52 protein-coding genes, 1 tRNA gene and 2 riboswitches (2 of these 55 cut by a window edge) are annotated in these 57,671 nt (G+C 41.1%); of the genes, 31 read left to right on the plus strand and 22 right to left on the minus strand.

The window, feature by feature from the left end; translation table 11 throughout:
• The 5 genes from ACVBDY_RS04395 to ACVBDY_RS04415 all read right to left on the minus strand — a co-directional run.
• A protein-coding gene (locus tag ACVBDY_RS04395) for an RNA polymerase sigma factor (protein WP_447174252.1) crosses the window boundary here: on the minus strand, positions 1 to 282 show its 5' portion. It extends 963 nt beyond the left edge of the window; only the first 282 of its 1,245 coding nucleotides appear in the window; its start codon is at positions 280 to 282; its stop codon lies off the left edge, out of view.
• 2 nt (positions 283 to 284) lie between these two features.
• On the minus strand, positions 285 to 626 hold the full coding sequence (locus ACVBDY_RS04400; protein ID WP_447174253.1) for a YciI family protein: 342 nt from the start codon (positions 624 to 626) through the stop codon (positions 285 to 287).
• A gap of 329 nt (positions 627 to 955) precedes the next feature.
• Positions 956 to 2,215 (minus strand): PepSY-associated TM helix domain-containing protein, encoded by a 1,260-nt coding sequence (locus tag ACVBDY_RS04405; RefSeq protein WP_447174254.1) that lies wholly within the window; start codon positions 2,213 to 2,215, stop codon positions 956 to 958.
• A gap of 4 nt (positions 2,216 to 2,219) precedes the next feature.
• The gene (locus ACVBDY_RS04410; RefSeq protein WP_447174255.1) at positions 2,220 to 4,571 is read right to left on the minus strand and encodes a TonB-dependent receptor domain-containing protein; all 2,352 of its coding nucleotides are present in this window, start codon (positions 4,569 to 4,571) and stop codon (positions 2,220 to 2,222) included.
• 78 nt (positions 4,572 to 4,649) lie between these two features.
• A complete protein-coding gene (locus ACVBDY_RS04415) occupies positions 4,650 to 4,973 on the minus strand; it encodes a hypothetical protein (RefSeq protein ID WP_447174256.1) in 324 nt (107 codons plus the stop codon).
• 525 nt (positions 4,974 to 5,498) lie between these two features.
• On the opposite strand from ACVBDY_RS04415, the gene ACVBDY_RS04420 reads away from it, so the two are divergent.
• Entirely contained in the window at positions 5,499 to 5,588 is a 90-nt protein-coding gene (locus ACVBDY_RS04420; protein WP_447174379.1) for a hypothetical protein, read from the plus strand.
• 155 nt (positions 5,589 to 5,743) lie between these two features.
• On the plus strand, positions 5,744 to 5,857 hold the full coding sequence (locus ACVBDY_RS04425; RefSeq protein WP_447174380.1) for a hypothetical protein: 114 nt from the start codon (positions 5,744 to 5,746) through the stop codon (positions 5,855 to 5,857).
• Between the two features lie 191 nt (positions 5,858 to 6,048).
• On the opposite strand, the gene ACVBDY_RS04430 is transcribed toward ACVBDY_RS04425, so the two are convergent.
• The 6 genes from ACVBDY_RS04430 to ACVBDY_RS04455 all read right to left on the minus strand — a co-directional run bounded on the left by ACVBDY_RS04430 (position 6,049) and on the right by ACVBDY_RS04455 (position 17,042).
• Positions 6,049 to 8,373, minus strand: a complete 2,325-nt coding sequence (locus tag ACVBDY_RS04430; RefSeq protein ID WP_447174257.1) for a GH92 family glycosyl hydrolase — start codon at positions 8,371 to 8,373, stop codon at positions 6,049 to 6,051.
• Positions 8,374 to 8,734: 361 nt separating this feature from the next.
• Positions 8,735 to 8,851 (minus strand): RagB/SusD family nutrient uptake outer membrane protein, encoded by a 117-nt coding sequence (locus tag ACVBDY_RS04435; RefSeq protein ID WP_447174258.1) that lies wholly within the window; start codon positions 8,849 to 8,851, stop codon positions 8,735 to 8,737.
• A gap of 282 nt (positions 8,852 to 9,133) precedes the next feature.
• The gene (locus ACVBDY_RS04440; protein ID WP_447174259.1) at positions 9,134 to 10,675 is read right to left on the minus strand and encodes a RagB/SusD family nutrient uptake outer membrane protein; all 1,542 of its coding nucleotides are present in this window, start codon (positions 10,673 to 10,675) and stop codon (positions 9,134 to 9,136) included.
• A 131-nt stretch (positions 10,676 to 10,806) separates the two neighbouring features.
• Positions 10,807 to 13,959: a SusC/RagA family TonB-linked outer membrane protein gene (locus ACVBDY_RS04445; RefSeq protein WP_447174260.1), complete on the minus strand. Its 3,153-nt coding sequence runs from the start codon at positions 13,957 to 13,959 to the stop codon at positions 10,807 to 10,809.
• A gap of 1,300 nt (positions 13,960 to 15,259) precedes the next feature.
• Positions 15,260 to 16,513 carry a beta-ketoacyl-ACP synthase II gene (gene fabF, locus ACVBDY_RS04450; protein ID WP_447174261.1) on the minus strand — a complete coding sequence of 418 codons (1,254 nt, stop codon included), beginning with the start codon at positions 16,511 to 16,513 and terminating at the stop codon, positions 15,260 to 15,262.
• Complete coding sequence (locus ACVBDY_RS04455) at positions 16,506 to 17,042, minus strand: SDR family NAD(P)-dependent oxidoreductase (protein ID WP_447174262.1); 537 nt, start codon at positions 17,040 to 17,042, stop codon at positions 16,506 to 16,508. The genes fabF and ACVBDY_RS04455 overlap by 8 nt, the downstream gene beginning before the upstream one ends.
• 556 nt (positions 17,043 to 17,598) lie before the next feature.
• On the opposite strand from ACVBDY_RS04455, the gene ACVBDY_RS04460 reads away from it, so the two are divergent.
• The 12 genes from ACVBDY_RS04460 to eptA all read left to right on the plus strand — a co-directional run bounded on the left by ACVBDY_RS04460 (position 17,599) and on the right by eptA (position 30,237).
• Positions 17,599 to 17,862, plus strand: a complete 264-nt coding sequence (locus ACVBDY_RS04460; protein ID WP_447174263.1) for an Arm DNA-binding domain-containing protein — start codon at positions 17,599 to 17,601, stop codon at positions 17,860 to 17,862.
• A 123-nt stretch (positions 17,863 to 17,985) separates the two neighbouring features.
• Positions 17,986 to 18,429, plus strand: a complete 444-nt coding sequence (locus ACVBDY_RS04465) for a phage integrase SAM-like domain-containing protein (RefSeq protein WP_447174381.1) — start codon at positions 17,986 to 17,988, stop codon at positions 18,427 to 18,429.
• Between the two features lie 197 nt (positions 18,430 to 18,626).
• Positions 18,627 to 18,860 (plus strand): tyrosine-type recombinase/integrase, encoded by a 234-nt coding sequence (locus tag ACVBDY_RS04470; RefSeq protein WP_447174382.1) that lies wholly within the window; start codon positions 18,627 to 18,629, stop codon positions 18,858 to 18,860.
• A 270-nt stretch (positions 18,861 to 19,130) separates the two neighbouring features.
• On the plus strand, positions 19,131 to 20,147 hold the full coding sequence (locus ACVBDY_RS04475; protein WP_447174264.1) for a helix-turn-helix domain-containing protein: 1,017 nt from the start codon (positions 19,131 to 19,133) through the stop codon (positions 20,145 to 20,147).
• Between the two features lie 597 nt (positions 20,148 to 20,744).
• Positions 20,745 to 21,263 (plus strand): sigma-70 family RNA polymerase sigma factor, encoded by a 519-nt coding sequence (locus ACVBDY_RS04480; RefSeq protein WP_447174265.1) that lies wholly within the window; start codon positions 20,745 to 20,747, stop codon positions 21,261 to 21,263.
• Between the two features lie 74 nt (positions 21,264 to 21,337).
• A complete protein-coding gene (locus ACVBDY_RS04485; protein ID WP_447174266.1) occupies positions 21,338 to 22,312 on the plus strand; it encodes a FecR family protein in 975 nt (324 codons plus the stop codon).
• A gap of 87 nt (positions 22,313 to 22,399) precedes the next feature.
• Complete coding sequence (locus ACVBDY_RS04490; RefSeq protein ID WP_447174267.1) at positions 22,400 to 25,084, plus strand: TonB-dependent receptor domain-containing protein; 2,685 nt, start codon at positions 22,400 to 22,402, stop codon at positions 25,082 to 25,084.
• Positions 25,085 to 25,088: 4 nt separating this feature from the next.
• Positions 25,089 to 25,925, plus strand: a complete 837-nt coding sequence (locus ACVBDY_RS04495) for a DUF4249 domain-containing protein (protein WP_447174268.1) — start codon at positions 25,089 to 25,091, stop codon at positions 25,923 to 25,925.
• Between the two features lie 114 nt (positions 25,926 to 26,039).
• Positions 26,040 to 26,633 (plus strand): phosphatase PAP2 family protein, encoded by a 594-nt coding sequence (locus tag ACVBDY_RS04500; protein WP_447174269.1) that lies wholly within the window; start codon positions 26,040 to 26,042, stop codon positions 26,631 to 26,633.
• 27 nt (positions 26,634 to 26,660) lie between these two features.
• Positions 26,661 to 27,572: an SDR family oxidoreductase gene (locus ACVBDY_RS04505; RefSeq protein ID WP_447174270.1), complete on the plus strand. Its 912-nt coding sequence runs from the start codon at positions 26,661 to 26,663 to the stop codon at positions 27,570 to 27,572.
• Between the two features lie 288 nt (positions 27,573 to 27,860).
• Positions 27,861 to 28,730: a phosphatase PAP2 family protein gene (locus ACVBDY_RS04510; RefSeq protein WP_447174271.1), complete on the plus strand. Its 870-nt coding sequence runs from the start codon at positions 27,861 to 27,863 to the stop codon at positions 28,728 to 28,730.
• Positions 28,717 to 30,237, plus strand: a complete 1,521-nt coding sequence (gene eptA, locus ACVBDY_RS04515; protein WP_447174272.1) for a phosphoethanolamine--lipid A transferase EptA — start codon at positions 28,717 to 28,719, stop codon at positions 30,235 to 30,237. Before ACVBDY_RS04510 ends, eptA begins: the two co-directional genes overlap by 14 nt.
• Positions 30,238 to 30,266: 29 nt before the next feature.
• Here the strand turns inward: eptA and ACVBDY_RS04520 are convergent, their stop codons facing one another.
• From ACVBDY_RS04520 to ACVBDY_RS04530, 3 genes are all read right to left on the minus strand, one after another.
• Positions 30,267 to 31,178, minus strand: coding sequence for a helix-turn-helix domain-containing protein (locus ACVBDY_RS04520; protein ID WP_447174273.1), 912 nt, complete (start codon positions 31,176 to 31,178; stop codon positions 30,267 to 30,269).
• 7 nt (positions 31,179 to 31,185) lie between these two features.
• A complete protein-coding gene (locus tag ACVBDY_RS04525) occupies positions 31,186 to 32,019 on the minus strand; it encodes an SDR family NAD(P)-dependent oxidoreductase (RefSeq protein WP_447174274.1) in 834 nt (277 codons plus the stop codon).
• 121 nt (positions 32,020 to 32,140) lie between these two features.
• Positions 32,141 to 32,569 carry a winged helix-turn-helix transcriptional regulator gene (locus ACVBDY_RS04530; protein ID WP_447174275.1) on the minus strand — a complete coding sequence of 143 codons (429 nt, stop codon included), beginning with the start codon at positions 32,567 to 32,569 and terminating at the stop codon, positions 32,141 to 32,143.
• A 134-nt stretch (positions 32,570 to 32,703) separates the two neighbouring features.
• Between ACVBDY_RS04530 and ACVBDY_RS04535 the strand changes: the two genes are divergently transcribed.
• The 3 genes from ACVBDY_RS04535 to ACVBDY_RS04545 all read left to right on the plus strand — a co-directional run bounded on the left by ACVBDY_RS04535 (position 32,704) and on the right by ACVBDY_RS04545 (position 34,408).
• Positions 32,704 to 33,567 carry an NAD(P)H-binding protein gene (locus tag ACVBDY_RS04535; RefSeq protein ID WP_447174276.1) on the plus strand — a complete coding sequence of 288 codons (864 nt, stop codon included), beginning with the start codon at positions 32,704 to 32,706 and terminating at the stop codon, positions 33,565 to 33,567.
• A gap of 100 nt (positions 33,568 to 33,667) precedes the next feature.
• On the plus strand, positions 33,668 to 34,264 hold the full coding sequence (locus ACVBDY_RS04540) for an NADPH-dependent F420 reductase (protein WP_447174277.1): 597 nt from the start codon (positions 33,668 to 33,670) through the stop codon (positions 34,262 to 34,264).
• An 18-nt stretch (positions 34,265 to 34,282) separates the two neighbouring features.
• The gene (locus ACVBDY_RS04545) at positions 34,283 to 34,408 is read left to right on the plus strand and encodes a hypothetical protein (RefSeq protein WP_447174278.1); all 126 of its coding nucleotides are present in this window, start codon (positions 34,283 to 34,285) and stop codon (positions 34,406 to 34,408) included.
• An 888-nt stretch (positions 34,409 to 35,296) separates the two neighbouring features.
• Here ACVBDY_RS04545 and ACVBDY_RS04550 read toward each other — a convergent pair.
• The 3 genes from ACVBDY_RS04550 to ACVBDY_RS04560 form a co-directional block, all read right to left on the minus strand.
• Positions 35,297 to 35,998 (minus strand): site-specific integrase, encoded by a 702-nt coding sequence (locus tag ACVBDY_RS04550; protein WP_447174279.1) that lies wholly within the window; start codon positions 35,996 to 35,998, stop codon positions 35,297 to 35,299.
• Entirely contained in the window at positions 35,998 to 36,558 is a 561-nt protein-coding gene (locus ACVBDY_RS04555) for a phage integrase SAM-like domain-containing protein (RefSeq protein WP_447174280.1), read from the minus strand. Before ACVBDY_RS04555 ends, ACVBDY_RS04550 begins: the two co-directional genes overlap by 1 nt.
• Positions 36,559 to 36,795: 237 nt before the next feature.
• Positions 36,796 to 36,869: transfer RNA gene (locus ACVBDY_RS04560), tRNA-Pro, on the minus strand.
• A gap of 166 nt (positions 36,870 to 37,035) precedes the next feature.
• Between ACVBDY_RS04560 and ACVBDY_RS04565 the strand changes: the two genes are divergently transcribed.
• From ACVBDY_RS04565 to purB, 5 genes are all read left to right on the plus strand, one after another.
• Positions 37,036 to 38,157: a PQQ-dependent sugar dehydrogenase gene (locus tag ACVBDY_RS04565; RefSeq protein WP_447174281.1), complete on the plus strand. Its 1,122-nt coding sequence runs from the start codon at positions 37,036 to 37,038 to the stop codon at positions 38,155 to 38,157.
• Between the two features lie 163 nt (positions 38,158 to 38,320).
• Positions 38,321 to 39,712, plus strand: a complete 1,392-nt coding sequence (gene lpdA, locus ACVBDY_RS04570; protein ID WP_447174282.1) for a dihydrolipoyl dehydrogenase — start codon at positions 38,321 to 38,323, stop codon at positions 39,710 to 39,712.
• Between the two features lie 71 nt (positions 39,713 to 39,783).
• The gene (locus ACVBDY_RS04575; protein WP_447174283.1) at positions 39,784 to 40,086 is read left to right on the plus strand and encodes a DUF3817 domain-containing protein; all 303 of its coding nucleotides are present in this window, start codon (positions 39,784 to 39,786) and stop codon (positions 40,084 to 40,086) included.
• Positions 40,087 to 40,200: 114 nt separating this feature from the next.
• The gene (locus ACVBDY_RS04580) at positions 40,201 to 40,767 is read left to right on the plus strand and encodes an outer membrane beta-barrel protein (protein WP_447174284.1); all 567 of its coding nucleotides are present in this window, start codon (positions 40,201 to 40,203) and stop codon (positions 40,765 to 40,767) included.
• Between the two features lie 53 nt (positions 40,768 to 40,820).
• On the plus strand, positions 40,821 to 42,164 hold the full coding sequence (gene purB, locus ACVBDY_RS04585) for an adenylosuccinate lyase (RefSeq protein WP_447174285.1): 1,344 nt from the start codon (positions 40,821 to 40,823) through the stop codon (positions 42,162 to 42,164).
• A gap of 85 nt (positions 42,165 to 42,249) precedes the next feature.
• Here the strand turns inward: purB and ACVBDY_RS04590 are convergent, their stop codons facing one another.
• The 4 genes from ACVBDY_RS04590 to ACVBDY_RS04605 form a co-directional block, all read right to left on the minus strand.
• The gene (locus ACVBDY_RS04590; protein ID WP_447174286.1) at positions 42,250 to 42,801 is read right to left on the minus strand and encodes a GFO_1091 family lipoprotein; all 552 of its coding nucleotides are present in this window, start codon (positions 42,799 to 42,801) and stop codon (positions 42,250 to 42,252) included.
• 148 nt (positions 42,802 to 42,949) lie between these two features.
• Positions 42,950 to 43,489, minus strand: coding sequence for a GFO_1090 family protein (locus ACVBDY_RS04595; RefSeq protein WP_447174383.1), 540 nt, complete (start codon positions 43,487 to 43,489; stop codon positions 42,950 to 42,952).
• Positions 43,490 to 43,632: 143 nt separating this feature from the next.
• Positions 43,633 to 44,064: a PG0215 family putative anti-sigma factor gene (locus ACVBDY_RS04600; protein ID WP_447174287.1), complete on the minus strand. Its 432-nt coding sequence runs from the start codon at positions 44,062 to 44,064 to the stop codon at positions 43,633 to 43,635.
• Entirely contained in the window at positions 44,051 to 44,560 is a 510-nt protein-coding gene (locus tag ACVBDY_RS04605) for a GFO_1088 family ECF-type sigma factor (protein ID WP_447174288.1), read from the minus strand. Before ACVBDY_RS04605 ends, ACVBDY_RS04600 begins: the two co-directional genes overlap by 14 nt.
• 328 nt (positions 44,561 to 44,888) lie before the next feature.
• Here ACVBDY_RS04605 and ACVBDY_RS04610 point away from each other — a divergent pair, with 328 nt between their 5' ends.
• Positions 44,889 to 46,355 (plus strand): GFO_1087 family putative carboxy terminal peptidase, encoded by a 1,467-nt coding sequence (locus ACVBDY_RS04610; protein WP_447174289.1) that lies wholly within the window; start codon positions 44,889 to 44,891, stop codon positions 46,353 to 46,355.
• 579 nt (positions 46,356 to 46,934) lie between these two features.
• On the opposite strand, the gene ACVBDY_RS04615 is transcribed toward ACVBDY_RS04610, so the two are convergent.
• Complete coding sequence (locus tag ACVBDY_RS04615) at positions 46,935 to 48,764, minus strand: TonB-dependent receptor plug domain-containing protein (RefSeq protein WP_447174290.1); 1,830 nt, start codon at positions 48,762 to 48,764, stop codon at positions 46,935 to 46,937.
• Positions 48,765 to 48,829: 65 nt separating this feature from the next.
• A riboswitch (cobalamin riboswitch) is annotated at positions 48,830 to 49,067 on the minus strand.
• Positions 49,068 to 49,246: 179 nt separating this feature from the next.
• A riboswitch (cobalamin riboswitch) is annotated at positions 49,247 to 49,454 on the plus strand.
• Positions 49,455 to 49,723: 269 nt separating this feature from the next.
• On the opposite strand from ACVBDY_RS04615, the gene metE reads away from it, so the two are divergent.
• The 8 genes from metE to tpx all read left to right on the plus strand — a co-directional run.
• Positions 49,724 to 52,027, plus strand: coding sequence for a 5-methyltetrahydropteroyltriglutamate--homocysteine S-methyltransferase (metE, locus tag ACVBDY_RS04620; RefSeq protein ID WP_447174291.1), 2,304 nt, complete (start codon positions 49,724 to 49,726; stop codon positions 52,025 to 52,027).
• Positions 52,028 to 52,275: 248 nt separating this feature from the next.
• On the plus strand, positions 52,276 to 53,472 hold the full coding sequence (locus tag ACVBDY_RS04625) for an aminotransferase class I/II-fold pyridoxal phosphate-dependent enzyme (protein WP_447174292.1): 1,197 nt from the start codon (positions 52,276 to 52,278) through the stop codon (positions 53,470 to 53,472).
• 38 nt (positions 53,473 to 53,510) lie between these two features.
• Complete coding sequence (locus tag ACVBDY_RS04630; protein ID WP_447174293.1) at positions 53,511 to 53,870, plus strand: four helix bundle protein; 360 nt, start codon at positions 53,511 to 53,513, stop codon at positions 53,868 to 53,870.
• Between the two features lie 131 nt (positions 53,871 to 54,001).
• On the plus strand, positions 54,002 to 55,456 hold the full coding sequence (gene nhaC, locus ACVBDY_RS04635; protein ID WP_447174294.1) for a Na+/H+ antiporter NhaC: 1,455 nt from the start codon (positions 54,002 to 54,004) through the stop codon (positions 55,454 to 55,456).
• A gap of 369 nt (positions 55,457 to 55,825) precedes the next feature.
• Entirely contained in the window at positions 55,826 to 56,464 is a 639-nt protein-coding gene (locus ACVBDY_RS04640) for a peroxiredoxin (protein ID WP_447174295.1), read from the plus strand.
• 166 nt (positions 56,465 to 56,630) lie between these two features.
• The gene (locus ACVBDY_RS04645; protein ID WP_447174296.1) at positions 56,631 to 56,939 is read left to right on the plus strand and encodes a thioredoxin family protein; all 309 of its coding nucleotides are present in this window, start codon (positions 56,631 to 56,633) and stop codon (positions 56,937 to 56,939) included.
• Positions 56,940 to 56,977: 38 nt separating this feature from the next.
• On the plus strand, positions 56,978 to 57,235 hold the full coding sequence (locus tag ACVBDY_RS04650; RefSeq protein ID WP_447174297.1) for a DUF6952 family protein: 258 nt from the start codon (positions 56,978 to 56,980) through the stop codon (positions 57,233 to 57,235).
• A 163-nt stretch (positions 57,236 to 57,398) separates the two neighbouring features.
• Positions 57,399 to 57,671, plus strand: partial view of a thiol peroxidase gene (gene tpx / locus ACVBDY_RS04655; RefSeq protein WP_447174298.1) — the 5' portion only. Its footprint extends 228 nt past the window's final position; only the first 273 of its 501 coding nucleotides appear in the window; the start codon lies at positions 57,399 to 57,401; the stop codon falls past the right edge of the window.

The following is a 57,671-nucleotide window of genomic DNA, read 5'->3' on the forward strand; positions in this document are numbered from 1 at the left end:
GGGTTTTAAGCTTGGTTTGATTTGCGTTTCTAAAACGGTAATGCGTTTGAAATAATCCTTGGTCTTGTTCCGGGCCGCTGTATAAAGCCAGGCCGTGGGATTGTCAGGCACTCCGTTAACCGCCCAGTATTCGGAGGCTTTTAAAAAGGTATCACTGGCAATATCTTCGGCAATCTCTATGTGCTTTAAACCAAAATGACGGCACAAAACAGCCGTCATTTTTGCATACTCCTGTCGGAACAAATGAGGTAAAAGCTCGTTATGTGATTGCTGATTTTCCAATACTAATCACGTTTTAAGACTTCACGGACTTCAATGTTTCCGCCGATCTTGAAGATCGGGTTTTCTTTTGCCATGGCTACTGCTTCATCAATATTTTCGGCTTTTACAATAACATAACCGCTTATAAACTCCTTAATTTCGGTGTAAGGACCGTCAGTTACCACGTTTTCGGGCTTTACGGTTTTTGCACTTCCCGGAGCGGGCAGCAGTGTATTTCCTTTGTCTGCCAGTTTGTTTTGTGCCGCAATACTGCCCAACCAGTTCATCCGCTCCTGCATTTGTTCGGGCGAAGGCTTGAAGTCAGCCATGTCTTTCAGTCTGAAAATTAACGCAAATTCTTTCATTGTTTGATTTTTTTATAATTCATCCTAATGACGATTGACATTTTAAAACGGGGACAGGTTTTCATTATTTTTTCTGATCGTGCATGCTCAAAACAGTTTATAATGCTGTCATACCGTAATATACACTTTTTTAGAATACTTTGTTCCGCCTAAACCTATGGTTTCGATACATCCGGAACAGAATTCGGGACACTTAATCACCTTTGTATTGGCTGTTTATTTTGATGATAGGATATCGATAGTGTCCAACGATGGCCGTACTATACGGAATAAACGTACAAAAAAGGGCCATCTTTATATGCTGAGATGACCCTTTTTAATCTTTGTTTTTAGATCTTCCTGACCCCGCCGGGCCATGGAAATCTTTGTCTTATTTGATGAAGTCCATAGATAACCACAATGCTAAGGCCAAATAAAGGAAGGCATATTCCCAAAAGGATAATAAGGACAATAATTCCTTTTCCCGCCTTGTATTGCGGTGGTACCTGCGGAATACCCCAGGTTCCTCTTTTCTTTCGTAAAAGATAGGAACACAGGGCAGAGATACTGGCCAGGGCCAGCAACACGGCGACCAAAAATACCAGTATAAAATTCCAGGCACCAAATTTCCCCTGGTGAAAATTCATCAGCCACATCCGGCTGTGTATCATAATCCCCACACTGTCCCACCGGGCTCTCGCAATGATTTTTCCGGAATACCGGTCTATGTGAAACACCTGTTGATCTTCCAGGATTGAAGTTTCGTTCTTTACGGTAAATACCCCCTTCTCACCTGCCGGTAAAGTAATGGTTGTTTCTCCGGGAAGCTGCAATCTATGAGTCAGCTGTACGATGCTGTCCAGGGGAACCGGAGCTCCTTGCTTGACGGATCTGTGATGTGCATTGTCCCAGGTTTCCGGATACCCGGTATGGGTTACCTCCTGCAGCCATTTGTAATTATGCCCGAAAACATCGGTCCAGGGTAATCCTCCGGCGAGAATTATCAATAACAGGATAGATATCCAGAAAGAAGTCACCGCGTGCAGGTCCCTGTAGAAAATGCGTTTTCCATATTGTGTCCGTACTGTAAACAGGCCCTTGCTCTTCCATTTTTGTTTGGGCCACCATATATAAATCCCGGTCAGGATCAATACGATCATCCAGCACGCTGCAAGCTCCACTATTTTTGTGCCGAAACTTCCCATCAGTAATTCACCGTGAAATTTCCTGACCTTATACATGAAGGTGTTTCGCACTACCCTATGGTTTGTAATATCACCCGTAAAGGGATCGATATAAATACTTTCCAATGTATTGGAAAAACGTCCGGAAACAAATTCCGTCGCTTCGTTCCTTGTTTCCGGGAGTACCACCGTATTAATGTGCTTTGTCGCGGATCTTTGTGCAATTTCCCATTGTTCCTGAAAACTTATGGGAATTCCTTTTATATCAACGACCTTAGCCCGGTCTGTTTCAGGTTGTTCAATGATATCCTTAAACAAATACCATCCCCCGGAAACGGCAAGCACCAGTATAAATGGCAAGGAGATCACCCCGGCGATAAAATGCCATTTCCACAGCCACATATTGAGTTTTGTGTTCTTTCCCATCACATTAAAAATGATATTTAACCCCGAAATGAAACGCCCTTGGATTTCCCAACATATAGGTCGTATTCCCGTAACCATAAGAGGCCTTTACGGCATACAGGCTGTCAAAAATATTGAGCACCTGCGCCCATAGTTCCACGGAACGGAACCTGTATGCCGTCTTCAGGTTAAAAATGCTAAAGCCCTTATAGGCCGGGGTATATGCAGAGGTTATCCCGTCATCACGGGTTTCGGATGCGGAATTTTCATAAGAGCTATTGTATTTTCCCATAAACTCATGCTGCAACAGAATATTTAATCCCCGGATAAAATCCGGACTATAGCTTATGGCGGTATATCCCTGATACTTTGGAGCATGTTCCATATCGGTGTCGGAATAATCTTCACTGCCCTCCGTATATTCCAAATAGCGGTGCCTGGCGTAGGTACCGTTATGTGAAATCACGACCATATCATTTCCCCAGGGTGTGTAACGGATCCCGTATTCTACCCCGTATGACCTGGTCTTCCCGGCATTTCTGTAGTCCGTAGTCTGCTCCGGGGTCTGATAGGAAACAAGTACATCCCTCCCTTCCAGGTCGTACAATGAAAGGTCCAGCTTTAACCGCTCATCAAAAGAGAAATACCCGCCTATTTCATAATTGTAGTACGAACTCGGTTCTAAATTTAAAACTTCTCCATCCGTTCCCTCTCCGCTTCGATATAACGTCGATGTCGGAGGCGGCGCAAATCCTTTGGATACATTTCCGTATAACCCGGCCTGACCGGATATATTATAGTTGAACCCTATCTTGGGGGACACACTGGTATAATCTGTTCTGTTATCAGCTATCCCGGCAATGCCCGGTATGCGATTGTGATAATCATAGACAAACCGGTCCAGGCGCAAAGCCGCCGTTAGCTTTACTTTGGACAACGGTGTGATCTCATATTGAAAATACCCGGCATAGTTAAAGATATCAGCCTTGTAATCAAGAATATAATCCTCTTTGTTTACCGTATAGTTTTTATTCTTTTCAGTTTCGAGGTCCACCTCAAAGTCGATCGTATTGGCTACGTATTTCTGGGGAGAATAATCGAAATGCAATCCCGTGATCAGGGTGGAATTCCCAAAGGAAAAATCCATCTTGTGTTGCAATAGGGCGGCATAACTTTTAAAGGCATTGGAATTTATTTCACCTCTTCCTTTACCTGTAAGTTCCCCGTTTTCCCTTATTTCATTGGTCCGGTAAGACGGGATCTGCCCCATGGTGTTGTCCCTGAAAATAAGGTTGAACGAGGTTTTGTGATTGGTATTCCAAACCTTATCCAGCGTACTTCTCAGCCGGTATGCCCGGGCCGTCCGGTTGGTAAAGGTCTCATTGCTGTGATATGCTCCTCCGTAGAAGTTTTTTTCACTTACAGCCCCTGTCATATCCGAATCGTAATCGGTATAATCAAAAACATTGGTCCACCGGGTAGTGTTGTCAATATGGTACACCGTTTTTAAGGTCAGGCCGAGTTTATGATAATCGCTGTGTTCTACCGGCCCGTTATTTCTTTCGGCATACTGTCCGCCTGCGTATACCCCGAATTTGTCCGTGAGATAGTCCGAGGCTTCCAGTTCATACCTTCTAAAGCCAAGGTCATTGATCTGAAAGGCCGCGCTTCCCGAAAAATCCCGGGTCGGATCTTTGGTGAGAAAGTTAAAACTGCCGCCAATGGCCTCACTTCCGTAAATGCTGGATGCCGGGCCTTTTAACACTTCAATGCGCTCCAGGGCCGTCGTATTCATTTCCAGCAGGGCGTTGTGATTAAATACCGCTGTCGGACGAATCGGGATGCCATCTTCCAGGTACAGGAACAATCCCTTGGTGGTATTGGGTGAACGCAGTGACATTTGGTGCTGCTCGTTACTGCTAACCATGGAAGACTGCATAAAAACACCCGGGACCGTATTGAGCACCTGCTCCAAGCCGAAAGCCTTGAGACGATCGATCTCTTTGGCGTTTAAGGTTGAAATCGCCGCGGGTACCTCCTTCCGCTCCTGTACTTCCCTGTTGCCGGAAACTACGATCGCCTGAAGAGAAAAGCTATCGCGCTGTAAGCGGATGATATTTCTTTGATCTGTAGTAAGTGTTACGGTCCTGGAAATATACCCCATGTAGCTTACTTGTACCCTCGGATTTTTAAGTGCTATTTCAAAAGTTCCCGAAAGGTCACTGACAACACCGTTAGTACGATATCCGGTCTCAATAACATTGGCCCCCGCCAATGGGTTATCGTTCTCGTCAAGTATTTGCCCGTTGTAGTTGGCCTGGGCAAAAACGGTTACTGTGGCCATTACACACAGCAATGCCACGAATGATTTTTTCATTTAGGATTTTTTAGATTAATACACAGTAGTACAGGCCTGGATATACAGTATATCAGGCCTACATAAAAAATTAAAATATTAATCTAAAAAGGAAGGAGGGTGGAAAACGGAAAAGTTAATTTCCTCTGTATAATGATTGATGTAATCCGCATTCTTTTTCCTGGTTGTAAACAATACGGAAACCGGTATTTCCAGGATATTTACAAAACCAATAGGGTATTCTTTTAGCTGAATGGACGGTATACCCTGTTTTTTATCTTCCTGCTGCTTTTTCAGTTGCCTGGCAAGATAACACTGTCCGTTACATTGTAATTCGGGCCTGTCTTTATTAACGCAAAAATATTCCGCTATGTAATCTTCATTGACCAGATAGTCCACTACAGGCATTACGGGTTTAGTCATAGCCAGCAGATATAACGCAACAAATAATAATGCTATGGAACCGGAAAAACGATGCACCCGTATTTTTTTGCAAATTTAAAGTATTATATCCGTAAAAGAGAGTGAGCTCGTTTAAACTTTTTCCATCCCGATAATTATCAGGAGGCTGAAAAATGATCTTTTTACCCAATATGCAGGATGTAAAAACCATACTTCAAAACAGTACGTTGTAAAATACATTTTTAGTCTTATCTAAATTAATTTTTATAAAAAACTACATTTTATTAAATTTGTCCTGTAAAACTTTATTCACAATGGCCATGAGTACGTTATACAAATCTTTCAACAAGAAAAAAAGAGTATTGAACGCCGCATCAGAAATACAAACCTTATGCAAACCGAGATGAAAGAAGCCGTACAGGAACTGACTAAAATAACCGCGATCAAAAAAGTCATAAAAATTATAAAACTAAAAGACCGGAAAAGATAAAAACAACATATCAATGGCCTGAATTACCCTATGACACGAGTTCCCTTGCACCTATCATCACCGAAAAGACTTTTGATTATCACTACAGGAAGCACCGCACTGCCTATGTCAACAATTTAAATATACTTATAAAAGATATCCGTTGACTGATATTCCCCTGGAAGATATCATCAGAAAGGGTTTTAAAAACAATAACACAGGGCTCTTTAACAATGCTGCCCAGCACTGAAATCACAGTTTTTTCTGGCATTGCCTCTCTCCCGACGAGGGTAAGGTTCCCACCGGAAAGATAAAAACGTACATCGAAAGGGATTTCGAAAGCTTTGAAAAGTTTAAGGAAAGATTCTCAACAACCGCCGTCAAGCTGTTCGTTCAGGCTGGGCATGGCTGGCACAAGACCAGGAGGGCAAACTGAAAATCCTTCCCATGAAAGCCCCCCATCCTTACCCTCGACGTCTGGGAACATGCCTACTATTTTGAGCACTCATCAACCAGATCATGAAGAAGACTGCTGTTATCAATACAGGAAAGGGATTACTCATAATACTGACCTAAATGACTCTATTTTAAAATAAAGATACCCATTATCTGCATAATGCAATAGCTTTATTCAGTTCCCTCCATATTGCTTTTACCCGACATCTCCAGTTGTAAAATCCCTCCCTTTGTAATATCCCGGTGGGAAATTTTGTAGGATGTAACGGGAACGTTATTTAACCGAATCTCATTTACAAATACGTTGTCCGAGCTGTTATTTATGGTTTTGATCTCGAATATTTCTCCCGGATAGTAATCGTTGTTAAGATGAATGGTAATCTTGTCAAAAACCGGGCTTCCAATCTGGTATTCGGGATTGTTTTCTGTACCTCCGTTCATTTGAAACAGGCCAATTTTCATCAATACCGCCAAGCTTCCCATCAGGCCCTGGTCTTCATCACCATTATATCCTTGGGAATGTGTCAGGTCAGAAAAAACACAATCAACAACTTGTCCAGACCAGTATTGGGTCAGGTCCGGTCTGTCCAGTCCACTGAATATAAATGCTGTTTGTATTGATGGTTGATTTCCGTAATTGATGGGTATCCTGCTGTATTCGGGATGTAGTTCGGCCTCATGGGAATTTCCCGAGGTGAATCCCAATTCCCGGGCACCTTCAAATTGACGGTTCAATTTATCCGCCGCTTTTTCCTTTCCTCCCATCAGGGCCGCCAGGCCCTTGATATCATGGGGCACAAACCATGTAGACTGTGCTGCATTGGATTCGACAAACCCGTTTTCGTACTGATACGGATCAAAACCTGCTTTCCATTGGCCATTAACATCCCTGGGAGCCATCCACCCCGCTTTTTTGTTGAAGACATTTTTGTAGTTAGCGGCCCTTTTCATAAAATAGTCATAGTCTTCGGCATGCTTTAATCTTTTTGCCAATTGCGCCAAAGTCCAGTCCTGATAGGCATATTCCAGGGTCTGTCCGGAACCGTCCTGGTGGCCCCCGAAACCCGTACCTTCCGGAAGCGGATAGGGAATGTACCCGTTTTCGAGGTAATATTTTAAACCTCCTCCGATATTGGTAAGGTGTTCATATCCGGCTTTATCCATGATCCCTCCCGGCATGTGGTTTTTTTTAAGCGCATTGTAAATCGTTTCCAGGCTGTCTTTTACAATTCCTTTCTGGATGGCACTGATGACGAACGGCGTAGTGGAAGCTCCTGTCATCACAAAAGTGTAATTGCCACCGGAAGGCCCCCGGGGAATCATTCCTCCGTCTTTGTAATACTGCATCAAAGAGCACGTAAATTCATACATAATTTCCGGGTAAACAAGTCCCCATAAGGTATTTATGGTCCATTGTGCACCCCAGAATGAATCTGAATTATAGTGATTGAATTTCGGTGTTCCGTCGGCATTTAACGGTAACCGGCCGATCCTGAACTGTTCTCCGGTGTTGTCTGGATATGCTCCGTTTACATCACTAATGATCCTTCGCCCCTGCAAGGCATGCCAAAGGTCTGTATAAAACCGTCTTTGGTCTTTTCCGGTACCTCCTTCAACTTTAATTCTCCCCAATAATCCATCCCATTCATCTTTGGAATCTTCTACCACCCGGTTAAAATTCCAATGCGGTAATTCCTTCTGTAGATTATTTGCCGCGTTTTCTGCCGAAGTGTAGGAGAGGGCCACTTTCATCAAAACAGTTTTGTCCGAAGTATCCAGGGCTACCAGATAATTTCCTGTTCCGGGATCGCGTTCAACGGTTGTTATGGGCACGTTGAACTGAACTTTAAAATGTATGGTCAACGGTTTGGGACGCCTGTTTGTCGGGGTTGCTATAAGTTTACCGGACAATTCACTGATCCCTGTTTTTTCCAATACACCCTCTGTATTTTCACAAGGGCCCAAAACGGTATTTAAATTAAAAAGGACATGTCCTTTTTTGTTTTCAGGAAACGAATATTTATGAAATCCCACCCGTTTTGTGCTGGTCAGTTCTGCCTTTATCTGATACCTGTCCAACTCAACCGAATGATACCCCGGATTTATTGATTCATTATCGTGACTGAATTTTGAATAGAAGTCTGTAAAGATTTCAGTTTTATCACCGACAATTGTTACCGGCATTACCGAAAGCCCCGACATTTGCCAGGCATGTATATGGCTAAAACCCTTTATGGTATCTGTTTTATACCGATAACCGCTTCCCCAGGCACCATTGATCTGTGTGTCCGGACTCAAATTTACCATGCCGAACGGCCTGCTTGCCGACGAAAAGAAAAACCATCTCGAATTTTCAGTATCGAGAAGGGGATATACTTTGTCTACAATACGTTCCTTTTGAGTGAATACTGTTTGTTTGTCTTTGCACGATGCCAGGAAAAAAAGAATGACACTTATTCGTATCAGATCGTTTATACGGGGGCTTATTGACTTCATTTATTCTTTATGTAAAGCAATTTTTATTGTTATAAGACCTTTATTCTATGTCTCCGTGGTTCTTTGTATAATTACCCATAATAAAATATTGTTAAACAGATAATTACACAGGATATACAGAATTACACAAAAGCTACATAGAAATCAAAAATACAATTTGATAAAAATATAAACAGACTAAAATTCCATGCCTATACTTAAACCGGATTCACTAAACACTACAATATTAATTAATATTCAGGATTCTGCGTAATACTTCCTGTATTATCGATCCCGGCCCGGGAGACAGGTCTTAAAAGATGTTTTGAGCTAAGGGCATTATTTAAGACAGCATGCGGATTATGTTATAAAGTACTTCCTATCAGTTTTCCTGTTCTTTTAAGTCCATCCATCGGTTCATTTCTCCTGTCAGTTCCCGTGCCCTTTCCTCCAGGATAAAATCAAGAGGACGTTTGTTAGCAAGAATGAAATGGTTCATGTCGGTGATCTCATCGAATTTATTCCGGAGGCTATGAATCTTCAGATGTTCTCTTTTGAATGGATGACAAGCTTGTTAAACAACGAATTCCTATTGCGTTAAAAGTATGGAAATTTAAGGCAGGTTGTTGCGTTTTCCAGGCATCAATTAAAAAAGTGAAGAGGGATGGCCCCCTCTTCACAATCACTTTAAATTATCAACTATCTCCGGGGAATTTTCCTCCGGTTTTTTTAACTGCGTCGTATGTGACACTTTTGCATAATCTTTTACTCTCCGGGAGATTTAGTATCCGGGATTCTGAGGTGTCAGGTTCGGATTATTTATAGTCTCCTGTTCCGGTAACGGAAACAGCAAATGCTTCTCCTGCAGCGCCTGGTCTGAACTGAGGTTTACATGACCTACAAAATCATCGAACCCACCCGTAGCACTGTTAAGCACTTTTCTGAGACGTACCATATCAAACCAGGTGATCTGTTCATAACAAAGCTCGTGCCACCGCTCTTTCCAGATGGCCTCACGGAATGATGCCGTATTGAAGGCTCCGAGAGTCGGGGTAGTCAATTCTGCCCTATCCCGTATTCTGGTCAAAGCCTCAACGGCTGCCTGACCAGGGCCATTGGCCTCATTATCGGCTTCGGCAAATATCAGCAGGACCTCTGCAAAACGAATAATAGGCACATTCAGGTTGTCATTTGCCGTACCCGGAACACCGGAAGTACCGTTTGCCGTAACGTTAAAATGCTTAAATATATAAGGGGCACCCAACTCAAACAGTTCCCCGCTGCCATTCCGGTAATAACTGCTATAGAACCAGCCTTCGCGATCTACAGTCCTGAGATCTCCGTCCTCAAAAGAATTATAAAACCCGATCTCGGGAACCGTACTTCCGGTTCCGGAAGGCCCTCTATAGGTCACAGGCTGAAAATTCGGAAACATGTTGCCCATAGGTGGGTCATCGACTATTTCACTATGATATTGCAAACTAAAGATATGTTCTACCATATTTCCCAGGCTTTCATCGTGCACTTCACCATAGGTATCAAAAAGATCTATAGGTCCGGCATTGTCGATCACCTCTTTGGCCTTGCTGGCCGCATCGGCATAACGAGCCGTTTCATTAAGGGGGTGCCCCGCCATAGTGAGATAAACCTTGGCCAATAACGATTTTACTGCTGATTGCGACACCCTTCCACTATCGTCTGTCCACGACAACCCTGCATTTTCCGCCTCCAGAAGATCGGCAACGATCTGATCATAAACCTCTTTCTGTGGTGTGCGTACCGGGAAGAAATCTTCGGAAGTTGCACTTTGGGGAAGTGTTATCAAAGGAACATCGCCCCACAGCCTTACGGCATAAAAGTAGGCCCAGGCACGGAGAAATCTTGCTTCACCCAATATTTTAGACTTTTCTCCCTCATCCATATCAATACCCGGGACATTCTCAAGGACAAGGTTGGCATTGGCTATAACCCTGTAAATTCCACGCCACCACTGTCTTATGTGAAGGGTGTTCGCATCGTAAGATAACGAGTACAGATTGTTCAAATCGGAATTCTGTGCGGTCTGTGTTGTGGAAGTCCCTGTCGGAGCCTCAAGCAACTGCCAATTGGAAGAAAATATACCTGCCCCGTCACCTATAAACCTGGCATCGGTGTATGTGGCCGCAATGGCCGCTTCGGCATGTTTGGCCGTGGTATAGAAGGTATCCGGCGTTAAATCTGAGGGGGCGGTCTCATCCAGAAAATCAGAGCAGCCCACTGTAGCTAACAACAGCAGTGAACCGAGATAAAATTTACCTATATGTTTTATTATGTAATTTTTCATCTGTTTGTTTTTTATTTGTTTTTTATCGGTCAGATGGAACCTTTGATGTTTAAAACAATCATTAAACACACTGGAGAATGATTATTTTTAAACATGTCGGTTTCATGATGTTTTAATTTAGATATAATTAATTACAGGCCGACTTGCAGACCAATGACGAAAGTTGTCGATTTCGGATACTCATGCCATTTCATTCCCTGCGAAAAGACATTGTTGCCTTCATTCCCACGAATAGGTATTATCTCAGGATCTCCTATAAGCTCGTCGTCAACCAGCAAAAAGAAATTCTGTACCGAGGTATACAATCTCAATTTCTTCAGGTGCAAACGCTCGAGCAGGTTTTGTTCGAAAGTGTATCCAAGCATAATATTCCTACCACGAACAAAGGAACCATCTTTTACCCAATGCGAATCAACATTGGTCACATAGCCTGCCCGGGTATCACGGACCTGAGCGATCATCGTGTTTTGATTTTCGGGGGTCCATGCATTCAAAACCGTGGTATAGCTATTGGCCAGTCCCTGCCGGTCTTCACTGGAGTGCAGGTTCATATCCATTACATCGTTACCCCATGAATACTGAAGTTCGAGTGTGAAATCTATGTTCTTATAGGTAACGTAATTGGTCAGGGTTCCCCACGCCGTTGGGTAGCCATTACCGATAATGGACCTATCTTCATCATTGATAATATAATCACCGTTGAAATCCTTGTATTTTACATCCCCCGGCAAAATGGTAAGACCGTTTCTATAGCTTACGAACTTGGCAGCTTCTTCTGCCTCATCCGTGCCCCAGGTGCCCAGGCGCGTAAGGCCCCAAAAGGCACCTACCGGTTCACCTACCCTGATAATACTGGTTTCGTTGGTAATACCGGGACCACCTACACCGAAGATATCGGAAGGTGTAGCCAGAGAAAGCACCTTGTTCCTGTTCATGGAAATATTGAAGTTAGTATTCCATGTCACATCGGGTGTAGCGATGTTTCTTGTATTCAGCGTAAGTTCAAGCCCTTTGTTTTCCATAGATCCCACATTTCGTCGTATCGTTGCATACCCGCTTGATTGTGGCACGGGTGCGTCCAATAGCATATCGGTGGTTTTCCTGTAATAAATATCGGCCTCAAGGCTTATCCTGTTCTCAAACAGCCCTAATTCCAGTCCAAGATCGTACTGTGCTGTTTTTTCCCATTTCAGATCCGGGTTGGCCAAACGGTTAACACCGGTTCCTCCTACACGATTATCGCTCCATATGGTTGCGTAATTTGAACTTAAAAGGGACAATGAGGAATATGGCGGTATTTCGGAGTTTCCTGTCACCCCATAACTCGTTCTCAATTTAAGATTGGAAATCCAGCTACTGTCGGCCAGAAAATCTTCGTCGGAAATCCTCCAGGCAAAGGCCGCTGAAGGAAAAAACGAAAACTTGTTGTTCTCTCCAAATTTGGAAGAACCGTCGGCCCTACCGGTCACTGTAAACAAATACTTACCCATTAAGTTATAATTAACGCGGCCGAAATAGGAGTTAAGGGCTTCTTTGTCGGCAAAAGAAGCCACGGCAATGTTGTTGGAACCTGCACCCAGGTTATTATATTTAAAAAAGTCAGTAGGGAAATTCCTTGCATCCGCATTGACATAAAACGTATTGGATTGTTGCCAGGACACTCCCAGTAAAGCGGTCAATGAATGGTTCTCGTTGATCTCCTTATTATAGGTCAGGTAGTTTTCGATAGACCAGAATGTCTGTTTTTCGTTGCTGGATTGCGCCCTCGCTTCTGCATTATTATCCAGCACACTGCTACGGAATTCGTTATTCTCCTGAGTTAACACGTTAGATCCGATGACCGTTCTCATTTCCAATTCCCTGGTGAAATTGATATTTGAATACACACTACCCGAAAAAGTCTGTGTATTTAATATATACTCGTTATTCTCAAGCCAGTTCACCGAATTTCGGGTACCTTCCGCAAAAGGGTAGTCCCTATTGTTGGCATACAGGCCTTCCAATGGTCCTCCTGTGTGCCTGACGCCGGGATAAAAGGGAAAATCCTCGACCATTCTACGTGGTACCTGGTCGTTGGTATCGGCCAGATTTTCGCTTTGATTGTTATAACTCAACGATCCCCCGATCTTTAACCACGACCTGAATTGATCGTCAATGGAAAATCTACCTGAATAGCGCTTAAGATAAGTGTTCTTCAGAAGACCCTGATCGTCCCTGATACCAAGAGAAATAGCATAGGTGGTCCTTTCGTTGCCACCTGAAAATCCCAATTGGTGATTTTGTGAGAGTTTGTGTTGCACCACTTTCTTAGACCAGTCGGTATCATAAAGGGGGTTCCCGTCGCTGTCGAACAGATATGCCACATTAGGATCAGCTCTTTTGAGTCTGGGTTCGTACTGGGCATATTCACCGGCCGCCCATCCCTCGGGATCGAATTTCTGGCTATTTTCCCAGGCAAGCTGTTCGATCATCGTATACTGTTCCGCATTGAGCACCTTGGCCCTGTTCGGACCAAATTGATTTACACTATACTCCACATTATACGTAAGACGGCCTTGCCCTGCCCGACCTCTTTTGGTAGTTACCAAAATAACACCGTTTGCACCCCGGGCACCATAAATGGCTGTGGAGGAGGCATCTTTAAGTACTTCGATAGATACGATGTCGTTCGGATTTAAATAATCGATCGCCGAACTGAACTGATCCTGATTGCCCTGGGGCAACTGCACTCCATCCACAACGTATAAAGGGTTGTTCGAAGAGTTGATGGAACTAAAACCCCGTACCCGGATATTCGATTTACCTCCCGGACGGCCCGAGTTGGAATTTACCTGCACCCCGGCGACCTTACCTGATAAAGCCTGGTTAAGCGACGTTGCAGGACGTTCTTGGAGCTGTTCCGCATCTACCTGGCCAACAGCCCCGGTCAGATCGGATTTTTTCTGGCTGCCATAGCCGATCAATACAACCTCTTCTAACTGACTGGCATCCTCTTCCATATTTACATCTACGGTAGACTGCCCGTTAACAGCTATTTCCAGGGTCTTATAACCTATATAGCTAAAAACCAGGGTCGCATTATTGTCCACATTATTCAATGTGTAGTTGCCGTCAAAATCGGTCTGGGTCCCGTTAGAAGTTCCCTTTACCACAATGTTCGCGCCTGGTAAAGGTCCTCTCGCATCAGATACGGTCCCGGAGACCGTTTCCTGCGCCTGTGCTATCATCCCTACACATAAGAAGGCTGATAAAAGCACAAGCTTTTTCATTAAGATAGTTTTCATAAATAATAGTTTAGATAGTGTTAGTTTTAAAATTTGAATGGTTAAAATGAGTGGTGTTATTATTAAGAAGCTGTTTAAACTTTTCCCATCCCGATAATTATCGGGAGGCTGCAAAAAGGCCTTTTGCCTCACAGGTTGTCTTTTCCCGCAATGTGGCGCTGATATGTTGCTTAAAAAAGTTAACCGGCGCAAGGAATTTTTACTTCAAACAAAAAAACTTAAACTGTTCAGTTTCTAAAACATCCCGGCATATACTTCTAAAAACACACAAAAAAAGAATTGTATTTACAGTAAGAATTTTTAACTGATCCTTCAATTCATCCGGGGTAACCGTTAACGTGTTTGTATAGCATATGGGCTGAAACGTTTTAGCGATAGAGTAAAAACGTAGGTCTATACTCCCTCGTGGTTCTAGGCTTTAACACAAAAAGCAATTAACATTTCTTTAACATAATGCTATTTTACGAAAAAAAATCTATCTCGCAAAAAAAGACAGGCTTATTTGTTTTTTTTTGAAAATTTAAACACTAAAATCACGGTTTTCTCACGAGAATATCCTACGACATAAATATATCCGGAGTTCGCAGAATTTTACCTTCCGGCATTGGATTCCTTCTAAAGGATTATATTGAAGAATGAAATTCTGTCTGATTAAAGGAAAAGGTCCTGTACAATTTTCGTTGGATAAGCCACTTCCTGAAGGCCGGCCACCTTATAAAAATGATTAAATACCAAATGGAATTATTAAAGAAATAAAAAACCAGGATATAAACATGATTTCGATACAGTTACCTGTAGCAATCACTCAAGCGCCTTTGTACTGTGTAAATATTTTATAAAAGGGCCCATAAGAAACGCTGAATACTCATATAATCCTAACGAGTGACTGCCCGATGGTAGTTACTTCCTTACAGGATTGGCACGGTCCGGTGTTAGCTCCGGCAAATAGGTACTCCAGGTAACAAGTTTCGTTTTTAATTCCCTGATAATCCCGGGGTATTCTCCTGCCCTGTTTTTTGTTTCGTAGCGATCGTTGTCCATACCATACAACTCCCCGTCATTACGGCATGCGGATGCCTCCTTCGTAAAGGGAAAGTTTGGTGCCCCACAGCCCCGCTTCCTCGGAAACTCGGCAAGGGACCATTATCGCTGGTAAAAATAATAATGGTATTGTCAACAATCCTCTTCAGACCAAAAGTATCGGACGGCTGCCGGGTTTATGCGTGTATGGTAGATAATGAAATAAAAAGCAACCATATATTGGATTGCTTTTTATTGTACTTTACTTAGGAAAATTTGATCAATCCGGGTTTTCCTCCATCTTTTTTAATACTATCGTGGAATTATGCCCTCCAAAACCGAAGGCATTGTTCACTGCTACTTTTACTTCTTTTTCCAAAGCCGTATTGGTAACAATCTGGAACTCTTCGGGGATGGTCTCATCCAGTTCTTCTACATTAATGGTTGGTGGAATTATATTATGGTTGATGGATTGGATACACAAAATAGCTTCTATGGCCCCGGCAGCTCCCAATAAATGCCCGGTCATGGATTTTGTTCCGCTAATGTGCAGATTTCTGGAAAAACCAAAGACCTTTTGAACGGCATTGAGTTCGGCTATATCTCCTAAACCGGTTGATGTGGCATGAACATTAAGGTAATCAACATCTTCCGGGGACAGGTTTGCTTCCTCCAAAGCCAACTGCATGGATTTTGCAGCTCCAATTCCTTCCGGATGCGGCGATGTCATATGATAAGCGTCCGCAGTCATTGCAGTTCCGACTACTTCTGCATAAATTTTAGCACCGCGCTTTCTGGCATGCTCATATTCTTCCAAAACCAGGGCTCCGGCACCTTCTCCCATTAAAAATCCATCACGGTCTTTATCAAAAGGCCTGCTTGCCCTTTCCGGATCATCATTTCGTTTGGACATCGCTTTTAAAGCTGAAAACCCTCCTATGGACGCCGGAGAAATTCCCGCTTCCGAACCTCCGGTAATAAATACTTTTGCTTTCCCCAGTTTAATGTAGTTGTATGCATCCATAATAGCGGTATTGGAAGTGGCGCAGGCCGAAACCGGTGTATAACAGATGCCCATTAATCCCAATTTCATAGAGATCATTCCGGAAGCCATATTGACCAATAACTTGGGAATGAAAAACGGGTTAAAACGTGGATTATAATCTCCTTCTACATAGTTTCTTACTTCATCCTCGAAAGTAACCATGCCGCCTTGTCCGCTTCCCCAGATAACCCCTACGTCGAAAGGATCCATTTTATCCATATGCAAACCGGCATCTTCCCAGGACTGCATTGCCGCATAAAGTGCATATTGCGTAAACAGATCACTTCTTTTGATCTCATTCCGATCCAGATATTTTTGCGGTACAAAGTCCTTGACCTCACATGCAATTTGCGTTCTGAACCGCGATGCATCAAAACGGGTGATTTTCGTAGCACTGCTTTTACCCGCTACACTATTTTCCCAAAATTCCTTAACCGTATTTCCCAAAGGGGTGACGGCTCCTAACCCTGTAACAACAACTCTAGTCATGTTTACCAATATTTCTTAATGCTTCGCTAATTTTTTGATGGACAAAGGTAGTCGCTCCAACCGGAACTTCATACCGATCTTTCCGAAAAGCTTCAAATAAACTCCGGGCCACTTCTCCGGGAGCGATCCCGTATTTTTCTCCTCCTATATCTTTGGAAAAATCCGTATTTACTATCGGTGGCATTACCTCAAAAACTTTGATATTGCTTTTGTTATCTTTTAATTTCTGACGTAAAGCATCCGTATAAAAGTGTAAAGCCGCTTTGCTTGCTGCATATGTTGGGAGTATTGCCATTGGCCTGAACGCAGCAATGGAAGTTACATTGACGATAGCAGCGCTTTCCTGTTGCTGAAGTACGGGTAATAATTGATCTGTTATATGAATAACAGAAAGATAATTGGTTTCTATTTCCGATTTTGCGTTCGGGTACGATACTCCTTCCGAAACATCGTAAACAAATGCACTGCCCGCATTATTTATCAATATGTTCAGGCCCGGATGTGCATTACCAATCCTGTATCCGTCCATCAGAAACTAAAGTAGCCGTAAAGAGTAAAAGAAGAACGTAGTATTTTTTCATAAGACTTTGATTATGTTATAATAACACAAATAACTACAGACTACCCGAAATTGTTAAGTAACAAAAAATAACGATTTTATACAAATGCGAGTCAGGTATAAAAAACGGGACTTCCAGTAGCAGAAGAATAGCAGAAAAAACAACACATTGAAATATGAATACCGAATCTAATAAATAAGAAAATAAGCCGGTTTAATTTCAACAAAAAGGGATTTCCCGGAGAAATCTCATTAAGTCGGGGTAATTAGGTTTAAATCCTGCCGAGGTCATATTTAAGAATTCAAATTCTTTACAAAACCACGTAATTCCTATTGAATTTCTTGGTTTTCAATTTTTGGGCGTCCATTTAATTTGATGTGATTTCATTGAAAATGTCAGTTAATCCGTCAGTTCATTTTCAAAGTGTCAATTCAACTGACACTTTCATTAAAAAAGCCGTAACGTATTGGTATAGTTAATTTTGACTTTCGTCTGTAATGTTTAACCATTAAAACGACGATAGCTATGCGTTCTACAAACACCTTTTCCTCAACTTTTGGGGCAGACCTCAAAAAAGCCACCAACGATGAAGTATTAATTTATGTTTGTGTTACCGTTAACGGCAAGCGCACCAATATGAGTACCAAACGAAAGATAGCCGTTTCCCTTTGGGATACCAAAAAGAAAAAAGCCAAGAGCACTTTCACAGAAGCCCGACAAGTTAATCTGTATTTAGAGCGGGTTAAAACCCAATTATTTCAATATTACCAAGACCTCAAATTTAAATGAGAACTGATTACCTCACAAATTATCAAGGCGCACTATATCAGCGAAACCGAATCCCACAAAACCCTTCAAAACCTCATCGATTACGACAGGCGCAAAATTGAAACCACACTAAGCCGCGGAACCATTCGCAATTTTGGCGTAACCGAAGGGTATATCAAACGTTTCTTACACAATGTCCGTAAAACCTCTGATGTTTACCTGAAACAACTGAACTACAAATTCATTTGCGATTTTGAAGACTACCTGCATACCTACTGGCCCAACAGCCATCCCATAGCAATGGGTCATAATACGGTAATGAAACATTTACAGCGGTTCCGGAAAATAGTAACGCTTGCCTTTCATATAGAATGGCTCGACAAAGACCCGTTTATCAGATGGAAACCCACTTGGGAAAAACGGGAACGGGAATTCTTATCAGAAAACGAACTATCCAATTTAGAAACCTACTATTTCCCTATAGACCGGCTGGACAGGGTTCGGGACTTGTTTGTGTTCAGTTGCTACACTGGTATAAGTTATGCTGACTTAATCAAATTGACCCCCGGAGCACATCCACAAAGGTAATGACGGCAACTATTGGATAATCACTGAACGCCAAAAAACAAAAACCTCGGTAAAAATTCCGCTACAGGATAAGGCACAAGAATTATATCGAGAAATATGTCGACCACCCTATTACGCAGGTTACCGAAACCTTATTTCCGGTAATTACCAATGAAAAATTAAACCTTTATTTAAAAGAAGTAGCTGATGCCTGCGGGATTAAAAAGAATCTTACGTTTCATATGGCACGGCATACGTTTGCCTCAACAGTAACCTTAAGTAATGGAGTTCCTATTGAAACAGTTTCAAAACTACTTGGCCATACCAAAATGGCTACGACTCAAATTTATGCAAGGGTCATTGAACGGAAAGTGAGTGAGGATATGGAAATACTTAGAAATAAAATGAACAACAGACACTTAACATTAAGAACAATGGTTAATCAATATTAGACTTATAATCTACGAGATTATTGTTTTTGAGATGGAAAAAAATAAAGTTCAAGTTGCAAAAAATATTGAAGGCCAAGAATAATCATTCGTCAAAATTTTCACTATCTAATCTACAAATAAATCTGAGAAATGTATTATAGTTCAGGAAAATTGATTGGCGATTAGGTTTGTGGCGGAATATTATATTTTGGTATTTTTTAATAAATTGTCAATCGATTTTAGTTTTTTTCGAATTATTTTAGCCACTTTGGAGAAAGTGTTCCGTTATTTATGTTACAAATAATTCAAATAATCGCCCTTATTCAGGGCTTGTTTCTTTTAAGTGTTCTGCTCGTTAAACAAGAAAGTTACAAGCGGGTAAATTTCTTACTGCTTCTAGGGTCAATTATTGCATTGCTTTTAAACATTGTTGGAGATGATGAATTTAATCTGCTTTTTTCTAATGCTAATTGGTATTTTTTCCAATCTCCATTAATCATTACACTGTTCTTTTTACTTATAAAGTATCACAATTCTAAACAAGATAAATTTCAACTTAGAGATCTTCTTTATTTTATTCCGTATTTGTTTTTTATTACTCTTCAAATCGTAGAAGACGTTAACGGCTTAGTTAGCAACATATGGTTAATAATAGGAGAAGTTCTGACAGGCGTAACGCTATTGGTTTATTTAGGTTATACCATCTATGATATTATTAAAAACAAAAAGGAAAGATGGATGCTGTTTTTTATAGTGCCTTATGCTTTATTGAACTTAATAGACGAAATTTCATTTATTACAACAAAAAGGCATGATTATTTCTCCTTCACAGAAACCTATGGTTTTATTGGATTATCAGCAATACTTCTCTACATGATTTTATTTAAGCTTGTTGTATCACCAAAATCCATACTACCAAAGGCTGATACAAAGGCTTATAAAACTTCAAGTCTTAGTAAATCCAAAGCAGAGGTATACAAAAGGGAGTTTTTAAGACTCATGGATAAAGAGAAGCTTTTTACCAATAGTAATATAACGGTTAACCAAGTAGCTCAAAAGATGGGTATTCCAAGACAGTACTTATCTGAAGTCTTGAATGTGTACTTAAAATCCAATTTTCAGGACTATATGAACAAGTACAGGGCTGAAGAATTTGTAGAATGTCTCAAGGATGACAAGTTCAAGAATTATTCTATTATGGGCATTGCCAACGAAGTTGGTTTCAAATCCAAGTCCTCTTTCAACACTACCTTTAAAAAAATATACGGGGTTACCCCTAGTGAGTTTAAAAAGGCTTACCTTCAGTAGTTTAGAAATGACCTTTTCTCCTTATTCTTCATAGAAGACTTACGTTCCAAATCCGCTTTCAGAAAGCCTCATAGAAATTTAAGAAACCTCCATTTTCTGATGGATATCAGATTATTTCCTTAAATACAATTAACAAATATCGATATAATGGCAGTATTTATGAGGGCTATTTGAAATCGATGGCCTCAAATAACACTGTCCAATCTTCAACATTTTTAATGCACTGCCCTGGCTTTTATACCAAAACTTCAACCTACTAATCCTTATCACTCCAAAAACAAAAAATAACACCAAATTCCAGAGTTGGCTGCTTTTCAAGTGCGAGAAGCGCATTTAGAACCTTTGAAAACTACACAATCAATATAATTTAATGATCTAATATTCAGAATATTAAAATCACTATTGCAACAAATAGGTACTGAAAGCGGATTTAAAACCTACTTCATTCTGATCTTAATGAAGGCAAGTCTAATTTTACCCCGGTTGAATGAAACAATTAAGAATTTCTAGTAATTTATGACAAAATCGGATGGTGAATGAAGACAAGTTATATACTCAAAATATTAATTAGGAGTCTAAGCGTTCACCTCTAAAAACTTGAATAAAAAACCCACATTCAGTTTAGATCAAGAGGCGCAGTTCTCCATTCTGTTTGATAAGCACTATCAAAGGTTATACAACTATGCGTATAAACTATTAAATGACATCTCTACTTCTGAGGAACTTGTTCAAGAAACATTTATAAAGCTTTGGGAACATTACCATAAAATAGATAAATCACATCGTGCTATCGAATCGTTTTTAATTGTAACACTCAAAAATAAGATAATTGATCATTTTCGAAAAGATCAAACTAGAGAAAAGCATAATAATTTATATAGTTTATATTCAGATATGCTCTCAGAAATTAATACACAATGGGATTTGTTACAACAAATTGATATTATCTATGAGAATCTTGAACAAAAAACAAGAGATATTTTTCAACTATCCAGAAATGAAGGATTGACTTATAAAGAGATTTCCATAAAAAAAAATATTTCCATAAAGACCGTAGAGCTTCATATTTCGACGGCCCTAATAGCTTTCCGAAAAGGTTTAAAGGATTATTTATAAAGAAAATCCAATTTAAAATAGGGTGTCACTACTTGGTATACGTCATATAAGTAGTAAAAGCAGTAAACCCCTTAATGATGGATAAATCTCATATTTCAAAAGCAGCGCTTTGGGCATACATTTCCAAAACTGCTGATCCAGACACTATTCGGAAAGTAGAATTATGGAAGGACTCTTCAGAATACGACAAAGAGTTGTTTTCCCAAATCACCGCAATCTATCTAAATACCAAGGAATATCCTGTATCTGTTGAAGATGCGAAAAATCGCTTTCTACGTTACCCAAGAAATACTAAACAAAAAACAGTATCCAAAGTTTATAAGCTATTAAAATATGCTGCAATGATCGCTATAATTGTTACAGCCGCATATACCTACCAACAGTTTTCAGAGAGCACTAGTCAATTAATTTCAGAGGAAACTTCTTTTGGAGAAAACAAACAGCTTAAACTCCCCGATGGCTCAGTAGTCTGGTTAAACGCTTCCACTCTGCTCTCCTATGAGGGCAACACACCTCGCACCATAAGTTTAGAAGGAGAAGCATTTTTTGAAGTGGCCAAAGATACAGCACATCCATTCACTGTAACCACTTCCGATGGCTTGAAAATAGAAGCCCTGGGAACAAGCTTCAATGTCAAATCATATTCAAATACCTCCATTGTAGAAACAAAATTACTTACAGGCAAAGTTGCAATTACTTCTGATAAATATTTGAAAGAAAGGGTTTTACTGGCCCCTGATGAAAAGGTGATTTTTGATAGAAATAGTAAACAGTTTTTTAAGCAGGATATGGTTAAAAGAGAAGGGAGAATCGCCTGGAGAGAAGGAAAAATTGAATTTGAAAATCAGTCATTTAGGGAAATTGCCAATGACCTATATGTACAATATCAAGTAAAGCTGGTATTTAAAAATGATGAAGTAGCAAATTCAAAATTCACTGGTGTATTTGATAAAAATACACCAATAAGGGAAATTTTAGAAATCCTTAAAACCTCCAAAGATTTCGATTATCATCTAATTACAGAGACTGATGAGTGGGTGATAAAATAAAAAAAGTGGGAAAATTCCAGTTTTCCCACTATAAAATGTTAAAGAATTCTAATCGCAAAAATCAGTATCCATTAACACATCAAATTTATGAAATCAAAACATTTCACAGGCATATTATGGCCAAAAAGTTTATCCAAACCATCTTTTTTAATGAAACTATCTTTCTTTTTTTTTGTTTTCAGTAGCTTTCATCTCTTTGCTATCAATAGTTTTTCCCAAAATAAAGTAACCTTAAATATCCAGAAGGGCTCACTGGAGTCCATCATGTCAAATATTGAAGGACAGACACCATACAGCTTTGTATTCAATAATGATGAGTTAAACATTAAAGATAAGTTTGATATTAACGTAATAGACGAAAACATTGATAGAACATTGAAATTACTTTTTCACTCTACTCATATTACGTATACCATTAAGAATAAATATATAGTTCTTTCCAAGGCTAAAAATCAGAATGCAAAATATACAATTAGTGGTGTAGTCAAGGATGTTGCCAACGGTGAAACACTCTTGGGGGCAACTGTCCTTTTAAAAGGCACTTCCATTGGAAGCACGACCAACGAATATGGTTTTTATTCTATCACAGCACCCGAAGGTAATTATACCTTAACCATTTCCTATTTAGGATTTACAACTTTTGAAAGGGCTATAAACCTTAGCTCTGATCAAAGGCTAGACATTGAGCTCAAAGAGGACGCCGCTCAATTAGATGAAGTAGTCATCACAGCTGAAGAATCAAAGAAAGTTGACCTTAGCACTCCACAAATGAGTGTGGCAAAACTTTCAACTAAGGATATCAAACAGATACCTGTTGTTTTGGGTGAGGTAGATTTGATCAAGTCCATTCAATTACTGCCAGGTGTTGCCAACGCCGGCGAAGGTGCATCGGGCTTCAATGTACGCGGTGGTGCAGAAGACCAAAACCTAATTCTTTTGGATGAAGCAATTATTTACAACGCCTCCCATTTGTTTGGTTTCTTCTCAGTATTTAATGCTGATGCCATTAAGGATGTTAAACTTTATAAAGGAGGCATTCCTGCACGTTTTGGAGGGCGGGCTTCTTCAGTACTGGATATACATCAAAAAGACGGAAATAGTAAAGAATTTGAACTCACTGGCGGTATTGGTGCTATTTCCAGCCGTTTGGCGGCGGAAGGGCCACTATTTAAAGACAAAGGTTCGTTTCTAGTGGCTGGTAGAGCTGCTTATGCCAATATATTCTTAGCCTTGGCCGGAGAAGATAGTAGAGCCGGATTTTACGATTTGAATCTGAAAACAAATTATGAAATTGATGGGAAGAACAAACTATATCTATCTGGTTATTTAGGCAATGATAACTTTAACCTGGCAGGATTATTCACTAATTCATACGGAAACCTCTCAGGAAACTTGCGATGGAATCATATTTTTAATAACAAGTTATTCTCCAATGTATCCTTAATATACAGTCGATATAATTACAACCTGGAAATTCCTGTTGACGGAATTGATTGGACCTCGGATATCAGCAATTATAATATGCGCTATGACTTGGGGTATTATGCAAGCAATAAATTAAAATTTGATTTTGGAGTAAATGGTATTTATTACAACTTTAATCCAGGCAGACTCAACCCTTTAGATGCAGATTCGGGTGTTAATCCAGAGAAATTAGATGACAAATTTGCTTTAGAAGCTGGAATATATGCAAGTTTGGAACATAAAATTTCTGATAAGCTCACCGCTCAATATGGCTTGCGTTTTAGTTACTTTAATCGACTAGGAAAGCAAACCTTAAACAATTACGCCAATAATTCACCAGTAGTCTACAACGAAGAATTAGGCATTTATGAGCGTGCCGACCCTATTTCCAATACCAATTACGGTAAGGGAAAAAGCATAGCTACATTCAATAATTTGGAACCCCGGTTTGCACTTTCATATCAGCTTAACGAGAAGTCTTCTTTTAAAGCAAGTTATAACCGAATGGCCCAATACCTGCATTTAATTTCCAACACCACATCAGCTACACCATTAGATGTTTGGGCACCTAGCGGAAAGTTTATTGAGCCACAAATTGCAGACCAATATGCTGTAGGCTACTTCAGAAATTTCAGGGAAAATATGTTTTCTATTGAAGCCGAAGCCTACTACAAAACAATCGACAATAGGGTAGATTATATCAATGGCGCAGAACTTATAGCACAAAACACCATTGAAACCGAAATTTTAACTGGTGAAGCCCGTGCATATGGATTAGAATTTTTATTGCGAAAAAACAAAGGCGATTTTACAGGTTGGCTGGCATATACGTGGTCAAAATCGCAACAGCGCACACCCGGCGGAGCAGCAGGCGGATTAGGTATTAACGACGGGAAATGGTATAACTCTAACTGGGACAGAACCCACGACTTTTCGTTTACCGGAAGTTACAAACTCAACGAAAAATGGCGATTTGGGGCTAATATGGTATTCCAAACAGGACGACCTGTTACCTATCCTAACGGACAGTTTATATACAACGGATTATCCGTAGCGACATATTCCGAAAGGAATGCAGATCGATTGCCAGCCTATCACAGACTAGACCTTTCTGCAACCTTAACACCTCGAAAAAACAAAAACAGAAAATGGCAAGGCGAATGGGTATTTGGCATATACAACGCTTATAACCGAAGTAATGCAGCCTCTATTTCTTTTGGTCAAAATCAAAAGACAGGCGTAACTGAAGCCACTCGTACTTCCATATTTGGTATTGTTCCTTCAGTAACATACAACTTTAAATTTTAAAACAATGAAAAATATAAATATATATAACAAATTAGGGGTACTCCTTATAATAATTGGATTATTAAACTCGTGTACCGATGTCATAGATGTTAATGTCCCAAACGGTGGCGCACGATTAGTGGTTGATGCGTCTATTAACTGGCAAAAAGGTACTTCGGGAGAAAGACAAACCATTCATCTAAGAGAATCAACCGCTTTTTTTGATAACAATCCAGATGTCCCTGTTACGGGTGCTTCAGTAACAGTAACCAAAGAAAACGACGGATCGATATTTGTGTTTGCCGACCAGAATAATGGTAGTTACACTGCAACCGATTTTGTTCCGGAATTAAACGCATCGTACACTTTGGAAATCTTTTACAACGGCAACTCCTACACAGCAACCGAAACCTTAATTGCAGCACCTGTTATTAATCGAGTTGAGCAAGGCATTGAAGGTTCTGGTGATGACACAGAAATTCAGCTTCAAGCATTTTTTGATGACCCCGGAGATGTTGAAAATTATTATTTAGGCGAATTTATTCCGTCCAATTTACCACTGCCGTCTCTTGCAGTTATTAGCGATGAATTTACAGATGGCAACGAAAATTTTATTGAGAACGATAATGAAAACTATGTTGCTGGAGCAACTGTAGGTATTAATGTGTATGGTATTTCACAACGATATTATGACTATATAAACATATTGGTTCAACAATCCGGAAGTGATGAAAACGGGCCTTTTCCAACTACACCGGTACAGTTAAAGGGAAACTGTACCAATGTCAACGATCCCAACGAAGAAGTATTGGGATATTTTAGGCTAGGTGAATTTGATACTACATCATATACGATTGAATAGCAATAGCATACGAGGGTAGAGTTGCCGTAAAACCAATGAGGTGGATATCGATGAGTTGATAGTACTTGTTGAAAATGCTCTCTACCCAGATCTAAATACTTCAGCTTGAAACTTATGAGTAACATCACAATTGTACAAAGAAGTATGTACGGTTTTAAAGCTCTAGTTGCGTTTTTATTTTTGAGTTCGTCACTAACGTATGGGCAGGTGGAGCCTCTGACTTCATCCCAAAAGACCCATAAGATTGCAGGAGATGTTTTGCTTGGTGCAATGCCAGCTTTGGCTTTGAGTTCTACATTCATTTGGAAAGATGGTCAAAAAGGAACCTATCAATTTTCCAAAGCCTTAACTGGCACTATTGCATTAACGTATGGTCTAAAACTAGCTATAAATAAAGAGCGGCCGAATAGAGAAAACAACAATAGTTTTCCATCTGGCCATACTTCTGTTGCATTTGCCAGTGCTGCATTTGTGCAAAAGAGATACGGTTGGGAATATGGTATTCCTGCCTACCTCTTGGCAGGATATGTTGGGTATACAAGAATCGAAGCAAACAAGCACGATGGTGTGGATGTGCTAGCAGGTGCTGCGATAGGTATTGGAATGAGTTATTTGTTCACCAAACGGTATGATGAGAAAAAGAAGTTGGGAATTTCTTCAGGCTTTATTGAAAACACCCCTACAATAGGTTTAACCTACAAATTTTAATGCCCATTGAGAAAAATCACTTGAAAAATGAATAAACAAATGACAAAAAAAGATAAAATAATAGTGACGGGAGCTACTGGTCATTATGGGTATTCAGTTATTGAATCACTGATCGAAAATGGGGTGAATGAAAGGTTGATTTATGCCATGGTAAGGGATTATACAAAAGTAGAGAAATTAAAGTCTTTGAATGTAAATATTGTATTCGGCGATTATAATAATTACGATTCAATGTTAAAGGCATTTTCTGGTATTGACAAACTACTTTTTGTTTCGAGTGACGAACTGGAAAACCGCAGTGAGCAGCATATTCAAGTTGTGAATGTGGCTGTAGAATCTGGAATTAAGTATATCCTTTACACAAGCCAGGAGCATAAAGAAGTTAATTTTTCCCTTATCGAGTTTATATTAAGTTCACATCTAGCAACAGAAAATGCCATTAAAGGAAGTGGTATGAATTATACCATATTGCGAAATGGGCTATATATGGACATATTGCCTTCATTTTTGGGAGAGAACATTTTTAAATATGGTATTTACCTGCCAGCCGGTAATGGGAGAATAGGATTTGCACTACGGAGCGAAATGGCGGAAACGGCAGCCAAGGTTTTAATCTCAACGAGGCATAAAAATAAGACCTATAGTGTATCCGGAGATAGTTATTCGTTTTCAGAAATCGCAGAGCATATTTCTCAAATCACAGGTAAAAACATCACCTATTTAAGCCCTAGCCTAGATACTTTTCTCAAGACTGTGATTGATCAAGGAATGTCTAAAAGATGCGCTAAAATGATTGGTGGGTTCTCCGCAGCTACAAGACAGGGGGAATTGGAAAGTAACGGTTCACAAATGGAAAAACTATTGGGTCGAAAGCCCTTAAGCATGAAACAATATCTGGAGGAAATTTTTATTTGGAATTTTTTGAGCAGCGTTGGGTAAAGAACACCCCCAAGCAAGAACACGCCTCACTTTCTAAGGTTATGGTTATACAAATTAAACCTCACAGCAAAAATAATTCTCAAAAAATAGCAATGAGCTGGAAAAGCATGTCTTTAAAACCGATATAGGTTCGGTATTTCAAATGTTTTAGATCTACTACGTAAAAATGTATGTATAAAGTCACCCTCTTGATTGGTTAATAGCAACTAATCAAGTCACTGCCTAGTCTATCCTTTATTTATTGGATTGACAGGGTTGTAATAAAGTTACTGATTTAAACAAACTGAAATGAATAAAAGATTAAATTCTTTACTGTTAAACAATCCCGAATTGGATGCTTGCGTAAATAATAATTTTAATAATTTAAGATTAAATTCTCTTTTTCTTCCTCTATTTTTATTGTTTTTGATTGCTTTGTTTCTCTTTAAAGAAGATGCCTTTTCCGTTGAGGCTTATGCTCATATTCAAAAGGATTTGTTCTTTTATCTAAACTTTAAATTATCACAATTTCCGAGTTTGCAATATAACTTAAACCAGCTAGGAGATGTACTTATATTTCTGCCTTTTTTGACTTTATTTATGGTTAAAGCACCTAAATTTTGGCAGTCATTAATAACGGCTCTAATTGTTTCAAGTATTTTTTCAAACCTATTAAAAAAGCTACTTGCTGTTCCTAGACCTGCTGCTATGTTTGATAGGGATTGTTTTGTTATTATCGGAAGAACACTTTCTGGAAGCAATAGTTTGCCCTCAGGACATTCAATTGCGACTTTTACAATACTTGTATCTGTATTCTTTGCATTTATGCCAAAAAAAATGGAATTCAAAATAGCATGGTTCCTTTTCATTTTCAGCGCAGGATTAATTATTGCCTTTACAAGAGTTGGTGTGGGAGCGCATTATCCTTTAGATGTTATAGTTGGAAGTATTTTAGGGTATATAGCGGCTCTTACAGGCATTTTTATTACTAAAAAATTTAATCCATGGACATGGATAACAAATAAAAAATATTACCCTATATCTATAGTTTTGTTTTCTGTCATAGCGATTGCCTTAATAAATAAAATAGTTGCTATAGATTTGATGATATTTTATTTTTCATTAGTTAGTTTGGTGGCAACATTAATAATAATCACTTGTATTTATGTTAAAAAATAGTGTCAAATTAGTTCATTTTGTATTAATAGCAAGTTTTGTTAATTTTCTATTATTTCACTATCCTTTTTTTAAGTACGTTTTTACTGCACTCGATTATAAAAGTTTTAGCGGCATTACCATTATTGTCTCTTTAGTAATTGCAATGCTCGTTGTAAATGCTTTTGTATTATATCTTATATTTTTTCTTTCTCGATTTATTGGAAAAATTTTATTGGTTTTCTTTTTCATCGTCAATGCAATTGTTGCCTATTTTGTAAATACCTATCATGTCATAATAGATCTCACGATGATCGGTAATATTCTAAATACCAATTATGAAGAAGCCAGTAGTTTCTTTTCTTTTAGAATGGTTCTGTATTTAATTTTATTAGGCTTTATTCCTGCAATAGTTATAATTAAGGTTAAAATCATTAAAGAAGCATTCAAGAAATTTTTAATTAATTTTTCTTTGACATTGCTTTTTCTAATCGTTTTTGTTTTAATTAATGGTGGCAATTGGCGATGGATTGATAAAAATTCCCCTAAGTTAGGTTCCTTGGCAATGCCCTGGTCCTATATGGTAAATACCTCAAGATTCTATATTTATAAGAGTAAAGAAAATGAAAAAGAGATTTTATTGCCCGATGCGAAAATAAAGGACAATGTAAAGTCTATTGCAGTTTTAGTTATTGGAGAATCTGCAAGGAGTGAAAACTTTTCACTTTATGGATATGAAAAACTTACTAATCCGCTATTGTCTAAAGTTGAAAGTCTTCACAGTTTTACTGCAACTTCTTGCGCCACATATACAACAGCAGGTGTAAAGTGTATATTGGAACACACAAATTCTGGTAAGCTTTATGAGATTTTGCCTAATTATTTATTTAGAAATAATGTAGAAGTTATTTGGAGAACCACAAATTGGGGAGAACCTCCTGTTCATATCAAAAACTTTTTAAAAAAAGAGGATTTAAAAGCAGTTTGTGAGGGACAAGTTTGTAATTATGATGAAATTCTTTTAAAAGGGTTAAAAGAGCAAATTTTGGCAAGTAAAAAAGATAAAATACTAATTGTTTTACATACAAGTACAAGTCATGGGCCATCGTATAACACCAAATACCCACCCGAATTTGAAAAGTTCGCGCCAGTTTGTAAAAGTGTTGAATTGGGGGAATGTACCCAAGAAGAGCTTGTTAACGCCTATGACAATACCATTGTTTATACAGATTATATACTTGCAAGTTTAATTAACGATTTAAAGGAATTAAAGGAATACAACAGTACGATGCTGTTCGTTTCAGACCATGGTGAATCTTTAGGAGAAAATAATTTGTACATGCATGGAATACCAGCAGTTTTTGCACCTAAAGAACAATTAGAAATTCCTTTTATAGTATGGTTATCGGATGGCTCCAAAAAACTGAAGTCCAACGAAACACTATCACAACATCATGTTTTTCATAGTATCTTGAATTTCTTAGCAATAGAAAGTCCTGTTTATGATGAAAATATGAACATATATCAATAATCAGCGGTTTCTCCAGCACTGATATTTTTTCAATTGAACAATGCCCTGTATTGCAGCGGGGTTTGTTGCGTCTTTTTCTTGAACATGGTACTGAATGATTGGGGGCGCTCAAAGCCTAGGTCATAAGCTATTTCCTTAACGCTTAAATGGGTAGTTGAAAGCAGTTCTTTAGCTCTGTCAATTATGGATTCTTGGATATGTGTCTGCGCATTTTTTCCGGTAACATTTCTCAAAAGATCACTCAAATAATCAGGGGACACGTTGAGCTTTTCCGCAAAAAAGTTAACTGTTGGAAGACCTGAAAGTGCAGCGTCACTTTTTAGATAGGAATCGATCAATTCTTCCATCTTGGCCACTAAATCATTATTTATGGCACTTCGTGTTAGAAACTGCCGATTGTGAAAACGCTTTGCATAATGGAGAAGCAGATCAATATGGGAAACAATCAAATCTTGGCTATAATGATCAATATTACTTTTCAGTTCATCCTGTATTTGATGCATAAGGTTCATCATAATTTTGTCCTCTTTTTCCGAAAGGTGCAAGGCCTCAGCAGTGGAGTAAGAGAAGAACCCATAATTTCCAATGACCTTGCCCAATTCATAATGCCGAATTAGCTCGGGCTTGAAGATGAGCATAAAACCCGACACTGGATCATCCGTAGGATTGGTAACTGAAAAAATTTGACCAGGTTTGGTAAAACTCATGACACCCTCATCGAAATCATAATGACCTTGTCCGTACTTGAATTTTCCCGAAGATCCTTTTTTACAGGCTACACAATAAAAATCATAGAAGAAGCTGCTCCAAATTTTATTATCATCAAACTTCAGAAGTTCAAAATCAATCACACTTATCAAAGGATGATCGGGCTTTGGCAGGCCAAATAAACCATGGAGTTCAGAAATTGACTCAATTTTATATGGAGCAGCTTTTTTCACACTGTGATTATTCAAAATCAGTAGCTAAAGATAAGTCTTTCCATTGTTCCATTTCTTCCCTTTCCTTTTTACGAACTTCCAGAATAGCATTGTAGCTATCAGAACCCAAGGGAAGATGCAAAGGAGGATTGGACATTACGGTAATCTTAAGTAACACTTCCGCCAATTTTTGGGGATCACCCAATTGTTGGCCGTCAAATCCCGTAAACTGTTCAACCTGTTCATCTAGATTATAGGCGTCAATTTTATTTTGCGCAACGTTCAGACTGTCCTCGCTCATAAAATTTGTACGGAATGTTCCTGGGGCAAGGATTGTCACTTTTATGCCAAAAGGAGCGACTTCTTGAGCAAGAGCTTCTGATAGTCCAATAACAGCAAATTTTGATGCATTATAGCTTCCATTACCGGCAAAACCCATATATCCCATCATAGAGGAAGTATTTATTATATGACCTGATTTTTGCCTGCGTAAATGTGGTAAAACGTTTCTTATGATAGTGGCCATTGCAAAAACATTTACGTCCATGGTTTGCCTAAACTCGGAATCGCTCAGTTCTTCGATATTTCCCAAAAGGTTATAACCTGCATTATTGACCACAACGTCTATTCGACCAAATTTTTCTATGCCTTTGGAAATCGCATTTTCAACGTCTGCTTCTCTGGTTATGTCCAATTTCACAGGAAGTAGACTATCCTTGTGATCTGCAATTTTTTCTAAAAGTATATCCGTATTTCTGGATGTTGCTATTACTTTCCCTCCGTCATTTAAAACGGCTTTTGTAATTTCAAGCCCCATCCCTTTGGAGGCTCCTGTAATAAACCAAACTTTCTGTGTGCTCATACGATTTGTTTTTTTACAAAACTACAGGGCACATAGATTTGTGAAGTTTTCAAATCAAGGATAAACGTATTTAAATTCAAGAGTATAGTTAATTGTATTGTTATCGCTAACGGCAACAAGATTAATCAATATTAGACTCATAATCTATGAGAAGCTTATCTATAATATTTTTTAGAAATTTTGCTTTGTTCTTTTTTACTTCTTTGAGAAACGGCGAACATTCATCCGAGTCGGATAAATACTTTCCTCCCCAAAGGGCTATTTCAATTAAAGTAGGTATTAAATCGACACCTTTCGGGCTAAGCCTATACAATCCTTTTAACTTATTATCCGGAAATGGTAATTTGATGATTATTCCATTGCTCTCCAACATCTGTAATCTATTCGCTAATATATTCGTTGCTATTTTTTCGGCAGATTTTGTAAAATCTCCGTAAGTACGAGATTTATGTAGCATTAAATCCCTCACAATTAATAACGACCATTTGTCTCCGAAAATATCCAATGACGAACTTATAGGGCAATCGGAGCGCATTTCAGTTGCTTTCATAAATTTTATTTTTTCACTTGCATATTAAAAGTAATTATTTACTTTTATACTTGCATTTTGCAAGCAGTTAGTTTTAATTACTACTTGCAAAGTAAAAGCTAATTTAATCATTTGAAATAAAAAAATATTACATCATGACAAAAATTTTAGTGACAGGAGCCACAGGAGTAGTTGGAAAAAGTACAGTTGAGCATTTGTTAAAGAAAGGTGTTCCTGCAAGTCAAATTATCGGACTTTCCAGGAAAAGGGAAAATCTAGAAGACTTAGCTGCGAAAGGCGTAGAAATACGCGAAGGTGATTATTTGGATTACAGTTCCTTATTACGTGCGTTTGAAGATGTTGACAAAATCATGTTAACGAGTGCAATCGCTTTTACAGACCGATCTACCCAACATTATAATGTAATTACCGCTGCCCGACAAATGGACGTTAAGCACGTGGTATATATGTCAATTATGCGTAAAGCAGGTTCGGGACGTGTTATGTCCGAAGTTACGGAGTCAGACCTTTTTACGGAACAGGTACTTAAATCGTCAGGGCTTGATTATACTATCTTATACCACCCCCCTTTTGCCGACCTTTTATCGTTCTACTATGGTCCCAATCCATATGAAAATGGAATAAAAGTCCCGGCAAACAATGGAAAAATGGCACCTGCAACAAGAGATGAACTGGCGGAGGCCCACGCTGAAATACTCTCTACCCCAGGACACGAAAACAAAACCTATTCATTAGGGGGCTCCTATTCTATTTCGTTTTCCGACATAGCAAAAATTCTTTCGGAAATAAAAGAACAGCCTGTTTCTTTTACTACCATTACAGCCGAAGAATATATTGATGGGATAGTTACCCAAGGAGTCGCTCGCCATGTTGCCGAATTTATAACGGGTTGGGTACTGGCGATTGAAGGAGGTGAATTCGAATATCAATCAGGCGATTTGGAGCGCTTATTAGGCAGAAAGACAAAAACTTTCAGAGAGCTCATGGAAACAACTTAAGTTTAGAATAATTATAAATTTTAATCATTGAAGTGGCAGAGCATATATGTTTTCAGCCACTTCGATTTAACTCTATCAAATTTTAACTGTTAAAAAAGGTATGACAATAGGAATTATTGGGTCAGGGCAAATAGGCAAAGCACTTGCAAAGAAATTGGTAAGTGCAGGTTATCCTGTTATCCTTTCCAATTCGAGGGGTCTTGAATCATTGCAACCCCTTATTAAAGAACTTGGAGCATTGGCAATAGCCGGCACAAACGAAGATGCCTGCAATGCGGATGTCATAATCTTAGCTGTGATGTGGTGGCATATACCCGATGTGGTAAATGAACTTAAAAAACAGCTGAAAGGAAAAATCGTTGTCGACGTAAGCAATTATTTTTCTAAAGACGGTAATCCTACAAAATTGGAAAAGCCAACTGGTGTTATCGTTGCAGAACTAATGCCTGATTCTAAAATCGTCAAAGCATTTAACCATTTATATGGCAAGTGGATCGAAGCAGACCCTAAAGTAGCGAACGGCAAACGTGTCAGCTTTATTTCCGGGAACCACCCCTCTGCCAATGCAACCGTAGAGAGAATAATAAAAAACTTAGGATTTAAGGTAATTGACCTTGGTAATTTGGAGCAGGCGGGTAAAATAACCGATGTTGGGAAAGCATTATCTGGACTGAATTTGGTCAGTTACCCAGTTTAATTTTTAATACTAATTTTTATGAAAGCATTAGTTTATCGTCAGAAAAACACCTTAAAGGACTTTGGAATAAGTTTAGAAGAAGTTGCTGACCCGAAAATCAACGAAACCGATATTTCTCGCCAAACTAATCTACACCCACCCTAAAAAAAACAAGAGCCGGACTCCAATGTTCAAAACCACCCCAAGCTATATTTACATAACGGGTAGTTATGGTTCAGCCGCTTCTCCCCTACACTCCCAAAGCTGATAGCCATACGCCATTATGTAAAATAGCGGCGCATCCCTGCTTTTGTTTCCGTCTATAAATGTAATTCGCCGCTATTCACGAGTTCCTTTAAAAAACAATAAAATCCACACGAGTAAATAGCCGCCTAACCCCACGCCCAAAATCGAACATAAAAAGAAAGACCTGAACTGAAAACAAACTGACAAAATCGGGTAACGTATAACAAGAGGATAACACGCAAAGCGGTGTTATTATTTTAAAATCTACTATATATCAGCGATTTACATATATTTAAGAAATCAGATTTCGCGGAAATTTGCGGCAAAACCTTCGGGAATGCCTATAAACAGGCAAATTTTTATGGCAAAAATCACGGAAAAAGTTATGAGTTATATGGTAGTTTCCCTCTTCAACTTGGGAATGGGAAATTTCCAAATGCCTGTGGTAAGTACACTTCATCCACTCAATCCCCAACCTTTCCATCAATAAAACAAAATGATATTAGAAAAGAATATTTTCAAAAAAAGAAAAATCAGTAAAGGTCGGGGGAATCGTTACTTCAGTACGCCTACCTCGGCACCGCGCATAACAAAGAGACCATTTCCATAATTTTCATCAATTTAACTCGCGGTTTTACAAGAAAATGTGTGCACATGGTCATTCAGCGAAATCCCTACCACGGAATTCCTGGGTTTGTTTATCTAAAATTTGCCACTACAATTTATATAGTGGCAAATCACAGCAAAAAATCATCCATTGTTCTTCCGTTAAATAAAATTGTTATCACAGATTGTGAAAAGCTCTTTTTAGCCAGCCTCAATACACTCTTTGTTATTCCTGGTTTCGTCGGTCAGAAACTGACTTTTCAGCTTTTGCATATCCTCACTGACCTTACGCTCGATCACCCGGGCATAAATTTGGGTCGTGGCAATCTTACTGTGCCCCAAAAGCTTGGAAACCGTCTCAATGGAAACACCATTGGAAAGGGTCACCGTGGTGGCAAAGGTATGCCGCGCCACATGGAAGGTGAGCTTTTTGGTGATGCCGCACAGGTCCGCAATCTCCTTTAAATAGGAGTTGAGTTTTTGGTTCGATATTTTAGGAAACAACATTCCGTTTGCCTTGGACTTGGGGTGGTCCTTATAGTTTTCAATGATCTCAAGGGCAACCGGCAAAATGGGGATACGGATGGGCTTGGCCGTCTTTTCCCTCTGATAGACGATCCATTGCTCCCCATCAATTCCCAAACGGATATTGCCCTTGCCCAGATTGATCACATCGATATAACTCAAACTGGTGTAGCAGCTGAACACGAACAAATCCTTTACCTGTTGTAACCTCGGCATGTCAAATTCCCGATTTTCAATTTCGGCAAGTTCTTCCTTGTTCAAAAAATCCCTTTCCTTTTTGATGAATTTGGGCTTAAAATAAGCAAAGGGGGGCCGGTCGAGCCAACCCAGCTTGATGGCCAGCCCGATCAATTTCCTGAAGCGCTCGATGTGCTTCATCACGGTATTGTTTCCCATGGGCTTTTGGTGGTCCGTCGGCTTAGGTTCCGGAGGAACCTTTCAAACTTGATGATGAAGTCATAGTCCAGTTCCTTGAGGTACATATCCGTAGTCTTGTACCGGGCCTTTAAAAACTTGGTAAGGTACTTTTGCGTGGTAAAATAATTCTTCTGGGTGCCCCATTTCAACTGGTCCACCATATCCTCACCGTGGTAGGCGACAATATCGGATAGGGTACGGCTCTTCTCATCCTTTCCCAGGCACCTTGCCTTGACACCCTTTGCGGTGATGAGTTTACCATCCATTTTCAGGTCTCGGTAGCATTGGAAGATGTGGTTATAGGTCTCATCCAGATAGCTGTTGAGCATCCTGGCCTTTTGGTTGTTCCAAAGGGCCCGGTTCTTATGGAGGTCCCAAATGGCAAGATCGACCTTGCGGTTCAGGCTGATGGAGGCCCGTTTGCCATTAACGGTGATCCTTACATAAATAGTCGCTTTGTTTTCTTTTGCCCTGGGGACGTTCGCCCAGAACATGATACTGAATGTCGAAGAAGTCTTCATTACTTTCGTCTTCAGGTTACACATGAGTTCCCGGACGAAAGTCAGATCCCTTTAAAGTTACGTTCTTTACCGCGTCTGCCCAAAAAATTTTAACAAATCGGTCAACACAAATGTTAAAATTATTTTGTTATCCGAATTGTTGACGCTAATTCCCGTTTTAATTGATTTCAAAAAAATAAAAAAACCTGAAAATCATACGATTAACAGTGTTTTGAATTCATCTGATATGTTGAAAAGTCGGGGTGGCGGGACTCGAACCCACGACCTCGTCGTCCCGAACGACGCGCGCTACCGGGCTGCGCTACACCCCGAAATACCATTAAAAAAGGTGAATGAAGGCTGCAAATATAGGATTTTTTTGTTAAAAAAATTGCGATTGTGTTTTTTACACCTAAAACTTTGTAAATTGTTCAGATAAAGCAATGTACGACATATTCAATAATCAATTATTAACCCTGATATTTTATAAGGAAACTGATGAGAAAAACACACATACTTCCCTTGCTATTCATTGTCTCTTTAGTTGCCTGCGCACAACAGAAAGACACTACAATACACGAACCCGAAACCGTAGATTATACCGTGGAAACCGTGGTAGGTGATCTCAGTGTTCCCTGGGGCATGGCTTTTCTGCCGGATGGTGGTATGCTTATCACGGAACGATCGGGAGAACTGATCCGCTTCAAGGACGGAAAAAAAACGACTATTAGCAACGTACCCGAAGTATATGCACGAGGACAAGGCGGACTGTTGGACATACTGCTTCACCCGGATTATGAAAATAACGGCTGGATATACCTCTCCTATTCTTCCCCCGAAGGTGAAGAAAACGGTGCCCACACTGCCGTTATACGGACCAAACTTCAGGGAGATGCCCTGGTTGACAAACAACTTCTTTACAAAGGCACACCCAATACCCGGAAATCGCATCACTTCGGATCGCGTATGGTTTTTGACCGGGACGGTTACCTCTATTTTTCCATAGGGGAACGTGGCGACCATGATATTAACCCGCAGGACATTACCCGTGATGGTGGAAAAGTATACCGTATACGGGAAGATGGCAGCATTCCTCCGGACAATCCATTCACTCAAGATCCTAAAGCCAAACATGCCATTTACAGCTACGGCCACCGCAATCCGCAGGGGATGGTCGTTCACCCGGAAACCGGGGAAATATGGGTACATGAACACGGACCGAGAGGTGGTGATGAGATCAACATCGTTAAAAAAGGAGCCAATTACGGCTGGCCGGAAATCACCTATGGTATCGATTATGACGGCACCATTATCTCTGATGAAACCGAAAAAGAAGGCATGGAACAGCCTGTATACTACTGGGTGCCTTCCATAGCCCCGAGCGGCATGGCTTTTATTACTTCCGACGTATATCCGGATTGGAAAGGAAACCTTCTCGCCGGCTCTCTGTCATTCCAATACCTGGAAAGGCTCGTGATGGACGGCAATGAAGTGACTTACCGCGAAAAACTGCTTACCGATATGGGCCGTGTGCGCGACGTAAGACAGGGCCCCGATGGGTATATCTACGCTTCGATAGAAGGCAAAGGTATTGTGAAAATAGTGCCGGGTAAGTCCTGATATCCGAAGGGTATATACGCCTCTTATGTACTATCCTGCCTCATTTATCACTGTTTTAACCCAAAATGTCACGGCTGTGATAATATGGAAAGCCCATTCCCGAATTTTAAAACTAATTGCGTACCTTCGTAACCGAATTTTTTGGTCATAAAAAACGATAAAAATGAGTAAATACGATGTCATAGTTGTGGGCAGTGGCCCCGGAGGATATGTTACTGCCATCAGAGCCTCACAATTAGGCTTTAAAACTGCTATTGTAGAAAAAGAAAACCTGGGAGGCGTTTGCCTGAACTGGGGTTGTATCCCTACCAAGGCATTGCTCAAGAGTGCACAGGTATTCGAATATCTGAAGCATGCCGAAGACTACGGACTTAGTGTGAAGGAATATGACAAGGATTTCGATGCCGTAATAAAAAGAAGCAGGGGGGTTGCCGATGGTATGAGCAAAGGAGTACAATTCCTGATGAAAAAGAACAAAATAGACGTTATCAACGGTTATGGAAAAGTGAAATCCGGTAAAAAAGTAGAAGTAACCGGAAATGACGAGAAGAAAACCGAATACCAGGCAGATCATATTATCATAGCTACCGGGGCAAGATCGCGGGAGCTGCCCAGTCTGCCGCAGGACGGAAAAAAAGTGATCGGCTATCGCGAAGCAATGATCCTACCGGAACAACCTAAGAAGTTGATCGTAGTAGGCTCCGGGGCTATAGGAATAGAATTTGCATACTTCTACAATGCCCTGGGGACAGAAGTAACCGTAGTGGAATACCTGCCGAATATCGTTCCCGTAGAAGACGAGGATGTTTCCAAACAACTCGAAAGAAGCTTCAAAAAAGCAGGTGTAAAAATAATGACTTCTGCCGAAGTGACTAAAGTAGATACTTCCGGGAAAGGGGTAAAAGCCACTGTAAAAACCCAAAAAGGCGAGGAAGTTCTGGAAGCAGACATCGTACTCTCTGCCGTAGGTATCAAAACCAATATTGAAAATATAGGCCTGGAAGACGTAGGTATTGCTACCGACAGGGACAAAATACTGGTTAACGATTACTACCAGACCAACATACCCGGGTATTATGCCATAGGCGATGTAACTCCCGGACAGGCCCTGGCACACGTCGCTTCTGCCGAAGGAATACTCTGTGTAGAGAAAATAGCGGGCATGCATGTAGAACCCCTGGATTATGGCAACATACCGGGATGTACGTATTGTATACCTGAAGTAGCCTCAGTAGGACTCACGGAAAAACAGGCCAAAGAAAAAGGATATGACATCAAAGTCGGTAAATTTCCTTTCTCCGCTTCCGGAAAAGCAAAAGCCAGTGGCAATGCTGATGGCTTTGTAAAAGTGATCTTCGATGCCAAGTACGGCGAATGGCTCGGTTGCCATATGATCGGTACCGGGGTTACCGATATGATCGCGGAGGCTGTAGTAGCCCGAAAGCTGGAAACTACAGGCCACGAAGTACTCAAAGCCGTGCACCCGCACCCCACAATGAGTGAAGCGGTGATGGAAGCAGTTGCAGATGCTTATGACGAAGTGATCCACCTGTAGAAGATTATCCGACAACACCATATAAAGCTTCTGCGGTACCCTCCGCGGAAGCTTTTTTTAAATCGTATATTATGTTAAAAAGCTTCAGGATAACCGCCATTCTGGAGGGTATTTCATATTTAATGCTCTTCCTGGTTGGCATGCCGCTAAAATATATTTTTGATCATACCGCCACCAATATGACGATCGGTTATATCCACGGGTTTCTCTTTATTCTATATGTGATTCTTGCCGTGCTGGTATGTTACCAAAAGAAATGGGGACTGAAACGGTTCGCACTGCTTTTTATCGCCGCACTGCTGCCATTCGGAACTTTTTACGCGGAGAAAAAATATCTCCGGGAGGACACGAAAAACTTTTCCACCTCATCATAATCAGGTAATATTTTTAAAAAAGCACCGGCTTTTGAGACTATTTAATACATAAGTTATTACCTAACTTCGGGATATGTCTTATTTTTGCCAGATTAACACTTAAACGCTGATAAAATGAAAAAGATCGTACTGTTAATTGCTATGGGTTTAATCGCCGTTTCAAATCTTCATGCACAGAACGATGAAGGTGAAGACGCAGGACTGCTCAAAGGTAAATGGATGGCAGGGGGTTCCTTCGGTTTCTCCAAAGACAATAACTCAGGTACCGAAACTACCGACTTTTCCATATTACCCTCCGTAGGTATTTTCCTGGACAATGATTTTGTAGTAGGTCTGAGTGCCGGATACGAACAAAGCAAAGTGAACATTGACGGGATAAGTTCCAAAAAAGAATTTTACGGCATACTTCCTTACGCCAGAAAATACTGGTTCCCCGCCTCCAAACTGATGCCTTTTGCTCAGGGAGACGTAAGACTGGGATGGGCCAAAGACAGTAGTGCGGATAATTTTGCCTGGGGGGTTAATCTAAGGCCCGGTCTCACTTACCGACTGAACGAAAGTTTTGCTTTTGACGCCATTATAGGCCGGTTCGGGTATGACAATGAAGGTAAAGACTCAGACAACTACGGTTTTGGATTGAACCTGAACGACCTGAGACTGGGAATTATCATATTCCTATAAAAAATACCGTTTTACAAAACCAAATAAATCACCTCTTTTACAGACTATTGACAATGCAGCTTACTGAACTGAACGCCATTTCCCCGATTGACGGGAGATACCGAAACAAAACCGAAAACCTGGCTCCTTTTTTTTCCGAAGAAGCCCTTATCAAATACCGGGTTCGTGTAGAGGTCGAGTACTTTATTGCCCTGTGTAACCTCCCCTTACCACAATTAAAGGATTTTGACCAGGCCCTTTTCAGTGACCTGAGAGGTATATACACCAATTTTTCAGCACAGGATGCCGAAGCCATAAAAGAGATTGAAAAAACCACCAATCACGATGTGAAAGCGGTGGAATACTTTATCAAACAAAAGTTCGATGCCCTCGGGCTATCCGCTTCAAAGGAATTTATCCACTTCGGACTTACATCACAGGACATCAACAATACTTCTATACCCTTATCACTGAAAGAAGCAGTTGAGGGAACATATTTTCCGTCCCTGGACAGCGTACTTGTAAAACTTAAGGAACTTGCGGCCAACTGGGCAGATATCCCCATGCTTGCCCGTACCCACGGCCAACCTGCTTCCCCTACCCGTCTCGGTAAGGAAATACAGGTATTCATTACCCGTATCGAAGAGCAACTGTCTGTGTTGAAAACCATCCCGTATGCGGCAAAATTCGGGGGGGCCACAGGAAATTACAATGCGCATCACGTAGCATACCCGGATACGGACTGGAAAGCCTTCGGCACCCATTTCGTAGAAGAAATGCTGGGACTGAGCCACTCTTTCCCCACTACGCAAATAGAACATTACGACCATATGGCCAGCCTGTTCGATGCGCTGAAACGCATTAATACTATTTTTATAGACCTGGACAGGGATATCTGGACCTATATTTCCATGGATTACTTCAAACAGAAGATCAAAGAAGGTGAAGTGGGCTCTTCGGCCATGCCCCATAAGGTAAACCCGATAGACTTCGAAAATTCGGAAGGAAACCTGGGAATCGCCAATGCTGTATTCGAACACCTTTCGGCCAAACTGCCTTTATCCAGACTGCAACGCGACCTTACGGACAGTACCGTACTGCGTAACATAGGCGTTCCTTTCGGACATACGTTGATCGGCTTTTTATCTACCCTGAAAGGACTGAATAAACTGCTGCTGAACAAGGACAAGTTTGCCGAAGACCTGGAAAATAACTGGGCTGTTGTCGCGGAAGCCATTCAGACCATCCTCCGGCGAGAAGGTTATCCTAACCCGTACGAAGCCCTGAAAGGCCTTACCCGTACAAACGAGAAAATAAACCGGCAATCCATAGCAAAGTTTATAGATACCCTGGAAGTTTCGGACGTCATTAAAAACGAACTGAAGCAAATAACCCCTGCCAATTACACAGGGATCTGAAAAAGTGAAAAATTAAAAAGATGTCTGAAAATTAACAGAAGTAAGTTACTTTTCAGACATCTTTTTTAGAGTAAATTCGTTTAAACTATTCTCCCAATAGCTTTTTCAGGTCTCCGAGCTGTCCTTCATCGATATCCGATTTTTCGATGATCTTTACAAACTCCATCATTTTTTCCGGGTTCATTCCTTTACCCAGAATACGTACCAATGCAAAACCGCGATCGGGATCCGATCCGAAAAACACTACTTCATCGATAGACTCGTCATTCCCCAGGTATTTCAGCACCGCACGCCTGTTTTTATCGGACATCCGGAATAGTTCCTGGAAGCCGCTCCCGGAAAGTATGGCATTCACCTTTGCTTTTTCCGTCTCGAAAACTCCCTTGTTCTCTGCCGTTACCGGAAGGGCGAGGACATTCAGTTTTTTAACTGATTTATAAGCTTCTTTCTGCTCTTCCGTAAGATCCGCATTGGAAATATTAAGCATGCTCGAAGGAATATCCAGGCTGATAAAGCCTTCTTTTTCGGCGCTGTCTACATAATACCGTTGAAGGCTCTGCTCGTTATTGCACGCGCTCATCACCACCAAAAGGAGGGTCAGTACTGCACCTGTCCATAAATTATTTCGCTGTTTCATTTGTATATTGTTTTGATTAAATCCTGGTTTATCCTCAACATATCCGCATGGGTTTCCGGTTATAATTACAGGATTCCGTGTGGAGTAAAGATCTTCTGCCTCAACTCCACTCGAAATCCCCTTACTAACTACCTCCCGGGCACATCTTCTATCGGTTCTTACCGGCCTCATCCAGCTCGGAAGGGAGGTTCATTTTTTTAGTAAGCATACTTATTTTGTTCAGGTCGATATCTCCCGTCAGGGACAGCAATACGGTTTCTATTTTCGAGCCTCCTATCTCCACGTCTTTCATTCCGGAAACAAACATCAGCAATTCGCTTACATGATCTTCATCGCGACCCGGACGGATATAGAATTTCACGTTAGATCCCTTGTCTTTAACCCGCATAAGCTCTTCCAATGAGGACTTTTTAATATAGTCATTCATAGTAGACTGCATTTCCTGCGCTATGGCCTTGCTTTCGGTAGAGAATACTTTCAGGTTTTTCAATGATTTCACCATACTCATAAACTCTTTCGCTTCAGGATCGTCTGCTTCTATCCTTGAGAATAATTTAAACATGTTCTGGTTTACTATTACTGCCGACACGTCGTCCATAGCTTCGAACCTGTCAAATTCGGACTGTGAAAACCCCAGGACAGGCAATATTACCAGTAGCATACACACCATCCGTTTCCTGGTCGTCATTTTGGTTAATCCGGGGGTTTTACCGTGCTTTTCCTGGCTTTCCGAACGGGAAATTCCATGGATTTCTCTCAACTTTTTCATCTTTTTCTGTTTTATTGTAAATCGTTATGGTTTTGTTTTTTCTTTTTGTTTTCAGGGTTATTTCACCTGTTTTCTACAGGTAATATTTTGTTTTTTGTTTCTTCAAATTCGTTCAGGTATTCTATTTTATCTGTCCCTTTATTCAGGTTTTCCCCTATCATATAGAGTGCCTCTACGGTTTCCTGGTAAGCGAGCAAAGCCTCTTTCTCTTCTGCGGAAGGCCGGTTGGAGAACCATATTCCCGCGGCAATCACCACCGTAGCCGCTACGGACATCCAGGTGTAATTCCACTTTTTACCGGACTTTATCCGGAATTCCTTTTCCGATTTTTCTTCTCTTGCTTCGGAAAAATACCGGAACATAGGCCGGTAAGCCACCAGGTGCGGAGCTACGTCATCCTGTGAGAAATAAGCCCTAAGCTCTTTTTCTTCGGCTGTTGTGGTTGTACCTTCAAAGTACTTTTCCACCAGTTTTTCTATCTTAGACAACTCCATAATTGTGTTTTTTTATCAATTCTTCCCGGACTGTTTTCCGCGCTCTCGACAGGGCTACCCGTACCGCAGTGGGGTTCATGTCCAGCATTTCACTTATTTCTTCAAATTCATATTGTTCCACATCCCGTAACTGTAATATAATCTTTTGCTGTTCGGGCAGGCTTTCCATGATCTCCTGCATGAGGGACACACTGTCCCTGGCTTCTATCTCGCGTTGCAAAGAAGTATTTTCATCCGTATAATTACTGTGCACCAGTTTCAGGTTTCCTGCCTGTTTGGAGCGCAACCTGTCCAGACAGTAATTTTTGGTCGCTGTAACCGCAAAAGCCTCTACACTCCTGTAGGTACCTATCTTACTTTTATTAGTCCACAATTTCAGCAGGACCTCCTGTATGGCATCTTCCGCTTCTTCGGTAGATACGAGCAGCCGTTTGGCCAGCCGGAACAACTTGTCCTTAAAAGGCATCACAGTATGTAAAAACTCTGCCTGTTTCATTTTTTATCGGTTAGTCCGTTTTTTCCTTCCCGGAAAAACAATCTCTGTTGGTTCTTTTGGTTTTCTTTGTTCCGCATCTTTTCAAAGGTACCTTATAGCGGTCTTTCAAAAGGGAGACGAACGAATTGAAAAAATGTTACAAAAAATTTTCAAAAGCCAATAATTAAAGTAAATTTAGCGTTTTATAATCGGGCGCCCCCTCCTTGCTTATACGAATAACCGTGATCTATGTGTTAGTTTAACCAAGAAATAATAACCTAATCCTAACTGTACGAAAGACGAAACACTCCCCCCCTGCCTTTTGTCTTACGACCAAAAACATAAATGTATGAAAAAGCTTTTTTACCTCTTTGTATCCGGCCTGGTTTTATGGAGTTGTTCCGATAAGGATGACGATGCTTTTGTGCCAAACCCTTCGGATAACCTGGAAGTTCAGGACTTTGTCTGGAAGGGACTTAATTTATGGTACTTCTGGCAGGGAGATGTTAATGATTTGAGCGATACGCGGTTTTCTTCCAATGCGGAATACCAGGAATTTTTAAGTAGTTATTCCGATCCGGAAGAATTGTTTGAGCACTTGAAATATTACGGAAGTGAATCGGACAGAGATCGCTTTTCCTGGATCGTGGAGGATTACAATGAACTTATCAATTCGCAACAGGGAATATACAAAACAAATGGCGTAGAATTTGGATTGAGCCAGTATTCGAACAGCGATGACGTATTCGGGTATGTAAGATATATATTACCCAACTCCGATGCTTCCACCAAAGATATCCAACGTGGAGATGTATTTGTAGCTGTTAACGGAACAACGCTTACCGTCGACAATTATAGTGAGTTACTTTTCGGGCAAAATGACACTTACACTCTCAATATGGGTGATGTAGAGAATAATACTATTTCTCCTAACGGGGAAGAAGTAACACTGACCAAACACGAATATACCGAAGACCCTGTTTACCTGTATGATATATTTACCATTGGAAGTCATAAAATAGGGTATCTTATATATAATGGTTTTACAGCTTCTTTCGATAATGCACTGAACGATGTTTTCAGTGACTTTAAAAGCCAGGGGGTAACAGACCTTGTCTTAGATTTACGATACAACCCGGGAGGCTCCGTTAATTCGGCACTTCAATTGTCAAGCATGATTACCGGCCAGTTCACCGGAGAGTTATTTATCAAGCAACGCTATAATGAAAAATTACAATCTCAATTTTCAGACAGTGATTCAGAGGATTATTTCCCAGATGAACTCTCGGACGGAACATTGATAAATAGTCTGGAATTAAACAAGGTACATATCCTGGCATTAGAGAGCAGCGCTTCAGCAAGTGAATTAGTGATAAATGGTTTAGCTCCGTATATTAATGTAATACATATCGGTTCACAAACCACAGGAAAAAATGAATTTTCTGTAACCCTTGTAGATGATCCCGGGTATAGCTATTTGTACAATGAATCCCGCAAAAACCGAATTAACCCGAATAATTCCTGGGGAATGCAGCCTCTTGTAGGCAGAAGTGAAAATGCGGACGGTTTTTCAGATTATACGGAGGGACTTATTCCGGATATCACACTTGAAGAAGACCTGGAAAATATGGGAGTACTTGGCAACACCGAAGAACCTCTTCTTGCCAGAGCCATACAGGACATTACAGGAATATCTTCAAGGCAGGCAAAAACAGACCAACCAGGAATGCCTATTGATATAATGACAGACAGTAAAAGGTTTACACCTATGAAAGATAATATGTATATAACACCTAAAAAAGATCTGGAAGAATAAAAGTCTTATTCTCTAAAAACAACAACCTTTAAAAATGTTCGATTTGACGATATTTTCAAAGGTTGTTCGTATTATTCATCAATACCTTCCATAAATCAAGGACACAACTGTGGTTTTGTTTCTTGCGCACAATCCAAATAACATTCATGAGGATTCACGCTAGATGTGCAATACCCAGATACCCCTTTTCCCTTTATTTCAGTGCTGGTAAATACCGAAATAGTTCTCTTATTTAACTGGAAATGTTTAATACTTCTTTTTTTCATATTATTAAAGTTTATCGGTTAAACATTCATAATACTTAAAGGTAATATTTTTTAATGCTATTCAGCGTAGTATAAGACAAAAATTGATTTGGATGGATTTTCCTCAGTTTTTGCCCCCAACCCTAAAGGATGTATCAAGGAAAATCAGGTTCCTTTTAATCCTGATAATTATCGGGAAGGGCAAAACTGATTTTCTGATAATTTACAGAAAAACAAATTTTGTCTTGTGCTAAACTTTTTCAGTTAAAATTATCTTGTCCTAAAACTATATTACCAACAGGAATTTTGGATCTTATAAACTGATGTTCTATTTCTAAAACTCCAAACTAAACCCTACTCTCACATTCCTTCCCCTGGTCGTAAACCCTACCAGTTCTACATAATCCTCATTGAAAATATTGCTCACATTGGCAAAAAGTTTCATTTTGTTTTTCAGGATACTGTGACTTATATAGGCATCAAAAGTCGAAAAGCTGTCCATCAGAATTTCCCCGGAATCCAGGCGGTCATCTACATACTGGTAGCTGACAGACGCAAAGGTGGTGGAGCAAAGGGTAAACCCGGCGGTAGCATTGACCTTATGTTTGGGGATACGGACAGTTACCTTGTCCCTGTTTTCCGTAAATGTATAATTGGCATCCAGTTGAACAAAGTCCGCAGTTTTTACGGATAGTTCTGCTTCTACGCCGTTTACGGTAAAGTCGTTTTGCTCATTAAGGTACTGACCATTAACATAATTGATATAATTCTCCTCCTGCCTGTTAAAATACAGTCCGCTTAAACTCCAGTTTCCCGAACGAAATTCAAGTCCTCCTTCCAATGTACGGTCTTCTTCCGGTTCCAGGTCGGGGTCAGGCCCATAATACCCGTATAATTGCGACAGGCTTGGCGCGATATACGATGTACTGAAAGATCCCAGGGCCTTAAGATACCTGTCTTGCTCTAAGGTAAAAGTAAAAGACGGGTTCAGGTTATAAGTGAAATGCGTACCGTACTCACTGTGGTTATTCAGCCTTGCCCCCGCATTCATGTTGAGTCCGAAACCGGATACCCACACTACATTGGCATACGGATCGGTAATGGTAAAGTCCCGGTCGCGATCGAATTCCGCTTCGTTACGAATATAATTCACCCCTACTATGGTATAAAAACGGTCGTTAAAATTGTATTTGTTATACAAATCCACCACCAAACTGTTGGCATCGTATACCGAAGGAAAGTCGGATATGATTTCCCTTTCTATCTTGTTATAAGCAACACTGGCCTGTACACTCCCGTTCCCGTAAGTAAATCTGGGAGCTATGCCCGTACGGTATTGTTTGCTTGTACTTTGGTCATCCGTATCAGAAAAACCTTTTGCCGTATACCCGTCTATATCTGCCTTGTATTTATCGAAGTTACCAAATATATCTACGGAAAACCGCTCTGTAGCCCGGTATCCTACTTTTACATTGGTATTAAAACGGGAAAACGGATCTCTTTCCGTACCGGATACGGCAGCAGAAAGCCCGTCCGTGTATTGCTGTGCAAAGCCGGCCTGGTAGGTTACCTTACCGGAGGTCCCGCTTACAGCCACACTATTGGAAAAATCGGCCAGGTCATAGTTCTTGTCGTCCTGAGACTGGTTGGTTCCGATACTGGAACGGAAAGTGGCCGACAAAGGTTTGTCTGCCGCCTTTTTGGTGGTAATATTTATTACCGCCGTAGCCGCCGCATTACCGTACAAGGTACTCGCCGCTCCTTTGACGATCTCAATGGACTCTACCTGGCTGAGATCTACCAGGCGCAGGTCGAAATCGTTACTGATGGAAGACGGGTCGGTCATCTGTACACCGTCTATAATAACGAGGACCTGGTGGTTAGCCCCTCCCCGTATGTAATAGCCGAGATTTTGCCCGGCATTGCTCCGGCTCCCTCCTATTTCTATACCGCTTTTGGTATTGATCACTTCGGCCAGGGTTCTTCCCTGGTTCTTTTCGAGTTCTCCGGAAGTGATCTTGATGACCGTTTTCCCGGAATTCTCCCGTTTCAGTTCAAAGCGGGAATCCGTAACTACTACTTCATCCAGTTCCTGTACTTCCTGGGCAAAACCAGCAGTACATAATAGTGCCAGGGCACCGAAAGAAATTGTTCTTTTCTTCATTGTTGTGTGTAATACATGGGAAAAAGTATGGCTGTGCATACGCAAACCTTTATCCCGAAAGTTTGACATCCGTTTAAAATCAGGCAGGTCTCCTGGCTTGCGTCCTGTTACGGGCCTTCCCGTCCCGACAGTTCCCGATAATTACCCGGGCGGAACAGTGGCAGTGAAGTGATCGTAACAGGCATCCCGTTAGCTCCCGATAATATCGGGACGGGACTAAGCTTACAGTTGCGGGTACAGCCCGGGTTTCACACCCGGTTCCCTTTTCATCGGCAATGCCGAACCAAATTCTGCCGCGAAAATACGAACTAAAGTTAGAAGTACGAAGTCAGGAGTACGAAGTTTGTTACCGATTTTACTAAACCATATTGTCTACCCAAGCTTGCAAAGGGCTTCTTCATTAAATACATAGTCCGGAATTTCACCTCTGACTTCCGACTTCGTACTTCCAACTTTATTAGCTACCTTTGCACCGTTCATACATACTATTTCCCATTATAAGTGGAGTTGCACCCGGATTTCGGGGCTACTTCTTAAAAAGGAACCGTGTGAAAATCACGGGCTGACGCGCAACTGTAAGTAACGTAAAGTTGTTGCCGCACCACAATCCATTGTCCCCATAACTAACGGGATGAGAAGGATGGCAACAATGTTACGAGCCAGGAGACTTGCTTATAATGCAGAGACGTATGCTTTCGCGGTTTTGAAGCAGTAGTCGGGATATTTCAACGAAGGGTCACCCACTTAAAATCGGGGGCACACCATCGTTATATAGTTATATCCTCTCTTCTACGATCTTACTAAGTTGTGGAGTTGATGAGTTTGGGAGTTGACAGGTTAAATGAAGACCGAGAAACTCCGGGATTAAAAAACTCCGGAACTAAAAACAAAAGCATACGGAAAAATAGTTGGTTAGGAACATTAATTTATTTGATGTTTAACTTAATACTATTTTAAAAATGCAAAAAAACAATTTGGGTTACCCCCGTATCGGTGCCCGGCGTGAGTTGAAAAAAGCCTGTGAACAGTACTGGTCAGGCAAAATTGACCGGAACGAGTTGCTCTCGGTTGCAGAGACACTCCGCAGGCAAAACTGGGAAGTACAACAGGAAGCCGGTATAGACCTGGTTCCCTGCAACGACTTCAGTTTTTACGACCAGGTCCTCGACATGTCCCTCTCCCTCGGAGCCGTTCCTAAACGCTACACTCCCGTACTGACGCAAAACAAGGAAAATGCCGAACTTGACCTCTATTTTGCCATGGCCAGGGGATACCAGAAAGACGGACTGGACATCACGGCCATGGAAATGACCAAATGGTTCGACACCAATTATCACTATATCGTACCGGAATTCCATAAAAACCAGGAATTCAAATGGTTCTCTTCCAAGATCACCGAAGAGTTTACCGAGGCCAAAAAGGTGCTGGACAAAACCCCAAAGCCTGTTCTCGTAGGTCCTGTTTCCTACCTGTTACTGGGTAAAGAAAAAGAAGAAGGTTTTCATCGTATAGACCTTCTTAAAAATCTCCTCCCCGTATATGTGGAAATCCTGAACAAACTCAAAGACCTGGGTGCGGAATGGATACAGCTGGACGAACCCTTTTTGTCCCTCGACCTTACCGAAGAAGAGAAAAAAGCCTACAAAGAAGCTTATGCCGCTATTGCCAAAGCCTGTAAAGGCCTTAACATTATGGTTGCTACCTACTTCGAAGCTTTGGGTGACAATACGGCCCTGGCCACTTCATTACCTGTAAAGGCACTTCATATAGATCTCGTAAGGGCGCCGCAACAACTGGATGCGGTACTGGAAGCCACCCCGGAAACCCTGTCACTCTCTCTCGGGATTGTAGACGGGCGTAATATCTGGAAGAACGATTACGAAAAATCTCTGGAGTTTGTCCGCAAGGCAACGGCAGCCATCGGAGAAGAAAGAGTATTTATAGCCCCTTCCTCTTCCCTTCTGCATACACCATATGACCTGGAAGCGGAAACGGATCTCGATCCGGAGATAAAAAACTGGCTGGCTTTCGCCAAACAGAAACTCGGCGAAATATCGGATATCTATGATATCGTGAACGGCAACACCAGCCTGCTGGAAGAAAACAAAAAAGCCCTGGAAAGCAGGCGTACCTCTTCTCTGATCCATAAACAGGAAGTGAAAGACCGGACAACTGCGATTTCCGGGAAAGACACCACCAGGCTCTCTGCTTTCGAAACGAGACAGAAACTACAGCAAAAACGTTTCGGTTTACCGCTGTATCCTACCACCACCATCGGTTCCTTCCCTCAGACTCCCGATATACGAAAGCTTCGTGCCGCACTGAAGAAAGGCGAACTTACCCCGTCCGAATACGAAACAAAAATAGAAGCCGCGACTATCGAAGCCATAGCCATCCAGGAGCGGATAGGACTGGATGTACTGGTTCACGGAGAATTCGAACGTAACGATATGGTAGAGTATTTCGGCGAATTGCTAGAAGGGTTTGTATTTACCAAAAACGGCTGGGTACAAAGCTATGGCAGCCGTTGTGTAAAACCTCCTATTATTTTCGGAGACGTAAGCAGGCCCGAAGACATGACCGTTCGCTGGAGCCGTTTTGCCCAGGAACACACAGATAAAATAGTCAAAGGAATGCTTACCGGCCCGGTCACCATATTACAATGGTCTTTTGTACGGGACGACCAGCCACGGTCCGAAACCACATTCCAGATCGCCCTGGCCATCAGGGATGAAGTTGTAGCCCTGGAAAAAGGAGGGATTTCCATGATACAGATCGACGAACCCGCCATCCGGGAAGGTTTACCCCTGCGGAAGAAAGACTGGCCTGCCTACCTGGACTGGGCCATAAAAGCCTTCCGCATATCTGCCAGTGGTGTTCAGGATGAGACCCAGATACACACCCATATGTGTTATAGCGAGTTTAACGATATCATAGAGCATATTGCGGCTATGGACGCAGATGTTATTACCATAGAGACTTCCCGTTCGCAAATGGAGCTGCTGGAAGCTTTTTCAGATTTCAAATACCCGAACGAAATAGGTCCCGGAGTATATGACATCCATTCCCCAAGGGTCCCTACCGTAGAAGAAATGGTAGCGTTACTGGAAAAGGCAAGTGCACTGCTTCCCGCGGAGAATATCTGGGTAAACCCGGATTGCGGGCTAAAAACCCGTAAATGGGAAGAAACTGAAGCCGCGCTTATCAACATGGTAAAGGCCGCAGCAAAAATCCGGGAAAGTGTGGACCAGCCCGTTTCCTGATCTGCATCCCTGTACCTAACTATAAAGAAAGGCTGTTTTATACCTCAGGCAGGTAAAAAAACGGCCTTTCTTCTTTTTCTTTTTTTTGATAAAAATTCAAAAATAATCATTAGACCCCTTGTTTTTATAAACATTTTTAAAAATACACACTTAAAGACCTCTGATAATTATCAATACACAAAAAAATCACTTGTGAAAATGCCCCGGTTTCGGTAGCTTGCAGCACTAATTCATAAAAACCGATTCCTATGGCATTCGATCCGGCAAACAAGATACAGGACCTGCAATATTTCGGAGAATTCGGCGGGGTAAACCCTTCGGTTTCCGACTCGTCCACCTACACTTTTCTTTCCGCAAAGACCATGTTCGACACCTTCGAAGGGAATACCGAAGGTTGTTATCTCTATTCCAGGCACTCCTCTCCTTCCAATCTATACCTGGGTGAAGCCCTTGCTGCTATGGAAGGAACAGAAACAGCCAACGTCACAGCCAGTGGTATGGGAGCCATTACGGCTGTGATCTTACAATACTGTAATGCAGGCAGCCATATTGTTTCCGGGAGAACAGTTTACGGCGGCACCTATGCTTTTATGAAGAACTTTCTGCCGCGGCTGAATATAAATACCTCCTTTGTAGATACCACATCCGCAGAAAAGGTGGAAGCTGCTATTACGGGCAAGACCAAAATGCTGTATTGCGAAGTGGTAAGCAATCCCCTGCTGGAAATAGCCAATATCCGGGCTTTATCTGCAATTGCCAGAAAACACAATATCCCTCTGGTGGTGGACAACACTTTTTCTCCACTCACTATCGCTCCTGCACAGCATGGCGCGGATGTAGTTATCCATAGCCTTACGAAATTCATCAACGGCAGCAGTGATTGTGTTGGCGGTGTGGTTTGCGGTAGTACGGACTTTTGCCTTTCCCTGAAAGATGTTAACGTCGGTGCGGGTATGCTGTTGGGCAGCACCATGGATAGCCTACGGGCAGCGTCCATACTCAAAAACCTCAGGACATTGCATATACGTATCAAAAAACACAGTGAAAATGCACTTTTCCTGGCAAGAAAATTCGAAGAAGACGGGCGGAAAACAGTATATCCCGGACTGAAATCGCACCCCGGCCATGAAACCCTGAAAAGGCAAATGAATCCCGAATACGGTTTCGGAGGCATGATGACCCTCGATGTAGGCTCTCTTGACAAAGCTAATGCACTCATGGAAAGCATGCAGAATAATAACCTGGGCTACCTCGCCGTAAGCCTCGGTTTTTACAAAACACTTTTCAGCGCGCCGGGAACTTCCACCTCTTCTGAAATCTCCCCGGAAGAACAAAAACAAATGGGACTTACCGACGGACTCATCCGTTTTTCCATAGGATTGGACAACGATATTGAACGCACTTACGAAAAGATGAAAGAATGTATGAAGGGCCTGGGGATATGAGAGGCTGAGACGTAAGAAGGTAGTAAAACAAGTTATATGTGACAAACGCGGAATTTAATGAGCGGATGAAAAACCGTACGCTGGAATATGCTGTGCGGGTGTTGGGCTTTTTGGAGGCATTTCCCAAAAATGTTTCTACCAAAGTGGTCGGTTATCAGTTGGCTAAGTCGTCCACTTCGGTAGGAGCAAATTTCAGGGCGTTCTGTAGAGGACGCTCCGCAAAGGAATGCTATACCAAGATTTGCATCGTAGTAGAAGAAGCTGATGAATGCCTGTATTGGATGGAATTGTTGAAAAAATCCGGTATAAGCAACATTACAGAATTGAATGAGTTATCTGTCGAAGGTTTTGAAATACTGAAAATCGTAGCAAAAATCAAATCCACCTATGAAAAATAATTCTCACGTCTCACCCTCTCACTTTCCCATCTCTAATAAAATTTGTAAACGTTTAGGCAAAATCGTATTATTACAACTTCTAAAACACCGGTATTCCGGTACGTAAAAATATCCGGAACAACTTTAATTATATGGAAGAAAACAAGGTTATTAAAAACAGGGAATTGTCGATCTGGGAAGCTCTTATCCCCGTATTTGCACTCATAGGAATGTTGGCATACAACGTTCTTTTTGTTTATAAAGACGACGCCCTGTCTGGATCTAACCAGTTTATCCTCCTTCTCGGGGCAGCCGTAGCAGCCGTAGTTGGTTTTTTCAACAAAGTGCCATATGAATTTATGATGGAAGAAGTGGCCCAGAATGTAAAATCCACTAACGGGGCCATTCTCATATTGCTCATGGTAGGCGCCCTTTCCGGCACATGGCTTATAAGCGGTATCATCCCTTCCATGATTTATTACGGTTTACAAATACTCAATCCTACGATTTTTCTTGCCGCCTGTGTTATTATCTGTGCCATTATCTCTATAGCTACCGGAAGCAGCTGGACCACCTCGGCAACCGTTGGTATTGCCCTTATAGGTATCGGGAATGCTCTGGGTATATCGCCGGGCATGACTGCCGGAGCAGTACTTTCCGGGGCGTATTTCGGAGATAAGATGTCCCCCCTGAGTGACACTACCAACCTTGCCCCTGCCATGGCCGGGACCGACCTGTTCACCCATATCCGTTACATGGCTTATACCACTGTACCCACCATCATTGTAACGCTCATTGTATTTATAATATTAGGTTTTACCATAGATACTACCGGAAAACCGGACACCGAAGGAATTCTCGCTGTCATTGACGAATCTTTTTATATATCTCCGTGGTTGTTTATTGTACCTGCCCTGGTCATCCTGATGATCGTAAGAAAAACACAACCGCTCATAGCATTACTTACCGGGACTCTTCTCGGAGGGGCTTTTGCTATTATTTTTCAGCCGGATATCGTAACCCGAATTGCCGGGGAAGATACTCTTACTTTTCACTCTGCTTATCGCGGTGTTATGGATGCCATTACCATAGATACCTCGGTAAAAACTACCGATCCTTCTCTCAACGAGCTCTTTTCTGCCGGGGGTATGTCCGGTATGATGGGGACCATATGGCTCATTATCTGCGCCATGGTTTTCGGCGGTGTTATGGAAGCTATCGGTGCACTGGCCAAAATAACGGAAAGCCTTCTGAAACTTTTCCACACGACATTCGGCCTCTTTGCCAGCACTGTGGCCAGTTGTCTCGCTTTGAATGCCACGGCATCGGACCAATACCTGGCTATCGTCGTACCGGGAAAGATGTTTGCCAAAGCTTACAGGGACAAAGGCCTTGCCCCCGAGAACCTGAGCAGGAGTCTGGAAGATTCCGGTACGGTTACTTCCGTGCTCATACCCTGGAACACCTGCGGAGCTTACCATAGTAGCGTACTCGGGGTATCTCCCGCCGCATATGCCGGATACGCCGTATTTAACTATTTGAGCCCGTTCATGACACTTCTCTTCGCCGCTTTCCGCATTAAAATAAAACAGCTCAGTGATAAATAGGCCAAAAGTCCGTTTTGCCACGGGTCGGCCAGAATAGCTTTCAGAAAGCTAATCCCGTTATCCGTTTATTTATAGCTAAAATTTACAGAATCTAAAGTAACTGTCATAAATTTGCAGACGGGAGGAGGGTTTTAAACCCGAAACTGAGATCGATAAAAAATAATATTTTTAACATTTGGGTTAAATATTACCAATCCAATAAATACCAGGTCTCATAATTGATAAGTACCCAAAAAAACACTCCCTTTTTTACCCTCATTAAGAACCTCTATCAAACTATAAAATATTATAATCTATCCCAATGTAAAACGTTGGAATACTATGCTATTTTTGCATCAGAAAATTATTAATCCGATAAAAATAACAACTATGGCATTAGTAGGTAAAAAGTTCCCGAACATAGCAGTTGACGCTATGAACGACATGGGTGATACATTCAAAGTGAATGTGTTGGAAGAAGCGATAAAAAACAAGAAAAAAGTAATCCTGTTCTGGTATCCGAAAGATTTCACTTTCGTATGTCCTACGGAATTACACGCTTTCCAGGCCGCTTTACCGGAATTTGACAAAAGGAATACACTGGTAATAGGTGCTTCCTGCGATACTCCCGAGGTACACTTTGCCTGGTTGAACACAGCCAAAGATAACGGAGGTATTGAAGGCGTGACCTACCCTCTGCTTGCCGACAGCAACAGGAACCTGGCCAATATGCTCCGTATCCTAGACCTGCAGTCTGAAGTATACAACGAAGAAACCGATTCATATGTTTACGAAGGAGATAATGTGACTTACAGGGCTACTTTCCTGATCGACGAAGAAGGTACTGTATTTCACGAAAGTGTAAACCATATGCCGGTAGGACGTAACGTTAGTGAATTCATCCGATTGATCGACGCTTACGCACACGTACAAACGCATGGCGAAGTATGTCCGGCCAACTGGGAGAATGGTAAAGAAGCCATGTCTGCCAACAGACAAGGTGTTGCCGAGTACCTGAGTGCTAACTAATATACGGAATAGAAGTTCCTGTTTTTTGGTGTTTTCCCGACTCTATCCGTACTGGTAAAACTGCTGCGGATAAAGTCGGGATACTTTCGCCGGGAGTCCGGACTCTGCTTCAAAAAAAGAAGATCCCGGCACAATATGTAAAAACCGAATGTAATTAAAGATTGTTATGATACAGGAATTAGATAAAGACAACTTACCTGAAGTTGTTGCCGGAAATAACACGGTATTTGTTCAATACTCCGCAGAATGGTGTGGCAACTGCCGTATTATGAAACCGAAGTTCAAAAAATTCGCTTCCGAAACGGAAAATGCTTCCTTTATAGTGGCCGATGCCGAAAAATTCCCGGAATCGAGAAAACTGGCAAATGTAGACAACCTTCCTACCTTTGCGGCTTTTAAAAACGGCGAACTGGTAAACCAGGTTCAGACCAATAAGACAGATGTTTTAAAATCATTTATCGAAGATAACAAATAACAGACTGACCCGGGGCTACCCTTTCTAAAAGCGGAAACATGAAGTTACCTATAATAAAACATCTGGCAAATTTTATAGAAGAAAACGACCAGGACTATGTTATCGAAGCCATAGAAACCCTGGAAGCACTTACGGAAGTTCCTTCTCTTAAAGACGAGGAACTGGATGTAATAGGAGAACTTATCTCCAACATGTATGGTGCAGTAGAAGTAGATAAAATGGTAAAAGAAGGCATGTCCAGAAAAGAAGCGCTCAATGCCTTTATGGGCAGGGTCCTCGGCTCTATCGACAAATAAACCTACCCGGTTGGGAAAAAATTGCTGATGATCCTCTTTCTCTTGAGAGAAAGGGGATTTTTTCTTTCCACCCTCCCGGGTTTTTCCTTAAAGATTGGTTATCTTTACCATCCTTTGTCCCATACGCGGACAGCATAAGCAAATACATAAAAAAGAAATAAATATGGCAACAGTCACGCTTAAAGGAAATGCAATAAAAACTACAGGAGAACTTCCCGGTAAAAACGAAAAAGCACCGGATTTTTCACTTGTTAAAAACGATCTTTCTTCCGCCTCTCTTAATGACTTCAAAGGTAAAAAAGTTGTACTGAATATCTTTCCGAGTGTAGATACCGGTACATGCGCCGCTTCCGTACGCAAATTCAACCAGGAAGCTTCCAAACTGGACAATACGGCCGTATTGTGTATATCCAGGGATCTTCCCTTTGCACAGGCA

The sequence above is a fragment of the Sinomicrobium halophytocola genome (assembly GCF_052983395.1).

Bases quoted from the DNA above. Each gene is read 5' to 3' on its own strand.
- ACVBDY_RS04400 (WP_447174253.1), bottom strand. From the start codon at position 626: ATGAAAGAATTTGCGTTAATTTTCAGACTGAAAGACATGGCTGACTTC.
- ACVBDY_RS04405 (WP_447174254.1), bottom strand. From the start codon at position 2,215: ATGGGAAAGAACACAAAACTCAATATGTGGCTGTGGAAATGGCATTTT.
- ACVBDY_RS04410 (WP_447174255.1), bottom strand. From the start codon at position 4,571: ATGAAAAAATCATTCGTGGCATTGCTGTGTGTAATGGCCACAGTAACC.
- ACVBDY_RS04415 (WP_447174256.1), bottom strand. From the start codon at position 4,973: ATGACTAAACCCGTAATGCCTGTAGTGGACTATCTGGTCAATGAAGAT.
- ACVBDY_RS04430 (WP_447174257.1), bottom strand. From the start codon at position 8,373: ATGAAGTCAATAAGCCCCCGTATAAACGATCTGATACGAATAAGTGTC.
- ACVBDY_RS04435 (WP_447174258.1), bottom strand. From the start codon at position 8,851: ATGAACCATTTCATTCTTGCTAACAAACGTCCTCTTGATTTTATCCTG.
- ACVBDY_RS04440 (WP_447174259.1), bottom strand. From the start codon at position 10,675: ATGAAAAATTACATAATAAAACATATAGGTAAATTTTATCTCGGTTCA.
- ACVBDY_RS04445 (WP_447174260.1), bottom strand. From the start codon at position 13,959: ATGAAAACTATCTTAATGAAAAAGCTTGTGCTTTTATCAGCCTTCTTA.
- fabF (WP_447174261.1), bottom strand. From the start codon at position 16,513: ATGACTAGAGTTGTTGTTACAGGGTTAGGAGCCGTCACCCCTTTGGGA.
- ACVBDY_RS04455 (WP_447174262.1), bottom strand. From the start codon at position 17,042: ATGGACGGATACAGGATTGGTAATGCACATCCGGGCCTGAACATATTG.
- ACVBDY_RS04460 (WP_447174263.1), top strand. From the start codon at position 17,599: ATGCGTTCTACAAACACCTTTTCCTCAACTTTTGGGGCAGACCTCAAA.
- ACVBDY_RS04475 (WP_447174264.1), top strand. From the start codon at position 19,131: ATGTTACAAATAATTCAAATAATCGCCCTTATTCAGGGCTTGTTTCTT.
- ACVBDY_RS04485 (WP_447174266.1), top strand. From the start codon at position 21,338: ATGATGGATAAATCTCATATTTCAAAAGCAGCGCTTTGGGCATACATT.
- ACVBDY_RS04490 (WP_447174267.1), top strand. From the start codon at position 22,400: ATGAAATCAAAACATTTCACAGGCATATTATGGCCAAAAAGTTTATCC.
- ACVBDY_RS04495 (WP_447174268.1), top strand. From the start codon at position 25,089: ATGAAAAATATAAATATATATAACAAATTAGGGGTACTCCTTATAATA.
- ACVBDY_RS04500 (WP_447174269.1), top strand. From the start codon at position 26,040: ATGAGTAACATCACAATTGTACAAAGAAGTATGTACGGTTTTAAAGCT.
- ACVBDY_RS04505 (WP_447174270.1), top strand. From the start codon at position 26,661: ATGAATAAACAAATGACAAAAAAAGATAAAATAATAGTGACGGGAGCT.
- ACVBDY_RS04510 (WP_447174271.1), top strand. From the start codon at position 27,861: ATGAATAAAAGATTAAATTCTTTACTGTTAAACAATCCCGAATTGGAT.
- eptA (WP_447174272.1), top strand. From the start codon at position 28,717: ATGTTAAAAAATAGTGTCAAATTAGTTCATTTTGTATTAATAGCAAGT.
- ACVBDY_RS04525 (WP_447174274.1), bottom strand. From the start codon at position 32,019: ATGAGCACACAGAAAGTTTGGTTTATTACAGGAGCCTCCAAAGGGATG.
- ACVBDY_RS04530 (WP_447174275.1), bottom strand. From the start codon at position 32,569: ATGAAAGCAACTGAAATGCGCTCCGATTGCCCTATAAGTTCGTCATTG.
- ACVBDY_RS04535 (WP_447174276.1), top strand. From the start codon at position 32,704: ATGACAAAAATTTTAGTGACAGGAGCCACAGGAGTAGTTGGAAAAAGT.
- ACVBDY_RS04540 (WP_447174277.1), top strand. From the start codon at position 33,668: ATGACAATAGGAATTATTGGGTCAGGGCAAATAGGCAAAGCACTTGCA.
- ACVBDY_RS04545 (WP_447174278.1), top strand. From the start codon at position 34,283: ATGAAAGCATTAGTTTATCGTCAGAAAAACACCTTAAAGGACTTTGGA.
- ACVBDY_RS04550 (WP_447174279.1), bottom strand. From the start codon at position 35,998: ATGAAGCACATCGAGCGCTTCAGGAAATTGATCGGGCTGGCCATCAAG.
- ACVBDY_RS04555 (WP_447174280.1), bottom strand. From the start codon at position 36,558: ATGAAGACTTCTTCGACATTCAGTATCATGTTCTGGGCGAACGTCCCC.
- ACVBDY_RS04565 (WP_447174281.1), top strand. From the start codon at position 37,036: ATGAGAAAAACACACATACTTCCCTTGCTATTCATTGTCTCTTTAGTT.
- lpdA (WP_447174282.1), top strand. From the start codon at position 38,321: ATGAGTAAATACGATGTCATAGTTGTGGGCAGTGGCCCCGGAGGATAT.
- ACVBDY_RS04575 (WP_447174283.1), top strand. From the start codon at position 39,784: ATGTTAAAAAGCTTCAGGATAACCGCCATTCTGGAGGGTATTTCATAT.
- ACVBDY_RS04580 (WP_447174284.1), top strand. From the start codon at position 40,201: ATGAAAAAGATCGTACTGTTAATTGCTATGGGTTTAATCGCCGTTTCA.
- purB (WP_447174285.1), top strand. From the start codon at position 40,821: ATGCAGCTTACTGAACTGAACGCCATTTCCCCGATTGACGGGAGATAC.
- ACVBDY_RS04590 (WP_447174286.1), bottom strand. From the start codon at position 42,801: ATGAAACAGCGAAATAATTTATGGACAGGTGCAGTACTGACCCTCCTT.
- ACVBDY_RS04595 (WP_447174383.1), bottom strand. From the start codon at position 43,489: ATGACGACCAGGAAACGGATGGTGTGTATGCTACTGGTAATATTGCCT.
- ACVBDY_RS04600 (WP_447174287.1), bottom strand. From the start codon at position 44,064: ATGGAGTTGTCTAAGATAGAAAAACTGGTGGAAAAGTACTTTGAAGGT.
- ACVBDY_RS04605 (WP_447174288.1), bottom strand. From the start codon at position 44,560: ATGAAACAGGCAGAGTTTTTACATACTGTGATGCCTTTTAAGGACAAG.
- ACVBDY_RS04610 (WP_447174289.1), top strand. From the start codon at position 44,889: ATGAAAAAGCTTTTTTACCTCTTTGTATCCGGCCTGGTTTTATGGAGT.
- ACVBDY_RS04615 (WP_447174290.1), bottom strand. From the start codon at position 48,764: ATGAAGAAAAGAACAATTTCTTTCGGTGCCCTGGCACTATTATGTACT.
- metE (WP_447174291.1), top strand. From the start codon at position 49,724: ATGCAAAAAAACAATTTGGGTTACCCCCGTATCGGTGCCCGGCGTGAG.
- ACVBDY_RS04625 (WP_447174292.1), top strand. From the start codon at position 52,276: ATGGCATTCGATCCGGCAAACAAGATACAGGACCTGCAATATTTCGGA.
- nhaC (WP_447174294.1), top strand. From the start codon at position 54,002: ATGGAAGAAAACAAGGTTATTAAAAACAGGGAATTGTCGATCTGGGAA.
- ACVBDY_RS04640 (WP_447174295.1), top strand. From the start codon at position 55,826: ATGGCATTAGTAGGTAAAAAGTTCCCGAACATAGCAGTTGACGCTATG.
- ACVBDY_RS04645 (WP_447174296.1), top strand. From the start codon at position 56,631: ATGATACAGGAATTAGATAAAGACAACTTACCTGAAGTTGTTGCCGGA.
- ACVBDY_RS04650 (WP_447174297.1), top strand. From the start codon at position 56,978: ATGAAGTTACCTATAATAAAACATCTGGCAAATTTTATAGAAGAAAAC.